General features: G+C 51.8%; 48 protein-coding genes, 3 tRNA genes and 2 pseudogenes. 17 read left to right on the top strand and 36 right to left on the bottom strand.

Annotation, left to right across the window (positions count from 1 at the left end; all coding sequences use genetic code 11):
* Positions 1–493: DUF4942 domain-containing protein (locus tag J1781_RS13770; protein ID WP_217233759.1), on the top strand; the 493-nt coding region annotated here is incomplete at its 5' end.
* A gap of 351 nt (positions 494–844) precedes the next feature.
* Here J1781_RS13770 and J1781_RS13775 read toward each other — a convergent pair.
* The 15 genes and pseudogenes from J1781_RS13775 to J1781_RS13840 form a co-directional block, all read right to left on the bottom strand.
* Positions 845–1,687: a phosphorothioated DNA-binding restriction endonuclease gene (locus J1781_RS13775; RefSeq protein WP_217233760.1), complete on the bottom strand. Its 843-nt coding sequence runs from the start codon at positions 1,685–1,687 to the stop codon at positions 845–847.
* Between the two features lie 146 nt (positions 1,688–1,833).
* The gene (locus tag J1781_RS13780) at positions 1,834–2,460 is read right to left on the bottom strand and encodes a PM0109 family protein (protein WP_217233761.1); all 627 of its coding nucleotides are present in this window, start codon (positions 2,458–2,460) and stop codon (positions 1,834–1,836) included.
* A 2-nt stretch (positions 2,461–2,462) separates the two neighbouring features.
* Positions 2,463–3,185, bottom strand: coding sequence for a hypothetical protein (locus J1781_RS13785; protein WP_217233762.1), 723 nt, complete (start codon positions 3,183–3,185; stop codon positions 2,463–2,465).
* Positions 3,186–3,199: 14 nt separating this feature from the next.
* Positions 3,200–3,359 (bottom strand): annotated as a pseudogene (locus J1781_RS13790) (type VI secretion system baseplate subunit TssG); the annotation flags it as partial.
* A 68-nt stretch (positions 3,360–3,427) separates the two neighbouring features.
* Positions 3,428–3,688 carry a type VI secretion system baseplate subunit TssF gene (locus J1781_RS13795; protein ID WP_238483541.1) on the bottom strand — a complete coding sequence of 87 codons (261 nt, stop codon included), beginning with the start codon at positions 3,686–3,688 and terminating at the stop codon, positions 3,428–3,430.
* Positions 3,688–4,221, bottom strand: coding sequence for a type VI secretion system lipoprotein TssJ (gene tssJ, locus J1781_RS13800; RefSeq protein WP_217233763.1), 534 nt, complete (start codon positions 4,219–4,221; stop codon positions 3,688–3,690). Before tssJ ends, J1781_RS13795 begins: the two co-directional genes overlap by 1 nt.
* A complete protein-coding gene (locus J1781_RS26195; protein WP_331252981.1) occupies positions 4,208–4,672 on the bottom strand; it encodes a type VI secretion IcmF C-terminal domain-containing protein in 465 nt (154 codons plus the stop codon). The genes tssJ and J1781_RS26195 overlap by 14 nt, the downstream gene beginning before the upstream one ends.
* Before the next feature lie 18 nt (positions 4,673–4,690).
* A pseudogene (locus tag J1781_RS13805) lies at positions 4,691–7,609 on the bottom strand (ImcF-related family protein); the annotation flags it as partial.
* Positions 7,569–8,984 carry a KPHS_23130 family T6SS system protein gene (locus tag J1781_RS13810; protein WP_238483543.1) on the bottom strand — a complete coding sequence of 472 codons (1,416 nt, stop codon included), beginning with the start codon at positions 8,982–8,984 and terminating at the stop codon, positions 7,569–7,571. The pseudogene J1781_RS13805 and the gene J1781_RS13810, both read right to left, overlap by 41 nt.
* A complete protein-coding gene (locus J1781_RS13815; protein ID WP_217233764.1) occupies positions 8,981–9,235 on the bottom strand; it encodes a PAAR domain-containing protein in 255 nt (84 codons plus the stop codon). Before J1781_RS13815 ends, J1781_RS13810 begins: the two co-directional genes overlap by 4 nt.
* Positions 9,236–9,252: 17 nt before the next feature.
* On the bottom strand, positions 9,253–10,230 hold the full coding sequence (locus J1781_RS13820) for a YceK/YidQ family lipoprotein (protein WP_217233765.1): 978 nt from the start codon (positions 10,228–10,230) through the stop codon (positions 9,253–9,255).
* Complete coding sequence (locus J1781_RS13825; protein ID WP_217233766.1) at positions 10,230–10,718, bottom strand: hypothetical protein; 489 nt, start codon at positions 10,716–10,718, stop codon at positions 10,230–10,232. Before J1781_RS13825 ends, J1781_RS13820 begins: the two co-directional genes overlap by 1 nt.
* Before the next feature lie 149 nt (positions 10,719–10,867).
* Positions 10,868–11,614, bottom strand: a complete 747-nt coding sequence (locus J1781_RS13830) for a T6SS immunity protein Tli3 family protein (RefSeq protein WP_217233767.1) — start codon at positions 11,612–11,614, stop codon at positions 10,868–10,870.
* A gap of 12 nt (positions 11,615–11,626) precedes the next feature.
* Entirely contained in the window at positions 11,627–13,744 is a 2,118-nt protein-coding gene (locus J1781_RS13835; protein ID WP_217233768.1) for a Tle3 family T6SS lipase effector, read from the bottom strand.
* Positions 13,744–16,254, bottom strand: a complete 2,511-nt coding sequence (locus tag J1781_RS13840; protein WP_217233769.1) for a DUF2345 domain-containing protein — start codon at positions 16,252–16,254, stop codon at positions 13,744–13,746. Before J1781_RS13840 ends, J1781_RS13835 begins: the two co-directional genes overlap by 1 nt.
* A gap of 615 nt (positions 16,255–16,869) precedes the next feature.
* Between J1781_RS13840 and J1781_RS13845 the strand changes: the two genes are divergently transcribed.
* Positions 16,870–17,790 carry an alpha/beta hydrolase gene (locus J1781_RS13845; RefSeq protein WP_217218722.1) on the top strand — a complete coding sequence of 307 codons (921 nt, stop codon included), beginning with the start codon at positions 16,870–16,872 and terminating at the stop codon, positions 17,788–17,790.
* Here J1781_RS13845 and J1781_RS13850 read toward each other — a convergent pair.
* Positions 17,768–18,103 (bottom strand): hypothetical protein, encoded by a 336-nt coding sequence (locus tag J1781_RS13850; protein ID WP_217218721.1) that lies wholly within the window; start codon positions 18,101–18,103, stop codon positions 17,768–17,770. The two genes, J1781_RS13845 and J1781_RS13850, sit on opposite strands and share 23 nt — an antisense overlap.
* A gap of 630 nt (positions 18,104–18,733) precedes the next feature.
* Between J1781_RS13850 and J1781_RS13855 the strand changes: the two genes are divergently transcribed.
* Entirely contained in the window at positions 18,734–19,870 is a 1,137-nt protein-coding gene (locus J1781_RS13855; protein ID WP_129953308.1) for a porin, read from the top strand.
* Between the two features lie 66 nt (positions 19,871–19,936).
* Here J1781_RS13855 and J1781_RS13860 read toward each other — a convergent pair whose 3' ends face one another.
* Complete coding sequence (locus J1781_RS13860) at positions 19,937–20,158, bottom strand: hypothetical protein (protein WP_129991277.1); 222 nt, start codon at positions 20,156–20,158, stop codon at positions 19,937–19,939.
* A gap of 446 nt (positions 20,159–20,604) precedes the next feature.
* Between J1781_RS13860 and J1781_RS13865 the strand changes: the two genes are divergently transcribed.
* Positions 20,605–21,357, top strand: coding sequence for an HNH endonuclease (locus J1781_RS13865; RefSeq protein WP_217233770.1), 753 nt, complete (start codon positions 20,605–20,607; stop codon positions 21,355–21,357).
* Between the two features lie 64 nt (positions 21,358–21,421).
* Here the strand turns inward: J1781_RS13865 and alsS are convergent, their stop codons facing one another.
* Positions 21,422–23,098, bottom strand: a complete 1,677-nt coding sequence (gene alsS / locus J1781_RS13870; RefSeq protein WP_129953304.1) for an acetolactate synthase AlsS — start codon at positions 23,096–23,098, stop codon at positions 21,422–21,424.
* Between the two features lie 27 nt (positions 23,099–23,125).
* A complete protein-coding gene (gene budA, locus J1781_RS13875; protein WP_217219230.1) occupies positions 23,126–23,908 on the bottom strand; it encodes an acetolactate decarboxylase in 783 nt (260 codons plus the stop codon).
* Between the two features lie 102 nt (positions 23,909–24,010).
* Here budA and J1781_RS13880 point away from each other — a divergent pair, with 102 nt between their 5' ends.
* Positions 24,011–24,883: a LysR family transcriptional regulator gene (locus J1781_RS13880; protein WP_129953302.1), complete on the top strand. Its 873-nt coding sequence runs from the start codon at positions 24,011–24,013 to the stop codon at positions 24,881–24,883.
* Between the two features lie 5 nt (positions 24,884–24,888).
* Here the strand turns inward: J1781_RS13880 and J1781_RS13885 are convergent, their stop codons facing one another.
* From J1781_RS13885 to J1781_RS13900, 4 genes are all read right to left on the bottom strand, one after another.
* Positions 24,889–28,500 (bottom strand): AAA domain-containing protein, encoded by a 3,612-nt coding sequence (locus tag J1781_RS13885; protein ID WP_217233771.1) that lies wholly within the window; start codon positions 28,498–28,500, stop codon positions 24,889–24,891.
* A gap of 133 nt (positions 28,501–28,633) precedes the next feature.
* Complete coding sequence (locus J1781_RS13890; RefSeq protein WP_129953300.1) at positions 28,634–29,131, bottom strand: outer membrane lipoprotein YfiB; 498 nt, start codon at positions 29,129–29,131, stop codon at positions 28,634–28,636.
* Positions 29,132–29,146: 15 nt separating this feature from the next.
* Entirely contained in the window at positions 29,147–30,427 is a 1,281-nt protein-coding gene (locus tag J1781_RS13895; protein ID WP_217139534.1) for a diguanylate cyclase DgcN/YfiN, read from the bottom strand.
* A gap of 2 nt (positions 30,428–30,429) precedes the next feature.
* Positions 30,430–31,017 (bottom strand): regulatory sequestration protein YfiR, encoded by a 588-nt coding sequence (locus J1781_RS13900; RefSeq protein ID WP_238483544.1) that lies wholly within the window; start codon positions 31,015–31,017, stop codon positions 30,430–30,432.
* Between the two features lie 581 nt (positions 31,018–31,598).
* Between J1781_RS13900 and J1781_RS13905 the strand changes: the two genes are divergently transcribed.
* The 3 genes from J1781_RS13905 to J1781_RS13915 all read left to right on the top strand — a co-directional run bounded on the left by J1781_RS13905 (position 31,599) and on the right by J1781_RS13915 (position 36,164).
* The gene (locus tag J1781_RS13905) at positions 31,599–32,882 is read left to right on the top strand and encodes an HAAAP family serine/threonine permease (RefSeq protein ID WP_129953297.1); all 1,284 of its coding nucleotides are present in this window, start codon (positions 31,599–31,601) and stop codon (positions 32,880–32,882) included.
* A 104-nt stretch (positions 32,883–32,986) separates the two neighbouring features.
* A complete protein-coding gene (locus J1781_RS13910) occupies positions 32,987–34,354 on the top strand; it encodes an L-serine ammonia-lyase (protein WP_217220959.1) in 1,368 nt (455 codons plus the stop codon).
* Between the two features lie 157 nt (positions 34,355–34,511).
* A complete protein-coding gene (locus J1781_RS13915; protein WP_217220960.1) occupies positions 34,512–36,164 on the top strand; it encodes a dihydroxyacetone kinase subunit DhaK in 1,653 nt (550 codons plus the stop codon).
* 73 nt (positions 36,165–36,237) lie between these two features.
* Here J1781_RS13915 and J1781_RS13920 read toward each other — a convergent pair whose 3' ends face one another.
* On the bottom strand, positions 36,238–37,713 hold the full coding sequence (locus tag J1781_RS13920) for a SulP family inorganic anion transporter (RefSeq protein WP_217220969.1): 1,476 nt from the start codon (positions 37,711–37,713) through the stop codon (positions 36,238–36,240).
* A gap of 428 nt (positions 37,714–38,141) precedes the next feature.
* Between J1781_RS13920 and J1781_RS13925 the strand changes: the two genes are divergently transcribed.
* Positions 38,142–40,316 (top strand): YgiQ family radical SAM protein, encoded by a 2,175-nt coding sequence (locus J1781_RS13925; RefSeq protein WP_217220961.1) that lies wholly within the window; start codon positions 38,142–38,144, stop codon positions 40,314–40,316.
* Here J1781_RS13925 and rhaM read toward each other — a convergent pair.
* The 5 genes from rhaM to rhaB all read right to left on the bottom strand — a co-directional run bounded on the left by rhaM (position 40,291) and on the right by rhaB (position 45,603).
* Positions 40,291–40,605 (bottom strand): L-rhamnose mutarotase, encoded by a 315-nt coding sequence (rhaM, locus tag J1781_RS13930; RefSeq protein WP_217233772.1) that lies wholly within the window; start codon positions 40,603–40,605, stop codon positions 40,291–40,293. The genes J1781_RS13925 and rhaM overlap by 26 nt on opposite strands.
* A gap of 98 nt (positions 40,606–40,703) precedes the next feature.
* Positions 40,704–41,852, bottom strand: coding sequence for a lactaldehyde reductase (fucO, locus tag J1781_RS13935; RefSeq protein ID WP_217220962.1), 1,149 nt, complete (start codon positions 41,850–41,852; stop codon positions 40,704–40,706).
* Between the two features lie 136 nt (positions 41,853–41,988).
* Positions 41,989–42,813 carry a rhamnulose-1-phosphate aldolase gene (gene rhaD, locus J1781_RS13940; RefSeq protein ID WP_129953292.1) on the bottom strand — a complete coding sequence of 275 codons (825 nt, stop codon included), beginning with the start codon at positions 42,811–42,813 and terminating at the stop codon, positions 41,989–41,991.
* Between the two features lie 52 nt (positions 42,814–42,865).
* Positions 42,866–44,122, bottom strand: a complete 1,257-nt coding sequence (locus J1781_RS13945; RefSeq protein WP_129953291.1) for an L-rhamnose isomerase — start codon at positions 44,120–44,122, stop codon at positions 42,866–42,868.
* Positions 44,119–45,603 (bottom strand): rhamnulokinase, encoded by a 1,485-nt coding sequence (gene rhaB / locus J1781_RS13950; RefSeq protein WP_217233773.1) that lies wholly within the window; start codon positions 45,601–45,603, stop codon positions 44,119–44,121. Before rhaB ends, J1781_RS13945 begins: the two co-directional genes overlap by 4 nt.
* Positions 45,604–45,942: 339 nt before the next feature.
* Here rhaB and rhaS point away from each other — a divergent pair, with 339 nt between their 5' ends.
* Together rhaS and rhaR are read left to right on the top strand one after the other, a co-directional pair.
* On the top strand, positions 45,943–46,770 hold the full coding sequence (gene rhaS / locus J1781_RS13955) for an HTH-type transcriptional activator RhaS (protein ID WP_129953289.1): 828 nt from the start codon (positions 45,943–45,945) through the stop codon (positions 46,768–46,770).
* Positions 46,771–46,853: 83 nt separating this feature from the next.
* Positions 46,854–47,726, top strand: a complete 873-nt coding sequence (gene rhaR, locus J1781_RS13960) for an HTH-type transcriptional activator RhaR (protein ID WP_129953288.1) — start codon at positions 46,854–46,856, stop codon at positions 47,724–47,726.
* A 28-nt stretch (positions 47,727–47,754) separates the two neighbouring features.
* On the opposite strand, the gene rhaT is transcribed toward rhaR, so the two are convergent.
* Positions 47,755–48,789 carry an L-rhamnose/proton symporter RhaT gene (gene rhaT, locus J1781_RS13965; protein ID WP_129953287.1) on the bottom strand — a complete coding sequence of 345 codons (1,035 nt, stop codon included), beginning with the start codon at positions 48,787–48,789 and terminating at the stop codon, positions 47,755–47,757.
* Positions 48,790–49,376: 587 nt separating this feature from the next.
* Complete coding sequence (locus J1781_RS13970) at positions 49,377–50,471, bottom strand: GGDEF domain-containing protein (protein WP_217233774.1); 1,095 nt, start codon at positions 50,469–50,471, stop codon at positions 49,377–49,379.
* Between the two features lie 301 nt (positions 50,472–50,772).
* On the opposite strand from J1781_RS13970, the gene J1781_RS13975 reads away from it, so the two are divergent.
* Positions 50,773–51,057: a DUF1435 domain-containing protein gene (locus J1781_RS13975; protein ID WP_217233775.1), complete on the top strand. Its 285-nt coding sequence runs from the start codon at positions 50,773–50,775 to the stop codon at positions 51,055–51,057.
* A gap of 112 nt (positions 51,058–51,169) precedes the next feature.
* Here J1781_RS13975 and J1781_RS13980 read toward each other — a convergent pair.
* The 4 genes from J1781_RS13980 to J1781_RS13995 form a co-directional block, all read right to left on the bottom strand.
* A tRNA-Leu gene (locus tag J1781_RS13980) sits at positions 51,170–51,256 on the bottom strand.
* Between the two features lie 41 nt (positions 51,257–51,297).
* Positions 51,298–51,383: transfer RNA gene (locus J1781_RS13985), tRNA-Leu, on the bottom strand.
* Between the two features lie 36 nt (positions 51,384–51,419).
* Positions 51,420–51,505 (bottom strand) — tRNA-Leu (locus J1781_RS13990).
* A 194-nt stretch (positions 51,506–51,699) separates the two neighbouring features.
* On the bottom strand, positions 51,700–52,638 hold the full coding sequence (locus J1781_RS13995) for a LysR family transcriptional regulator (protein ID WP_217233776.1): 939 nt from the start codon (positions 52,636–52,638) through the stop codon (positions 51,700–51,702).
* Between the two features lie 124 nt (positions 52,639–52,762).
* Between J1781_RS13995 and J1781_RS14000 the strand changes: the two genes are divergently transcribed.
* On the top strand, positions 52,763–53,755 hold the full coding sequence (locus J1781_RS14000) for an aldo/keto reductase (RefSeq protein WP_217139526.1): 993 nt from the start codon (positions 52,763–52,765) through the stop codon (positions 53,753–53,755).
* A gap of 4 nt (positions 53,756–53,759) precedes the next feature.
* Here J1781_RS14000 and rsmC read toward each other — a convergent pair whose 3' ends face one another.
* Positions 53,760–54,806 carry a 16S rRNA (guanine(1207)-N(2))-methyltransferase RsmC gene (gene rsmC, locus J1781_RS14005; protein WP_015698767.1) on the bottom strand — a complete coding sequence of 349 codons (1,047 nt, stop codon included), beginning with the start codon at positions 54,804–54,806 and terminating at the stop codon, positions 53,760–53,762.
* 113 nt (positions 54,807–54,919) lie between these two features.
* Between rsmC and J1781_RS14010 the strand changes: the two genes are divergently transcribed.
* The 4 genes from J1781_RS14010 to prfC all read left to right on the top strand — a co-directional run bounded on the left by J1781_RS14010 (position 54,920) and on the right by prfC (position 57,666).
* Positions 54,920–55,333, top strand: coding sequence for a DNA polymerase III subunit psi (locus tag J1781_RS14010; RefSeq protein WP_129953282.1), 414 nt, complete (start codon positions 54,920–54,922; stop codon positions 55,331–55,333).
* Positions 55,302–55,745 (top strand): ribosomal protein S18-alanine N-acetyltransferase, encoded by a 444-nt coding sequence (rimI, locus tag J1781_RS14015; RefSeq protein ID WP_217233777.1) that lies wholly within the window; start codon positions 55,302–55,304, stop codon positions 55,743–55,745. The genes J1781_RS14010 and rimI overlap by 32 nt, the downstream gene beginning before the upstream one ends.
* 4 nt (positions 55,746–55,749) lie before the next feature.
* Positions 55,750–55,911, top strand: a complete 162-nt coding sequence (locus tag J1781_RS14020; RefSeq protein ID WP_238483545.1) for a hypothetical protein — start codon at positions 55,750–55,752, stop codon at positions 55,909–55,911.
* A gap of 165 nt (positions 55,912–56,076) precedes the next feature.
* Positions 56,077–57,666, top strand: coding sequence for a peptide chain release factor 3 (gene prfC / locus J1781_RS14025; protein ID WP_129953280.1), 1,590 nt, complete (start codon positions 56,077–56,079; stop codon positions 57,664–57,666).
* The last annotated feature ends 5 nt before the right edge of the window (positions 57,667–57,671 follow it).

Below are 57,671 nucleotides of genomic sequence, written 5' to 3' on the forward strand. Positions count from 1 at the left end.
CTTCAGCCTCGCGGAGGATACTGATGATCTGTTCGTCGGAAAAACGCTTCTTCATGGGGATGTCCTCATGTGGCTTATGAAGACATTACTAACATCGTGGTGTATTAATCAACGGGGAGCAGGTCAGGATTACAAAACTAATAGTCCGTGCAGTTTTGGAAAGAAGATCATCATCAATAATTTGGTAACTCATAATCGCTGGGGTTACAGCCTGAACTGGGGCTGGCGTCGAGATCAGTTAGCTGATTTGGAAAGGATGCTATTTCTGCTGGACGGAAAACCGATCCCCGATAACCGGGGTGACATAACCACCAGACTCATGGAACATGTGCGTGATAACCCGAGCCAGCAGTCGTATGAAGATGGTTACTTCAGTATTCGATATTTCAAGAAGGGTACCGGGCACTTAACGTTTAAGCACCCAGAGCTAATCGACAAGATGAATGACATCATCGCAAAGCATTATCCCGGAATGTTGGCCGGAAGAAATTAATCCGGCAGACGACTAGTCTGTAAAAATAGTATAATCCCGACCCTTGGGCTCTTATCAAAAATGGGTTGAAATAGCTCGATTTTCGTACGGAATGGTGTTTGTGGGTACAAGTGTGGGTATAAGTATCTTGTGCCTAAAATAAATTACATTTATATCAGGTTGTTAGTTGTAATTGGCGAGTCCGGCCTTCGTACCATCTCTATGAAAATTCAGTCACCTTGCATATGGTTTTTTTATGAGCGAAATATTCTATTTATCTAAATATCAATAAGTAATAAACATCATCATTGATGCTTTCTATAATTCTCAACAGACCACAACTCAACTCTTAAACACCTGACTCTGATGCCATTAAATAAACCGATCCGCTGGCCAGTAAACTTTATCCTGCGGTAAATAAAGTTGTTTTCCGTCACGCTGCCAGAAAAGGTGATCCACAACCGGGCTGCGGTTTACGCCACCGGAAATACGGATAGTCATATGCTCATCTATTCCTATCGCTCCCATATCAAAGGCAGAATGATGAAGGGAACAAAGGGCCAGTCCGTTATTCACTTCGCACGGCCCGCCATATTGCTTCCAGCGGATATGCGCCGCCTCCAGTCCTACGAGTGCGCCATCCAGCCGCAAATCGTAGCCACAGATAGCACAGCGTGAGTGATAAGCCCGAAGAACAATCTCCCTGAAACGGGGATCACGCGCTTTCATCAGTGACGTAAAATCAAACCCCAGACGGTCTGCGAGAAGTATCTGGAGGCTTTCCGGGAAACGCTCTGTCATGATCTGTTGCGCCAGCTTGTTAATCATTTCCGGCGCTTCACGAAGGATCTGGTAGCTGCTTTCGTCAACCCCCCCCGAAACATGATTCTCAATCAGCTCACGTTTTGTCGGCTGGATATTGCCCTTGCGTGGCTTACAATCCTCAGTATTTTCCAGCGTCCAGAACCCGTCAGTCCTCAACCGCCAGAAAGGCATATTCGGATAGTAGTCGCGCCGTTTAGGGCCGAAGTCCGCCAGCAATTTTGTCAACGGCTCGTGGATCTCTTCCCCGTAGTCGAAGAGTCGGGAATGACCGTTCAGATATTGCGACAGAACATAGAGCAGCAGCAGAGGTTTATGCGGCGCACACTGGTCGCCGTTGCGCCAGACTGCCACATTGGAAATTGCTGTTTGCAGTGCTTTACATGGGGTCATAGCCGAAGGTTAACAGATTGAAGTTCTTGCGATCATGCTCGCAAAGAATAGGTAATTCAATGAAAGTCAGGTAAAAATAATCTGAGGTGTCACGAAAATATCGCGACCCCGGATCAACGGGATCGCGCGCGGGTTGTCACTGAATCTCAGCATCCCATAAGGCATTCCCTGTGCTCTGAAATTCTATCCACCAGCCAATTCACCCCACCATCATCAGCAATCTCCGCCAGCGGTACAGAAAACCCGATGCCTTTGATGCTCTTATCATCCGATAACTGGATCTTTGAATCAGTCTCAGGATATCCGTCATAGTTCCACCACAGGTCTTCGGCTGACGTGTAAGTAGCGTCATTGTTTACCGCAGAAAAGAGATACACAGTCAGATAGCTTTTAGCTTCTTCCACCGGGGTTTTCAATCCTGTGGCTGGCGGTTCGTCATCTTCACCGTATTGCAACACGCGCTGGTCACATTCCAGTTCGCTGTCTGTCACCAGTTTAAAGTCCAGCACATAATCGGTCGCTGCCATCGGCGTATTGGGTTGTTGCTGCTTACTGAACACAAATGAAACGTCCATCATCGGCAGGAAGTCCCATTTCCAGTTTTCCAGCGGATTTGCCCCGCGGCGCGGCGGCTTGTTGAAACTCCAGGTGTCCCACAGCAGAAATGATGCCTCCATTTTCTGCGCGACTTCGTTGATCATCGGGAGTATATGCTGGTAATACGCCCCGCAGATGCGGTGGGCTTGTCGGACCTGAGCAAAGGGATCGTGCATGATTATTGTTCCTTCAAAAATGAGAAATCAGTGGAGAGTGGCGTAGCTGCCAGAAATTGATGAAATTGCTGCCAGGGGAGCAAAGGTTCCCGGATGCCATAGAGCGCAAGTGCCTTCAGGCAATCAGCGACGATGCGTTTATCCTGTGGCGCTTCCCACTCTGCGTACTGGAAAACCTCCCGGACCCTGCGCCATTCCATGCCATGAAACTCGACCTGCGGGAACTGTGTTTTTAATTCCTGAAACCAGTTCTCTGTAGTGGCAGGCAAATTACCCAGCGCCAGAAAATGAACGCTTTCTTTGGCGTTGTCATCTGCCAGATAGGTGTAGAGCTCTTTCCGCCATTGCTGTAGATATTGCCTGCCGCCAGCCGGTGGTTTGACTTCAATGATCAGCGCCGTATGCTCAAAAGTGATCACGAGATCGGGTTCGGCAAATCGTTCGTCTCCTGAAAGAAAGGGTTGCATCTTCTCATCAGCCGGATCAGGGAAAACATATTTGGGCCAGAAGGTGATGGATTCAAATTTTCCCCAACTGTCCCGGTTAATTCCCAGCATCGCTGAAAAAAACTGATCCATTGCTGCCGGGGATAAATAGCTAACGCGGCTCCAGATTGCTGCTGTGAGTAAATCTTCATAAGACTGAAAAACGGTTCGCCAGCTTTGTGGTTCACTGCCATTGAGCATTATCCTGCCCGCTTTTCCTTCCAGAATGGCATTTAGCATTTGGCACTCCTTTGTTAATTAAATTTGTTATTTTTCTTATCCCGGATCCTGCCCAGTTTCATCGTCACCGTTTTTGACATTACATCCAGATTATCCTCCCGTAGTCCCGGCACCACGTTGTAGCCTGCCAGCGCGAACGGTTATCAGGCGTGGCAGCGGTGCGAGCTTTGTCGGCGAGAAGGTGCTGCCGATGGGTTCTTCCGTATTCTTCAGAATAAAATCCGTGTTAAGCGTCGTTCCGGCTATACCCATTGTGTCCCGGACTGACTGAGCGTCAGCGGTTCGGTCAGTTCGGGAATATCATCATCAATCTTCTGCCGCAGTTTGGCCATCATCAGCGAAAAGCCTTGAAACAACCGTTCGACGGAGTCATCGCGCGGAACCGGACTGCCGTCTAACCCCAGGGCGCGCCCCAGTTCCGGGAATTCTTTCGCAAACTCCAGCCCGGCTTCCTTCAGGTAGCGCATTTCGCCGTCAAAATATTTTAAGAAATCGTCTTCCATTACTGCGTTTTCCCAAGCTGGAGCCGGTTGTCATTGAGCTCAACAATCCGGTCCTTGCTGTCATCGAGGTCGCTGCTTTCCAGAACCAGCCGCCAGGTGTTGTTTGTGACATCCGGTGCCATAAAGAGGGCAACCACGGCGACAAACTGTGCGTCGGCATGCAGCGGCACGGCCACCGTCGCCTCTGCGTCCGGCATTACCTGGACAATCTGCCGGTCGAGCAGGTCAGCGGCCAGCACGGTGTTGTCCTGCCTGAGCAGGGAAGCGTAGCTGGCGGTATCAAAAGTTTTACGGTCTTTGAGCTGATAAACGCGCACCACCGTCGGCAGCGCCTCGCCGCCTTCGTTGTTGTTGAGCGCGGCGCGGGAGGTCAGCGTCAGGTGCAAAGTGTCTATTTTACGGTAGATTACGGCATCTGCGACCGCAGAGGCGCCGTTGCCCACGCGCTGCGTCAGGCCGCAGCTGTTTATCAGCAAGGGCAGTAATAACAGCGCGGTGCCGCGTCTTAGTCGCTGGAAATTATTGGGCGTCATGGCGTGTTGTGTCCTCCGCATTGTCCGTGGCCAGGCCCGGAGAGGTAAATATTTGGGCCGGCAGCTTAAAGCGTCGCAGGGTAAGCAGCTCCAGCGGGCCGCCGCCGCTTTGGGTACGTAAGACCACGTTCAGCGTCTCTTTGGTGGCGGTTTGCCAGCTCAGGCGATAGCGGCTGCTGTCGAGCTGTTCAACCTGCGCCTTATCGAGTAAACGCAGCCAGGCCCAGCCGCCGTCCGCCTGAAAATAGTTCTGGAAGGCGTCGGCGCTTTTCCCCGATGCCGCGACCGGTGAGTACGTCAGGGACACCTGCGGGTGATCGCTGGCGGCGTCTGGCCAGCGGAACGTCTGCCAGCCCGGCAGTTGGTTAAAGTACTTCAGGACAGCGTCATCAATCTGCAGGTCGGTTTCGACCACGTTGCGGGTCGGGCGGATCTGCAGCTCAAAGGTCACGCCGGGTTTACCCTGCGGGAAGACGCGGCGGCCAAGCTGGCTCAGCGGGTTAACCGCGCTGAGGAAGTCCGGATTGATGTGCATTCCCTGAGTGTTGAGCGGGTCAGGCACCCAGCTGTCACCCTGTTTTTCCAGCACGCCGGCCAGTTACCGGGTAATAAACTGGTCAATCAGGCCGGTATCCGGCGTCAGATAGTGAGCCAGCTGGGTGAAATCTGCGTCATTTTTGGTGTTATCGAACGGGTAGCGTCCGGTAAATTCCGCCTGCCACGGGTTCTGCACCTGAACCTGCCAGGCGCTGTTGATCCCCTGCTGTGCCGGAGTCATCACGCCGTTCCACGCCTGTTCCAGCGGCTGGACAAACGCGGCGTCGGCAAAGCTGCTCCATTCGCCACCCAGGCTGGCTGCCAGAAGCTGCGCGTAGCGACGGCCCTGCGACAGCGTGGTGTCACCGTTGCTGAAGGCGGATCTGACCAGGCTTTGTGCCATCGCCTGCGGGTCCGAGGCATTGGCCACCTGCAGCAGCTGCAGTCGCGTTTGTGACACCTGCAGCAAATAGTTGCTGACGGTAACGCCGGAGGTGTTTTGTGCGGCCTGCGTTTCACCTGCCGCCGGGCTCTCCGGCGGTAACACGGCCAGCAGCGGGGCGAAGGTCTCGCCCAGCACGCGGGTCGGGTCATTGTGGCCGCCGGCGAAACCGGCGTCCGGCGTAGTTTTCGACACCAGTTTTTGCGCCGATTTCAGCAGGGAGTCCCCCATCGCTTCGCGGTGCTGACCGGCCGCGCCCTGATAACGCAGGGTGCGGCTCAGGGCCAGCAGCGGCGACTGGCGGGCATCGGCCAGCTGGGTCAGCTGATCGAGGGAGGTGCTCAGCGAGTCGCTGGTGTTCCAGCGGATGCTGTTGAGGAAATTGAGCCAGGCGCTGGTGTAATCGGCAAAGTAGCGCTCGGTCAGGCGGTACTGCAGCTGGTCTTTGGTCAGCAGCTGTTGCTCACCTTTATCATCCAGCACCCGGTCGGTGGTGACGTGGCGTGCCGCAGCCGCTTTATCAATCGCGTCGCTGACCTCTCCCTCCCAGGCTTCACGGGTGAACATGCCGGGCAGGGTGTCATCGGTGGAGAACAGCTGACCGCCGGCGGACTCCCCAAGCAGGCTGTCGAGCGTGACGTCGGCATAGTGCGGCGACACGCTCAGCAACACCTGCTGATACAGCGCGTTTTCGCTGTTGCTGATGCCTTTCTGGCTGCGCAGGATGGTGCGCACGTTGGCCACCAGCAGATCATCGGCAGGCAGCTTCCACTGCGGATGGCGCGGCAGCTGCTGCAGGTAAAAGCCGAGCAGTTTGTCCGAACGGGCCAGCCATTCTCCCGGCGCCACGCCGCCCGGCGACGTCCACAGAGGAGACAGCACCGGCTGCATAAAGGCCGGATCGGCGTGTTCAGGATACAGCAGCATCAGGTAGGCTTTCAGTTGCTGATAGGCCATTTTTCCGGCCAGACGTCGTTCGGCAGAGCCCGGCGGCAGGGACACAAACGCCTGCAGCCGGTCTTTTAGCGCGTTTACCACCGGCGTTATCAGCAAAGCCTGACTTTGCCGGGTATAGGCGGGCCACAGTGCGTTGATCACCGCATCACGCTGATCGAGGCCGAAGCGGTGCAGCCACGGCGAGCCGTTTTGCTGCCACCACAGCAGGCGGTCAATGTGGTCCTGCAGGGCCACGCTGCGGGTCAGCGTGTCGGACATCGGGGCCGGCGTGCGGGCCGCCTGCAACAGCGCCTGGCTGTCGGCGATAAGCGTGCGGTTGGTACAGGCAGATATTCCCATGCCGAGTACCCACAGTCCCGCCAGCGTCAGCGTGCCGATGGCCAGTTTGTCACCGGTGGACAGGTGGTCGCGGCGACCCTGCTGTATCCGGCTTTGCGCGATAACGCCGTTCCAGGCGGGGGACAAATAGCAGGCGTGGGAGCGTTGCTGGACAGAAGCCGGTTCAGGGGCAGCAGGCATAAAGAAGATGCCGCTGGCCAGCACGCGCTGATGCTCACCGGGCCACGGCTGAAAACGCTGCCTGAGCAACGCGCCGGTGTGGTGTTTCAGATCCCCTGACAGCTGCAGCAGCCAGGCCCAGCGTTTGTTCTCGTTCAGCTGCGCAATGCCCTGCGGGATGAGCGTGGCGGCAAGCTGACTGAGCTGGTCATCAAGTGAGACCGGCGTGCCCGCCGGCCAGTGACAGCCGATACTCTGCACCGGACGGTCGTCCTGTTCCCACTGCGGCTCACTCAGACACACGCCAAACACCGGCGGACGCCAGCTGAGGGTGCGCCCGAGCGCGATAAACTGACGATAGACGGCGTCGCTGTTGCCCGTTGGCAGCGTCTGATTAGGCACCGGCTGCGGGGTCCACAGGTATTGTGGTTCAGCCGTCACATCGGTGACCCACAGCACGGCGTTAAAGGCGCGGCGCCCGCGCATGTCGCGCAGCTGCGTGACGGCGGCTACATCCAGCGCGTCAGCCTCGCCACACCAGATAAGGACGGCGTTCTGGCTTTCCAGCCAGCGCGCCTGCGTCAGGCCGGGGGCGACTTTTTCCACCACATCCGCCTCACCGGTGACCAAAAGCCACGGCTGCTTGTGCTTCCAGTGCCAGCCATCGCGGTGACGCAGGGTGAAACGCAGGGTATCAAACGCCGTGATGCGCGCGTCGTCCTGTGCCTCGGGCGGGCGGTTAAAATCGAGCAGTTCCAGGGCAAAAGCGTAGCGGGTCAGCAGAAGATAGCTCAGCAGGATAACGCCGGTTGCCCACCAGGCCACGCCGTGGGTGAGGGTTTCTCCGTCGGCGTTCAGCCACAGAAGGCTCAGGGCCAGGGCGAGCATCACCACCAGCATCAGGTGAAGGCTTTTAGTCATGACGTTGTTGTTCCAGCAGGTGCCATTCCACATCGAGCCGCTTACGCCATAAACGCAGTGCCAGAGGGACAGAGAAACTCAGTAAGGCGGCGACCACCACCAGTCCGCCGCCCAGCCAGGGCAGCATGCCCACCTGCGTATCACGATCGGCGGGGAGTAATATCAGGGCCAGCATCACGGCCACGATCCCCGCCAGATAGGCCAGCGGATAGCGTGAAATCGTATCGACAGGCATGTTCACGGGCGCAGCAGGCTGGGTGCTGAGCTGAACCAGGCTGATGGACTCCTCAGACTGTGCGGCGACCAGTTGGCCGCGCTGGCCTAAATCGCATCCCTGCGCCGCGAGGCACAGGGCAAGCCAGAAGGAGGCCGGACTCGCAGGGCCTAACAACAGGCACAGATCGTGACGCCCCTGTGCCGGCAGCATCACGTTGTGTTCATCCAGCAGAGCCAGCAGGGCGCCGCGCTCGCGGCTGTGCAGCCCGGCATCCCACAGATGGCTCAGACGTTTGGCCTCGGTTTGGCCGGCGGTCAGAAATCGCGGGAAGTCCGCATCGAGGTCGTGCGACTGTGTCACCAGCGGGCGGAACAGGTATACCGGTCGGAAAGGCGGGGCTTTTATCACCGGCCCGGAAGACCTCAGGAAGAGCAGGGCAGAGCTGCTGGCACTGGCCTGGCTTTTACCGTCAAGCAAATGCAGGGCAATCACCAGACGCGGAGCGGAAATGTCTTCATCACACCAACTGTCCAGCAAGGCCGCGTCCGGTGCATCTTTCTGCCAGTGGATGTTCTCCGTGGGCAGGCGTTTTTTTAATTTGGCAGACCAGTACTGTTCGACCGCGTTTGTGGCTTGTTCTTTCGGCGTATTTGCATACAACCATATTTCGATAGAGGACTGCGCGCGCAACGTCTCTGACAGTGGTTCGAGCGTCTGGGAGAGAATATCTTTCAATGGAGATTCGCCCAACTGCAAGGGTTGAACGGGGACGATCTCTCCCGGTTTCGCAGGAGCCTGCGGATGCAGTCCATCCAAACCCAGCGTACGGCTGGCGATATCCGGTTCCGGCGTCAGACAGTGGAATGCCACCAGCCGCAGAGACCTGCGTCCCCAGTGCTGCCAGTGGGCATACTTACGGTCAATAAACAGATGCCGCCAGTCAGTCTGACGACGTGCCTGCAATGCCGCACTGAGCACAAAGGCCATCACTGCGCTGGAAACCAACACCGGCAACAGTAACAGCCAGAACCAGAACCGCAGGTTGGTAAACCCCCGCTGAACCGGCCAGGTGAAAAACAGTGCGATGGCTGCCAGTGCAATACTGGCTGCCGGTACCGCTAACCACCACCACCAGCCAGGAAATTTGGGTAAGGCGTGGCGGGCCATCTGCGGAAGATGCCAGTTCATCATTGTGCTCCGGCGTTCGGCAGGGTTGTTTTGAGAGTGCAACCACACTGCGCAACACAACCGTCAACAATCACAGCTTTGCCGTTCATTTTCCAGGTCGGATGCCCCTGATTCACCGGCACGGTGCCATGTTGAGAACAGCTGACGGTATCACCGGCTAACATCACCGGTTTCCCCTCAAAGATGGCACCTGACGCTGAGCTGACGTTGCCACCGTGCGTATGGGGATCGCCTAAGCGAATGACACCTTTCATAAGACAGTCCTTTATCTTTAATAAAGATCAGATTCAATCTGGGAATCAGTAAATATGGAACCTAAGTAAGCCAGTCCATATTTAGCTGCTAATTTATTAGCCGTAAGTTTTGCTTCTATGAGATCGTCATGTGAAAGCTCTTTTCTGACTTTCTCTTTCTGAGGAACTCTTTGTTCATTCAAGTAATTCGCCAACGAATACCAGGCATAAGCAGTTTTACTGTCCTTTGCCACTCCGGTACCATTATAATAAATGTCACCTAAGGACATTCTGGCCTGCAATGCGCTATCACAGTAGGTAACACTATGGCCATCATGATGACGACACTTTGAGGCTTTCAGATACCAATCTATGGCCTTCAGGTCATCTTTCTTCACATACAAACCGTTGTAATACATATTTCCGAGATTAAGATTCGAGGGGGACGGGTCATCGTTGTCAATGGAGTTTGCTGATTTCAGATACCAGTTATAGGCAGCCTCATAATTGATTGGTGTGCCACGGCCAAGATAATTAGCATTCCCGAGATTAAATTGCGCAGCTGCGTCGTTAAACTTGGCCGCCTGCTCGTAAAGTTCGAATGCCTTTGCGTAATTGGGATAAGTGCTGGTGTAAAAATCATTACCTTGTTTTACAAGGGATGCACCATCCGATTTAAAATTTTGGCTCTCCATATTTGTTAAGTACATGTCGCCTGTTTTTGATTGTTTTTCTTTTAATACACTTTCCTGAGGCGCATTTGAACTGCGTTTAGCTGAATGGTAAATATCAACTGGAAGCATAAAAGTATCAGCGACAAAAGAAAGAGGCAGATCAATCAGCGCTAAAGGAAAAAGAGGGGAAGGTATGACAGCAATGTCGTAAGCAGCTCCAGGATAGACTGCAGGCGGCGTTGCTCCAAGGTTAGTATTGCGTGCGATAACAGATGCACAACCGTTTATTAGCAGTGAATTTATCATCACAAAAAATAGTAATGCCAACTTCGAACGATTCATTAATCTTTATCCCGGTTAGCGTACGTGGTAGTTACCGTCTGCGGGAGGTTATTGGATATTTTCTCTACACCAAAAACAGCTGACTGGAATCCTGCCATGTATAGAATGACCAATGGGGTATCAATTTTTTGTTCTGTCATATAATTCTGTGTGCCAGCACTGACACTGTACTTAGCATTTTTGTCTGAAGGCATAAGAAGTCCGAGGCCTTTTATCATGACTGTACACTCAGAATAATTCTCATCTTTAAGCGCTTGCTTGGACGGGATTACCACTGGCAAAAACTCGGGGGACTGCTGTTCTGACATCATTAACGCCAGATACTCGCCACTGGTCTGTTTCTGAATGTAGAAATCTGCCACATTTTCAAACTTATAACTCCCCTGAATATCTGGACAGGCTTGCACAGATTGCAAGGACGAGGCATTACAACCCGCCAAAAGTAATCCTATCAAGGGCAGCGCACGCTTCCATTTTTCGAAATTCATTTAGTTCCCTCTTATACGACTCTAAAAATGTTATTTTTTACCTAATGCATCGATGCCTTTAGCGGGAAGCGAGCTTCCTGTTTTACTCACACCCATCACGCCATCACGCCATCACGCCATCAGGCGAATCTTGATTTCATTTACAGCTTTCATTCCGTTGTAATTCCTAAATTCGGATTACATTGCATATGATCCCAGCCGGTATAATTTTTGACTTCGGGCACTTTATTGGGGATACCCTGAAAATTTCTTCTATAGGTGTCTGTAGTCCAATGATTAGGGCCAGCAAAAGAGTTCCATGACGAATACTCTGTTCCCCATTTACCTCCACCATAACCTGGACGCATATGGTTGGTTTGCAACACTCCGCGTCTTGTCGTGAAGGAATAGTCAATCCCACTTCCTCCAGGCTCAAGACGTGGGTCATCAAAGGGTTTGGAACTCATGTAAATATCACCAGCTTTTGTCAGCATAAATCCCTGATCGTGGACTACTGTGAACGATTCAATTTCCTCACGTTGCGGATGGTCGTCTTTGTATCTTACAGCCCCCCCTCCAGGTGAAAAACTTGCACCATCCCACGTACGTCCATAGTCTTTTGAAATGGCAAACCCGCCTCCTTCATATGAGGTAATTGCAATATAGCGTTCAGAAGGATGAACAAATTTCTTGGTGAAAATCCGGTACCCATCTGAAACATCATAAATCTGATGTTGGATACCTCGTTGAGTATCGATATACCGTAATCCCCCCTGACAGTTGAATCCTGTCAGTTCCAGATAACGATGATCATCAAATCGATAGACAACTTGCGTTGGAGGGGACTGAGGCGCTGCCCGGCATGCTCCGATGTTAATTACCAGAATAAGCATTCCCGCCATTTTAAACGTTTGCATATATCTTCCCTGTCAGACCTGAGGTTTGGGCATATCCCACTGCAAAAGCTGAACCGTTGTATTTTCCATATCACGATGATTGCCAGGCTTAACCATCTGGCGGGAACCATAGTCGTTAGTCACTCCGAATTCTTCCCCAAGCGGCATACCTTTTTCTCGCTCTGGTTTATTCATGAATTGCTTAATATGTTCATAAGGAAGAAGGCCTTTTTGGTAATAATTTTTTTCATCAGAAATAGGATTTTCTGCTCTTCGCCAATCAGCACGTAAAAGCAACCTCTCCCAAAACTCCTGGTTTTCAAATGCCTCACATTGTCCGATCGCTAAGTCGTAGACCATTGCATGGGACGGGGCTTTATCACTGGCGACAATCGATGAATGCTGGCTGTAGGAAACATCCATTTGCACCGCAGCAGTTAACTCATCATTTGTCATTTCCCGCTGGAGAATAAGCTGCTGAAATGAGTCTCTGTGTCCAGACACTAGTCCTGAAACAAACTTTTTAGGGGCATACGTGGCATTCAGCTCCTCCAGCTGTTCCGGACTTAGAACGCTCCCGTTTGACCTCATCCCATAAAAGAGCGGGCTATTGGGTACATCAACCGTTTCCGGGATAAACTTCTCCGCTTTCATTGCTGCTTTGGCTATCTCAGGGTCGTTACCGGCCATTTTGGCTTTATAGTTATCTTTACCCTGCGCCATTAGTGCAAACTGAAACGGCTCAGGTAGTACCGGCGCGTTGATAGTGACGTCGGTAAAGGAATAGCCAGTATCTTTAGAATCATCAGCCTGACGTGATGGCATTGTGTAATGGAACCCCGTTTTGTCACCGACCCAAACATCTTTGCAGAAGACACGTTGATAGAGATTATCGCCCAGCTGTGCCTTAATTTTGTCCGGAATACCTCTCCAGCCAAACCCCTGAATCGGTGACATGGATACCACCTGGTCATTAGGGCAAAAATAGTTATAAACACGACCGAAGTTATTGCGGTTATAAAGGGCACTTTCCCAGATAGTTTCTTTTGCCTTTTTAGCCAGGCAGCCTGTATCCATTATTTTTTGAATATAGGCACTGTCATGTGAAAGGGTGCTCTGCGGTGCGTTTGGATTCTTCGCCATCAATTTGCAGAAATGAGCAAAGGTCTTTTGTCGCGCATCACTGGTTTGCTGGTTACCTGGCATAAAGTTTTCCAGCCAGCGATTTTCCAGTGCATAAGGGGAGTGATTAAGGATTACACAGTCAGCGGTAGGATATCCTTCAGCTTCAACCCACATATTGGCCAACATGGTGATAATCGTCCCCTGACTGTGAGCGACGATATTGATGGTGTCGGATTGTGTATCCTGATTTCGGCGAATATCCAATATCAAATCCGCCAGCCGTCGTGCTGCATAGGCCTGATAAATGCGGTGCGGGTTCTGATAGATTGGATGGCTCCAGTCCTTATTGTTCAAATTGAACGTTTCAGTACGCGACATCAGTTTCCCAATCATGGCCAGTATCGGCCCTGCGGCTCCCGGACCAAACATATCCGGGATATTGGTGGTGGCGTTCGCAAACGTACCGCCACCTTTAGCGGATAAAGGATCCAGCCAGTTATTCAGATTGTCGATTTTGGCATTGTTATGCGCATTCAACTTTTTCGTGTCGTTTTCACGGTAGGTATCGTAGGGTAAGTCTGCGTCATTACCCTTTTTTAGCAGCTCGGATTTATAGCGTTTCTGGTCTTGCACAAATGCATCATGATCGACCGGCTTATATCCCCAGTAAAAAGGGATCACCGGTGAACGGTTAACGACACCAACACATGTCTGATCCTGCACTGCACAGGTTTCTGTTGTGATGTTTCCGTCTGCGTCGGAAATCATAAAATCATGCTGTTTCCACTCATGATGATGCATATCAGTGCGGCCAAGGCGCGTGTTAAGTCCGGCACAAACACCGACGTCCTGATTTTCGTAGGCTTCGCCTACGTCATTGACCCCGTGAACCAAAATAACAATGCAGGGCAGCGGAGGCTGTACACCGCACTCCTGTATCAGTGCCTTCCCGGATGTGACAGGACGACAAATATCACCTTCTGAAAGAAGCTTTGGATTACGAATGTTAGAGCATGAATCAGCCATTATCTCACTCCCTTGATCAACTCAATGGCGACATTTTCCAGTTCGCTCATTTGCAACAGAGAGGACTCACCGTTTGCATCGGTTATACCCTCAGAGACAGAGCCATCCTGGCGATGAACCCGGAACTTTTGGTTCTTGAGAACATGCGATGGGTCACCATTGATATGTAGTTTGTACTTCACACCAAAGTCCCCCTGATTAAAGGTTGGCATCGCCTGCTTCACGCTGTCCCCACCCTGATACTCCAGTACCGGCGATTTTTGGGTTATGCGGGTCGGTGCCAGTTCTTCGATCACCCCGTCTTTAATGCGGATCCCCGCCCCGCCACACATCAGCAACAGCTCTTTTTTTGCGTTCAGCACAATGCGGCCGTTAGTACTGGTGATCTGCATGTCTTCAAAAGAGGTCAGTTCCATCTGGTCTTTTTGCGCCTGAAGCTGCACCTTTCCTGCCGCGGCAATGAGCTTGATGCCTAACTTGTTCGCAAATACGGAGAACAGTTCACCGGCGGCGACCGAGAAACGACGGAATACGCTGAAACTGGCATCCTGGCCAGCAGTGGCTACCAGATTCTTACCGGCAGTTTGTTGGATCGTTTTCGGCGTGGTGTGCGCAATTCCGGCATCGCCGTAAACGACGACACCGGGCTGAGCGAGTTTGGTGAGGTCTGTCTTGAGCAACTCCTGATCGGTGGTTTCTGCCGGAGACGCCTGAGCGATATCGGCGCTACTCTTCAGGGTTTTGGCCAGAGCCAGGGCTTTTTCAAGCTGGGCAATGGCGGTATCCATATCCAGCTGCTGCCCCTGAGCACTGTTCTTCGGCTCGGTAGAAAGCAGAATGCCCTTGCCGCCACGAACGGCAACATAGGCATCGGTACGCAATTCTGCGCCTTCACCGCGTTGTTTTCTGGCACTGTCCACCAGGTGTCCCAGACTGAGCTGGCTCTTACCAGAGTGTACTGTACTGATTTTTATATGTTCTTTGCCTCGTGAATCATCAAGTCTTAACTTATTTCCAGAAGGCGTGCGGATAACGTTCCGCTTGTAGTTCGGTAACGCCACAGGGTCCGGATGCCGTGAATCGTGCAGCGCATAAGCAATGTACGGCCGGTCAACGTCGCCGTTCTCGAAGGCAATCGCCACGCCGGTGGAGTCCAGCAGCGGCATATGGAAGCCGCAGGTATCCCCGGAATAGGGTTTTGCCAGACGCAGCCAGCAGCTCTCAAAGCCTTTCTGCCATTCGGTGCGGTCGAAACCAAACCGGGCGCGGTACAAACCGTCGGCGTTGATATGGGCATAAGGTTCATCCGGATGTGCGCTGGAGATACGGGCAGGCAGCGTGCCGGTGACGGTCGGCCACGGCAGCAGAGCGGGGCGATACGGATGCCGGGTATTGCGTGGCACGGCGGTGAAGGTGACAAAATACGCCGTGTCGCGGGCGACGTTGGTAGAGTTCGTGGAAACTATCAGCAGGCCGTCCGGCGCTTCCGGCCAGTCTTTACCGGGCGTGGTGATGACCATCCCCGGACGCAGCGTCATGCAGTTGGACTTGCCCCCGAAGGTGATTTGTTCGCTCAGATAACGCTCCTGACGGCGTCTGGCGTACCACATCCCCTGACCGGGCTCGTTGCTGTATTCCTTGCCCGGCTCAGGATAGGACTCACCCCAGCGGTAATCTTCGGCAACCAGCGCCGTGTAATCCGGATTGGTGGTCGTCGTGGCGGTCATATCGCTTTGCGCGGCCGGATAGTAATCGTCGTTAACCGTCACCGATTTCGGGATGGCCTTGCGGCTGACCGACATCTCCCAGACCGACTCCTGGCCGCCGTCGAACAGGCCCGCCGGATTACGGAACGGGATGGCGACCGGTTCCGGCCAGGCGTAAGAATGGTCGGCCAGCACCATGACGTCGCAGTTGTTCTCTTCATCGTATTCAAAGAAGTACGAGATGCCGCTGTCGGCCAGGCGGCGCGCGATGTGCGCGTATTCGCTTTCGCCGAACTGCATCATGAATTTTTTCAGCGGGTACTGTTCATTAAGCGCAAACCGGAAATCCAGCCGGTCCATGTAGTAACGCAGGAAGGTGTTTTCGGTCATGCTGATGACGCTGTCGTTCTGGTAAATCGCGTTATTGCTGCCCTGATTTAACCGGGTGACGCGGTGTTCCAGCGTGGCGACGTAGCGGGTCTCATCGGCGGAGGTGCCGCACTGGCGGAACTGGGTAATGACGCCGGGGATAATGCGTGGTTTAACCGGCTCCCACGGCTTACCGTCGGGGTACATCAGGAGCAGGGCGGAATAGTTGATGATGTGCTGAGCGGGAATGTCTTTCACCGCACTGGTGAACGCAATTTCATAGCGCAGGATATCGCTGATGGCCTCGCTGCCGCTGAACCTGAGCACCGAAATATCAACGCCGGGCTGCCGGGATTCCAGCCGTTTAAGTCTTAACTGGTAATGGTTGTGGACCGGTAATTTACTGCCAGCAAGAATGTAATCTTGGATACTCATCGTTTAAGTCCTTTTAACGCTCATGGGCGTGAATACCCCAAAACCGATATGTGCTGACTGGGCTAATTAATAATATATTGATGGTGTGAATATATTAATATACTGACTTTCGCTGGAAAAATAGCAGTCCAACAGTATGTCGGCGAGTTCCGCTCCGGAAATGAAAGCTAGCATAAATCAGTAGATCACTAAAACAAACTATGTCACGGAAAAATACATCTCAGTTATTAAATAAAGAAAGTTGCCAATTAATCAGGATGTTTTCCGAAAACTTACGGACGTTTTTTGCGAAAGCGCCAGGTGATGAGATGCTGAATAATGATTAATGAGAAGGCATTAATGTCACTAAATCCAATTCCCCCGCTATCTTAATATCACTAAAGTCATTAACTGTTTCAAATAAACAGTACAACGCAATATGAGATGTAAATGTGCTTTTCAATCCTGCCTTATAGAAAGGCAAGGATAACCAGAGTGTAAGGAGGAAAGATAATCGATTGCATAGATCAGTAACTAAGAACAAATCGTTAATACCGATCGACTTGATGTAGTTAATTATCGTAGCCTGTCATCATCCTGGCGACACCTAAATACGCAAATAAGGAAAAAATCCTCATGGCACTGGAACCCACAATTGCTGAACTTGTTAACGACTTCATTACTGCAGGCCGTCCCTCTTCCCGCAGTCAGACGTTCGCTGAGCGCCGTGCCGGCTATATTGCCAGCACGGTGTTAGCGGGCGATCTTGAGCAACGCGTAAATGTTGATGATGTGGTCATCGACGGTATGTTGTTACGCGTCTACTCTCCGCTGGAAGCGCATGGCGCATTACCTGCCGTTATCTATTATCACGGCGGCTGTTTTGTCAGTGGCGGTTTTGCGACTCATGATAATCAGCTACGTCAGCTTGCTTTTTACAGCGGTTGCCGGGTGATTGCGGTGCAATATCGTTTAGCACCTGAACACACCTATCCCGCCGCACATGACGATGCAGAACAGGCGTCAAACCTCATCTGGCAGCATGCTGAAAGGCTTGGCATAGAGCGCGGCCGGATAACACTGATGGGGGACAGCGCAGGCGGACATCTTGCCCTTATCACGGCTCTGCGCCTGCGAAATACCGGACACTGGCTGCCGCACCTGCTGGTGCTGATTTACCCAATGCTGGATGCAACAGCGTCCTCTGAAAGCCATAAGCGCAATGGCGATGATTTTGTGCTGACCAGCGATACGTTGCTCAGTGGATTCGAAGCTTATTTCCCGCAAATTGATTTCATGCACCCTGAAGTCAGTCCGTTATGGCGTGATGATTTTTCAGGGCTGCCGCCGGTTCATATCATTACGGCGGAATACGATCCGTTATGCGATGAAGGCGAGGCGCTGTTCTCCCGCATGACAGAGCAGGGCGTGAACTGCACGGCCCAGCGCTATCTGGGAGTCATACACGGTTTCTTCCAGCTTGGCGGAATCAGCCAGAGTGCGCGCAATGTGATGCGGGATATTGCTGTACGTGTCAGTTCATCGGATACACCGTAAACTTTTTGTTTTTTGCGAGCTCGCTGTTGGCCTGTTCGCATAATTCAAAAAGAACAGGGATCAGGTGAGCGGAAGCTTTCAGATAATCGCTGACCTGTGCAATCCCCTCCGGGAGCAATATCTCGCTGTTCTCAAGTCCTTCGCTTAAGCACAACAGCCCCTGACATAACCCGCTGGCAGATTCTGACGCCAGCGCATTAAGATCATATAACTGTGCATCATCAAAGTGACTGAAATCCAGCCCGGCGATAAGCGAGCGAAAAACGGAGATAGAGTTAGTCGTAAACGCGGTGTGGTTATCAGAATCAGTCATACAAGTCATTCCATTGTCAGTGAGTCGAGGCCTCCGGTACTGGCGAGGTGATTGCCGCTGCCAGAGAACTGTATGCCTGTTGGTGCACCAAAGAAATAGACTGGTTATAATTACAGTAGTTTGTTGTCAAATCTGGAAGATGCCTCGCAAAATCCTCTCAGTGAATCAGGAATATTAACCACCAGTGTGATTTTTATGAGATAAAAATTGAAATTGGTTAATTAATAACAGCCTCTTCCGAATATTATCCTGATGGAACTGAAAATAACGCAAATTAAAGATAATGAAAACGGGTGGTTGTCACGGGATGTTATTATCACACTGGCGTAATTTACTGATTAATGCTAATTTGCCGGTATAATTGTTATTAAATATTTCCATTCAAAAGTTTTGATAATTTACAGGTGATGCATTTTCAATCATATTGATAATTATTTAACCCATAATACAGATATTGTTTCTTTTATTTACATTTAAACATTTTATTGCTTAGTATCTGTGCTAAACATATTTTTATCTTATAGGGAACTTTCTGAATTTTCACTTTGACCCCCGTCATACCTATGTTAATTATTTATACGCGGCGCAAGACCGCACACACATCACATAAATAATAAAGACAGGGTAATAATGAGCAAATTAAAAACGTCAATGCTAATTGGCGGCGTCGTGCTGTCGGCATTATCTGCCAGCGCGCAAGCCGAGATTACTGTTTTAGATAAAAATCCTCAAAGTAATGCTTTGCTGGCACCGCTGAGTTTGCAGGTTGGCGGGAGTATTCGTCCTGAGTGGATTTTCAATAACGGCCCGGAGCCGGGTTATTATAAAAATGGTCACGATGGCGGTACCCGCTTCCGCTTCCGCGGCGATTATAAACTGACGCAGGATACCTCTGTCATTGCTTACTATGAGCTGGGCGTGGACATGGCGCACCTGCTGGGTATGGATGATCACTATGCCGAAGGCTCACGCCGTGACACTCAGCGTCAGTTATATGCGGGTTTTAAAGATGACCGTTACGGGACATTAACCTACGGCCACCAGTACGGCATTTATTATTCCGTCGTCGGGATTAAAAGTGATGTCTGGGATAACGATGGTCATGCAGGCGGCACGGGTATTGGGATTAACGGTAGCTACGATGGTGCGAATAAGCCAAAAAGCAGCCTGAAATATACCAACGACTTTGGTCCTGTGACGTTATATGCCAACTACTTATTGCCGGAAGATGAAATTCAGGCGGGCGAGAATCAGCATTATCGCCGTAATAATGGTGGCGGTTTAGGTTTCGATTATAAACTCACCAAAGATTTAGTCTGGAGTGCGGCTTACAGCCTGACTGATGCGACGGTCAAAGATAATCAATATAACGAAAAAGATTATCATCAGCAGCTGTCTGGTACGGCATTAACCTGGCAGCCTAATAACTGGTATATCGTCGGGACCGGCAGCTATTACAAAGATTTCGTGCCAAGCACCCGTGAAAATCCTGTCGATCATTACTTTGCAGGCAGCGGTTACGGCGTGGAAGGCTTTGTCGGTTATACCTTTAATATCGACAAACCGTTCCTGAAATCTATCCAGCCATACGTTGCAGCGGATTCTCTGCAACTGAAAGGCGGCGAAGAATATCACGCGAACCACGTTTATCTGGGCGCGGGTACCACTATCGGTTACGGCTTGTCTGTCTATGTGGAACGCACACTGGCGCACTCTACCGACAACGAACCGGATCAGACCTGGGTGACCGTTTTCTACGATTTCTAATCCGCACGCCTCGTGGATCATCAGGCCAGCGCATATGCGCTGGCTTTTTTACGTCTGCAGATCGGCTTAGTGCGGCAGTGCTTCCGCGACGTCTGTCACCACTATATCATCCTCGCTAAATGGCATTTCCAGCGTCTGATACAGCACTTCCAGCCGTTCACAAAGAATATAGCTCAGCAGATCTTTCGCCTGCGGATTATCCAGCGACACAATGGCATAAGACAACGCACGGCAATGATCGACGATCTCTTCCAGTTCCAGCGGGGTATTGTCGTAAAGGTTAGGCATTTTGAGTGCTCCAGAAAATAGTGAATTTACTACCACTGGAGACGCTAACCTCGTGGTGGTAGCTCAAACAGCGTTAGCGTTACCGGTTTTCTGGATCCGGTGCTTCGTGAGAAGCCACTGTCTGAGCCACCATAATTTAGGTGAGGACAGACCGTACCACATTCCCCATTTTTTCATAGGGTTGTCGGTACCAGAAAATGACAGAACGCTAATTCTGACTACGGATTTTGCCGCAGCGAAGAGAGTCTAATACGTGGGAATTTGTACAGTAAGTGGAATTTTTAAGCAGTTTTCGTTTTTGCGAGAAGTCTTGGAAAAGGGATGAAATGCGATGAAACCATATAATTCATCTTTCTAATATTCATGTGGGTGATCAATCGATAAAATAATTCCTAGAACCTATGGGAAATATTTTATTACTAGCGAGCCGACGCTAAGGATTGAACATGCCGAGTTACGATTTCGTAGTAGGAGAGAAATACACAAGGGCTGATGTGTACCGGATTTGTGAAGTGCCTTTAGAAAAGCAAAAAGGTGAATGGCTCACCGGATATCGCGTATATGAAGGACGGTATTTTATTTTTTGTACTGTCGGTGGCGCGGGGCGAACGGGTGATGATCATGGCAATCATTTTATCGATGAAGATTTATTGTGGCATGGAAAATCAAAATCTCATGTTGGTCAAAAATCCATTATTAATTTACTGGCGACCAGCAGTGAGGTTTTTGTGTTCTACCGCTCACATGACAGAGAACCTTTTACTTTTGCAGGGTTAGGAACACCGAAGATCATTAAAGAGACGCAACCGGTTGAAGTCTTGTGGTCATTTTCAAATGTACAAGTTCCTGCATCTCTCCCAGAAGAGGTCTCTGAGCCAGAGAAGTTTATAGAAGGTTCGGTCAAAACTATCATGGTCAACGCCTATGAGCGTGACCCTAAAGCACGTCAGAAATGTATCGATCATTACGGATATACATGTGTAGTTTGCGGATTTGAGTTTGAGAAAGTTTACGGCGCTTTAGGTAAAAGTTTCATCCATGTGCATCATCTCAAACCATTGGGTGAAATTGGTAAAGCTTATGAGGTCGACCCCATGGAAGATTTACGGCCAGTGTGCCCCAACTGCCACGCCATGCTGCATAGACGAGAACCTGCCTTGTCGATTGAAGAACTCAAAACACATCTTAAAAATCAATAGTGCAAATATAAAGAGGCGCATCCTTGCGCCTCAGTAACATTATTGCCCAAGCAATCCACCCCCCTCAAAAAATCCTTCCCATCTCCAGTTGTCCCATCAATAACGCGTTATCACTGTAATCCACCGGGACGGCGACGACGGCGGGGCCTTGTACGTCCATGGCGGCGCGCAGGGTGCTTTCCAGGGTTTCGGCGGAGGTGACGGCAAAACCTTTGGCGCCGAAGGCGTCGGCGTAGGCTTTGAAATCAATCGGGCCGAATTGGATACCGGAGGTGCGCTGGTATTTTTTCTGTTCCTGGATTGCCACCATGTTATAGGCCTCATCAACCCAGATGATGTGCAGCAGATTGACGCCGAGGCGGACGGCGGTTTCCAGTTCCATGCTTGACTGCATAAAGCCGCCGTCGCCGGAAACAGACACCACTTTGCGACCAGGGTCGACCAGCGCGGCGCCAATCGCCCACGGCAGCGCGACGCCCATGGTTTGCTGGCCGTTGGAAATCAGCACCTGACGCGCGCGGAAGCTGTAAAGATAACGGGCGATCCAGATATGGAAACTCCCCATGTCGACGCACAGCGTGACGTCGCTGTTGACGATATCCTGCATCGCGCGTACCAGACGCAGCGGATGGATCGCAAACTGATTCAGGCTGCGGCCTTTTTGATCCAGCAGTGCACGTTGCTGGCGGCGATCTTCGAGAATGGCGACGGAAGAGGCGCTCAGGTTGATGCGTTGCTGAATCTGTTCTGTCAGCAGATCCAGCGTGTCGGCAATATCGCCCACCAGTTCGACGTCCGGCAGATAGTCGCTGTCGGTTTCGGCGGGTATCACGTCGATATGCACCAGTTCAGCGTTGCCGTTGCTCCATTGCGCCGGTTCATACTCGACCGGACTGTAACCGATGGTGATGACCAGATCCGCGTTGCGCAGCAGGCGGTCACCGGCCTGATTGTTGAACAAGCCGACGCGACCGGCGAAGCGGTGGAACGAAGCCTGATCGATAACGCCTGCCGCCTGATAGGTGCTGGTCACCGGCAGATCGCTTTTATGCAGCAGACGGCGGATCGCCTCAGCGTTGCGTGGCTGGCTGGCCATCAGGCCGAGCAGCAGCACCGGATTTTTGGCCTGTTTCAGTAATTGCGCGACCTGTAATATTGCGTCGTGCGGTGCGCTGCCGAGCACCGGCGGTTGCGAGGTCAGGAGTTTCCCGCTGGCCGGTTCGTTGACGATATCCATTGGCAGACTGATAAATGCTGCGCCCGGACGCCCGAACTCGGCGGCGCGAAAACCGTTTGCCAGCACTTCGGCCAGGGCGGAAGACGAGGTGACTTCGGCGGAATACTTGGTGACCGGACGGAACATCGCGACGGTGTCCATGGTCTGGTGCACCTGCTTGACATGATCGGCGCGTTTCACCGCACCGCCAAGCGCCACCAGCGGATCGCCTTCGGAGGTTGCGGTGGCCACACCGGTGATCAGATTCGAGCAGCCGGGGCCGGAAGTGACCAGTGCAACGCCTGCTTTACCGGTCAGACGGCCCACGGCACCGGCCATAAAGGCGGCATTGGCCTCGTGGCGTACCGGAATCGTTTTGATAGGGGAATCGACCAGCGAATCGAATACCCGGTCGATTTTTGCGCCGGGAATACCGAATATGTGTTTTACGCCCTGTGCTTCAAGCTGTGCGACGACCAGATCTGCACCGCATTTCCATTCGCTTTGGCTGTCTGAATTTTTCATGGTTTTGTTCCTTCTGTCTGCGGGCTGTTAGCTTTCAACGGACTGAATCGCATCATTTAAATCGTCAGGACATAAGTTGGCATGCAGGAAATCGCTGTCCTGCGGGAAGTCGATTAATAGCTTTTCGACCGTGCCGAAGGTCAGCACGCCGCACTCCACCTGATAATCCAGTACATGGCCGCCACTGCTGCGTGTCTGATTGATGAAATGTTCGTGATAGCCCGCGACGTTAATGCCTTGCATATACGCAGGTGTCAGAAAGCCAATCAGCACGCCCTGGCTGTTTTCGATATGAAACGTTGGCTGCGCTTCGATGGCTTCCAGCATCGGTTTATAAGGGCGGTGTTGTTCCGGCACGGTGCGGGTCTCGACGCGGCTGAACTCGCCATCAATGCGCAATGCGCAAAAGGTGTTCTGACTGGCAACGGCGTTGTCGATAACCGCGTGAATTTGTTCGCGGCTGTGCGGGCGATCAATGACGTATTCATTCGTAGGATTAAAGAATGTCATGACGGCGAAGGGTGTTTTTTGTTCCGGTTTTGCCCGCCGGGCGCTGCCGTCGCCACGTAACTGGAAGATATTGCTGTTGAATGCAATCAGTTCACCGTCGAGACGATTAAAGGTACCGAGGCCAAAATCGCCGTGTTTCAACAGCTCTGCCATTGTGGTATCGCCTTCATAGACGCCGCTCAGCAAGGCGCTCATCAGTGATGACTGATAGAGCACGCGGTCAGGATGCTGCTGTTTAAACGCCGTCGCCGTGCGGGCAATATCGGCGACGCAGGAACAGGACTCAGAATGGCTTTTCATGCAGGAACTCCGTTCGAATAGTTAACTTTGCTAACTAAAGGTTGACGCCATTCCGTTCTGAGTTCCAATATGAGGAGGTGTTTACTTTGAGACGTTTTTGATATGGAACTTCGTCATCTGCGCTATTTTGTCGCGGTAGCAGAGACGGGCCACTTCACCCGTGCTGCCGAACTCCTGGGAATATCCCAGCCTCCTCTGAGCCAGCAAATTCAGCGGCTCGAACATGAAATCGGAACCCCTTTACTCAAACGTCTTACCCGTGGCGTCGAACTGACCGAAGCCGGAAAAGTGCTGTACGACGATGCACAAACCATTATCAAGCTGACCGATGCTGCCTTTGAACGTACCCGTGCAGTGGCGCGTGGCTTGAATGGTACGCTGCGCATCGGCTTTGCCACTTCAACGGCTTTCAACCCGCAGGTATTTGAACTACTGCACCGTTTTCGCGACAAATATCCGGGCATGGTGCTGGAGCCTCAGGAAAAAGATATGGCCGGGCTGATGACCGCGATGGGCGAGGGCGCACTGGATGCAGCGTTTATTCGTCTGCCTTGTGAACGCAGCAAGGAGTTTAGTTTTAAGGTGCTGGATATCGAGGAAATGGTGGTGGCGCTACCGAAGAAGCATCCGCTCAGTCAGGGGAAAGAAGTCCGGCTGGCGGCGCTGCGCCACGATATGCTGATCACCTTTCCCCGCGATTTATCGCCTGGGCTTTATGATGCCGTGACTCAGGCGTGCAAAGAGGCGGGATTTTCGCCGCGCTACGGGCAGCAATGTCCGCAAATTACCTCAGCGCTGAGTATGGTGGCGACAGGTTTTGGTTACGCGCTGGTGCCGGCGTCACTGAGTAAAATTGATGAAACCAATGTGCGCTGTCTGCCCCTGGCAGGGCAGACATTAACGACGCAAATCGCGCTCGCCTGGCGCAGAACGGATAACTGCAAGGCGGCGCTGCATATGGTGGGGTTATTGTAAAAAGGTCAAAGCAGAGAATCTTTCTGAGCCAGAACAAAAGCCGGATCGCGTAATTTAACGCTGACCTCTCTGCGAATGTTTTGGCTGAGATTTCCCTGAAGGCGACAAATCTGGTGATAGCCGTGTGATAACCAGTTCCAGCTTCCCACCAGCGCATAGTGGTTATCCACCAGCAGCAGTTTTTCGTGAGTGCCTTCGTTTATCCGGATCACGTTTTCTCTGCCAAGGGACTGAATATATTGCTCAATCAGCAGAGGATCACCGTCCCGCTCAAAACCATATTTTGCATGATCGTAACCATAATAGACTTTGACATCGATTCCCCGCTGACGCGCCGCAGTTAACAAACTGAGCTGAGGATTTTCACCTTCGCGGTTAAAACGAAGCCAGGGCGACACAACAATCAACTCCTGCTGACATTGTTGAGTGGCGGCATGGAAAGCATCAATATGCTCACAATCCCGGTAATAGGTTTCCACCGCCGGGCTCTGGCTCAGTTCGCTAAACTTAGGGTGCTGGCTTCCCAGTTCAAGAATGAAATCATTAGCACATACTTCAGCCAGCGTTTTCAGATACCGGCCCGCCGCAATCAGACGATCATAATTACCCACCACAATAAATTGTTGTTTGGCCCGGGAAACCGCGACGTTGAGCAGGTTGGGCTTATTGTTCTGGAACTTGTCATTGTCTCGCGGCGAGTGGATCACCGGACTATAAATGATGACTTCAAACCCGGTTCCCTGGAATTGATGAACCGACCCAATTCGCAGGGAATCATAGTGCCCCAGGCGGTTGCCCATTTTTTGGATCAGCAGGTTCTTCTGATTGGCGTAAGGGGTGATAATGCCGACATCTTTCGTCAGGTCATAACCGGCGCTTTCCAGCTTCGTCAGCAGGTCATCAATCGCTTCAACCTCGTCCAGATTGGTATTTGCACCGGGACCCTTTTTGCCCTCCACGCTGTAAAACATCAAATGGTGACTGTCCATCGCCGCAAAGGCACTGGCAACCGCTTCAGAAGGCGGTGCGGTTTCCACAGAAATGCCCTCATAACCGGCAAGCTGAGTAAACAAGGCGGCAATCGGTGGCTGGCAGCGCCGATGCTCATCAAGCACGATGCCGTTACCTATGTCATTGACCGAGCCTGAGGAGGTTCCCGCTGCACGGTGATAGGCGGTGACTAACATCGGTGACATGCGATCATAAAGCAGGTCGTCATCGCCGAAGTGTTGTTCCCGTAGCTGATTTTGCACCCCTTCCGACAGGGTTCTGATTGGCTCGATTTGTGCGGGGTCACCCACAATAATGGCCTGCTCACTGCGGCTCAGCAGAGGAACCAGTGTTTCGACTGACACCATGCCCGCCTCATCACATAACGTCAGATGGTAAGGTTTTACTTTCTCGAAATCCCCGAGGTTTTCATAACCGGCCGGTTTATACGCTGAGGCTAATGTCGTGGCGATGACCGGATAAGCCAGTGAAAGCAGGCGATAAAACTCTTCCTGACGGGCATTTCTGTAAGTGAAGTAATGGGGCGAACGGGGGCGGGTTAATAAGTCTCTCCACACGGTCAGGATTTCTGTGAGCTCGGTTTTGCGGGTTAACTGCTCCTGCCACAGGAATGCGACGGCATCTTCAAACATGGCGCGATGTTGCCGGATAAAACGCAACCTCAGGATATCCGGCCAGTCTCCTTCCGGATAATCTTGTGCGAAGGCGCGCGCCCTCTCTTTGGTCTCTAAAATATGACGTTCCAGAGCCTGTAAACGGCCCAGTTGCTCATGCAGACTTTTCAGTTTCGGGATCCTGTCAGCCTCCGGTTCGGGGCCTTGCAATATCTGCAAGTGGGCTAAATCCTCTTTTTTATTCCTCAGTTCGCGACTGTAATGCAGTAAATCGGCCATTTGCTGATGAGATAAATCATTGAGACCTAACGCCGTGAACTCCGTGAGATTCATGGCCTGGGCTTTTTCGCGTCGGGCATTTCGTTTTCCGGAGAAAAAGCGCGTCAGGAAAGCGGCGATGCCTGAACGGGGATAATCACCGTAAATATCTTCGAGCAAATCCGGAAGGGTTCCCTGCATAAACCGGGTGAGTGCCGTCAGATCAAAACTGACTGGCCAGACTGAAAGCCAGTACCGGGCGCGGATATTGGCCTGTTCCCAGGCTTCCAGTTTCTGCGCATGATTCTTTTGTTCATCATGAAGAAAACGGGCAACCGCGGTGAGATGGACAGCGTTAAATGAAGTGACCGGGATCCCGACAGACTCCGCCTGCAGGACAAAAGCGTCCTGCTCACTTTTCAGGATCGCGTCGAGATCATGCAACCGGGTCGTCGGGTCGCCGCACGCAGAGATGGCCTGCTGAAGCGCATTTTTCCTGGTGTGATAGTGCGTATAACAATGGTTAATCATTTCCCGGTTCTGGCACAGACGCTGTTCAGCGGATCCGCGCGCACGGGCATCGGCAGATTGCTGCTCATAAGTTTTTAACAACTTATCGATGCGCATGACTTCAGACTGGACTTTTTCTTTTGAACCGGCCTGGAAATACAACCAGTCGAGACCTTTTACAACATCATCATCGCGTAAATCATCAATGACATTTTCTACCGCTTTAATGGCCGTCGAGGTGATGAGCATGCCCAGATTACGATCATTGCCGTCAATAATAGCCAGGGCGCGCTCAACCACTTTTTGCGCAATTAATGATTTGAATAACGTGGTTTTACCGGTTCCCGGCGCGCCCTGAACCGCCACGAGGGGCAGGTTTTTTTGAACCGATTGTAATGCCTGCATTTGCCCGCGCCCCAAAGGGTATTTTTTTTCAAATAATCCCAACGTGACTACTTTATTTATTTCTTCATTATTGAGTGGCTCATCCTGCTGACATAAATATTTTTGCAGCAAAGGAAAGGCGGACAGGTCATTACGGGACGTTAAACAGGTGAAATCTTTACCGTCGCGCTGTGTATTAAAGTCTTCATTATGCAATTCGCAGATCAGGGCATTGAATCCCGTTTCCAGTCTGGCATTTCGCCATTTAGTCCCAACCAGTTTCTCTTCAATCCACATCTTCAGACCCGCAAATGCCTCCAGGAATGAATTATATTTTTGTTCATTCAGGGCACTGATCAGGCTCATCATATGGCGATTTTCGCCCAGTTCGCTGATATCAAATCCCAGTAATTCTTTGAATGCGGACAACAGCGGAGAAACACGGGTGCCATCCTTAACCGGGATTAAAACAGTTTGCTGGCCTTCCTGTATGAATAATTCAGGATTCAGCTGAAAGGAAAATAAAGGGAGGTATTTCGTGGTTTGTTTGTTATTGCTGAATTCACTGTAGCGGATGATCGGGAAGAGGAAATGTACCGGTGTTGTACTCTCTACTTTCCCTTTATTATCATACTTAATGTATTTTTGTTTCAGAAGCTCAAGGGTATTAGACGAAAGTGTAATGCGTATTCCGTCATCATCATCACGAACGTTCCGGTCAGTAAGGTATACTTGCTGGTATTCGTGAAGGTTGTCAGCCGGGATTTTACTTTTTTCCATGCCGCTGTATTTGATATATTCCTGCCAGGCCTTCAATACTTTTAATGATGTATCTTCCATTGCTGAAAACTGTCCTGAAAATGAGCTAATGATGGGCTATTGCACCAGAATCAATAGGATAGTGAGAGGGGGATGAAGGAATAATACGCCTCAGCGTTGAGGCGTACCAGTCTGTTACTCAATTCAGTGTTATTTACACCACAATAATCACAGACACGCGACGGTTCTGGGCGCGTCCGGCCTGGGTTTTATTGCTGGCAACGGGCTGGCTCTGACCTAATCCGCGGGTATGGATATTGGTACGCGGCATTCCCGCATCGGCAAAGGCGGCGGCTACCGTGTTGGCGCGATGCAGTGACAGATCGTTATTGTAACCGGCGTCACCGTAGTTGTCGGTATGGCCGTCGAGATTGACTTTATTCAGGCCGACATGCAGCAGTTCACCGGCCAGTTTTTCTACCGACTGCTTACTTTCTGGCGAAAGCGTCGCCTGATTATTGCCAAACAGCACTTTGGCATCCAGCCCCAGTTCCCAGCCATCTGCCGTCTGTGAGAAACCATTTTTTTGCAGTACGGCGATTTGTTCTGGCGTTAATCCCGCCGGTTTGCTCTGACAGGCGACCAGCAGCAAAATGCACAGCCCCGTAGCGGCGAAATGACACCAGGTCTTGAAAGTGTTGCAGATCTTCATATTCAGTAATTCCTTTTAGTCTTTCATCACGGCAGGAAGCGGCATACCTGAAGAGACATGCCAGCAATTGCCGGAAATTTTTTTCGAGCGGTACATGGCCTCATCGGCCTTATCCAGTAACTCTTTCGCGCTGGTGGCCTGAGAAGGCGACAGCGCAATACCGATACTGAGAGAAACATCCAGCGTCTTGTTATTGAGCAGGATGACGGGGGTTTTCATGATTTCAACAATCCGTTCGGCAAAAGCCACGGCCTCTGCGGTGGAAACCATCGGTTCAAGCAAAATGGCAAATTCATCGCCGCCCAGACGCGCCAGCACATCGCCTTTACGCAGTGTTTTCGCCATCCGTTCGCCTATCACCATCAGCACGCGGTCTCCGGCGGCATGACCGAGTGAGTCATTGATCTCTTTAAAGTTATCGACATCAATAAACAACAAGGCCAGTGAAAGCGCCGGGCGCATCGGGTTAAAGCATTGGTTGAGCGTATCAATGAAAAACGCGCGATTATGCAGACCGGTCAGTCCGTCATGCAACGCTTTTTGGGTCAGTGAGACGTTCTCGTTGCGCATATGGTTTTCCCAGGCTTCCAGCTCTGTCAGCAGGCTGTTGAAGTCCTGGCTCAGGGTGTGTAGCTCGACAATCGGCGCGGAAGGTACGCGCAAATTGAACGACCGGTTGGCCGTGACGTCATGAGTGACGCGCGTAATGTGACCGAGGGCATCGACAATGCCTTTTTGCATCCTGCGGGAAAAATACAGCGCGACCAGTGCCGTCAGTACCAGACAGCCGATCAGGCTAAGCACCGTCTCCAGCAGGAAGCCCGTCAGGCTGCCGCCGTTACCGGCGAGCCAGACGGTACCGATGAGCGAACCTGAATGATTCACTGGCATCGTGATGGGTTCCGGGAAAGCCAGGTGGCCGACGAGCTGGCCGAGCTTGTCCCAGTTGCTGTTTACCGGTCTTTGCCATTCGGTGAACGTCGCACCGGCAGGCGTCAGAATTTTAGCCTGGGTGAAATCGCCTCTTTTGGCGATGAACTCCAGCGAATCATGCGCGGCAGCAGGGTCGTTAAACACCAGCGCAGCTTCGGTGGTGTAGCTGATGGCACGCGCGGTCAGTTGCAGATTATTTTCGGCATGCGAACGCAGGGCGATCAGGGCCAGCAAAATCAGTAAAAAACCGGCAAGGCCAATCGCGGTCAGAATCACAATCATATGGATTCTGTTCAGTGCGGCGCTTAGCGTCGGGCGCTGGCGCGGCTGTTCTTTGTCAGGAACAGGAATTTGATTTTCCATAGTTACTCCTTTTCCCTGGCAAGTTGTAATACGGCGGGATTAACCCGCACACCGCTGCGGGACAGCGTGTCCAGATTCAGTTTGAATCCGGTATGAAGGGGCGTGATCACCAGACAAAATGCGTTCAGTAATGCGCAGGCATCGTCCTGCTCACTGAGGGTCAAAATGGCCTGGCCTTCCAGACGCAGATGCAAATCGTTTTGCTGCTCTGCCGTTGTGCTGCCGGAATAAATCGCATCGCATTGCGTCGTCAGCAGCGGACTCTCAAAAGGCAACGTCATCACTTTGAGCGGCCTGCCGGTAAAAGCGCTGCCATCGGGCGTGAGTAATGCGGCGTATTTGACTGGCGGAATGATGCACAGCGTTAAAGAAGAAGAGGCCGTTTTGTCAGGCCAGCGCGAATAACTGAGGATTCCGTTAACGGTCTGGGCGACGGCGGCATCAGGTGACGTCTCGCTGGTTTCGGCGATAACCGGTTTTAACGGCGCGATCAGAAGCACCGTTAGTAGCGCAAAGCCATACGCGGCCTTAAACAAATGGCCGGCAGGTATCCTCCCTGACAGGTAAAAAGGTGATCGGGCTTTTTCCATTGCGTCGCTCTGCGTTTCTTCCGGTTGAAAGTGTTTCACCGGAATAAGAATAACTTTATCGGCATAACTTCGGAAAGCGTCAATAAAAAATTTTCGCCCTAAAAATGCATGCCTTTTGTGTCGATTTTTTTACAGAAAACAGAAAAGTTGCGAATACTAAAGGAAAACTAATGAATTGTGTAATTTCTGCGAGATTTTTTTGAGCAGAGGCAGGCGAGGAGCGCCGATAAATAACCCACATTGTCGGTATTTCAACCGTTATATAAATAATAGTCACGGTGATAACAAAATATGACAAAAAATAAATGTTATCGTAATCACTATTTGATGAATTTAAATTACAGGAAATGTTAATAGATTGGAATTTAAAGGAATAATAGACGCCATTTTATCAATATTCGTGACCATGATCTCAAAGCCACACCGTTAGGCAGATTTTTATGCTGCTGATAGGTATCATGCCCGCATTAATGGTATGTTTTAACCGTCAGGATGGTTTTTTCGATGACGGGTGCAGTAAAAAAACATCAACCATTCCTGGGGAAAACGGAATTATTTTTATAATTAGGTACTGAGGAATCATGGATAATACAACAATCGGGACACTGTCTAAAAAATCAGTAAGTTCCTGGCGTAAAACTGACACCATGTGGATGTTAGGTTTATATGGAACGGCAATTGGTGCAGGCGTTCTTTTTCTTCCTATTAATGCGGGGATTGGCGGGTTAATACCGTTAATTATTATGGCCATCCTCGCTTTCCCAATGACTTTCTTCGCTCACCGCGGCTTAACCCGTTTTGTTTTATCGGGTAAAAATGCCGGTGAAGATATTACGGAAGTGGTGGAAGAACATTTTGGTATTACAGCCGGTAAATTAATTACACTGTTATATTTCTTCGCCATTTATCCTATTTTACTGGTTTACAGCGTGGCGATCACGAATACGGTTGAGAGTTTTATTACTCATCAGATGCATATGAATGCGCCGCCGCGTGCGTTGCTGTCTCTGATCCTGATCCTCGGATTAATGACGCTGGTGCATTTTGGCCAGGATATCATTGTGAAGGCGATGAGCATTCTGGTGTTCCCGTTTGTGGCGGTGTTGATGGCACTGGCGCTTTACCTTATTCCTAACTGGAATACGTCAGTGTTTGAAAACGTCTCGCTGTCCGGGAACGGCGTGGGTCACGGTATGCTGATGACGCTGTGGCTGGTGATCCCGGTCATGGTGTTCTCGTTCAACCACTCGCCAATTATCTCCTCTTTTGCTGTAGCAAAACGCAAAGAATACGGTGATGACGCGGAGAAGAAATGCTCGCGCATTCTGGCCTTTAGCCACATCATGATGGTACTCACGGTGATGTTCTTTGTCTTCAGCTGTGTCCTGAGCCTGTCTCCGGCCAACCTGATGGAAGCCAAAGCGCAAAACGTGTCTATTCTGTCTTATTTAGCTAATCACTTCTCTAATCCGGTGATTGAATATATCGCGCCGTTTATTGCCTTTATCGCCATTACCAAATCTTTCCTCGGCCATTATCTGGGGGCGCGTGAAGGTTTTAATGGCATGGTGATTAAATCTCTGCGCAGCAAAGGCAAAACAATTTCCCTGCCAACGCTGAACCGTTATACCGGTATCTTTATGTTATTAACCACCTGGTTAGTCGCAACCCTGAATCCAAGTATTCTGGGTATGATCGAAACGCTGGGTGGTCCGATTATTGCGATGCTGTTATTCCTGATGCCAATGTATGCCATCCGTAAAGTCCCTGCGATGAAAAAATACAGCGGCCATATCAGCAACGTCTTCATTGTTATTATGGGTTTGATTGCGATGTCAGCCATTGTATTCAGCCTGATGGGCTAATTATTAACGTTATCTGAAATAAAGTGAGCGGGAATATCCCGCTCCTTTCTCTCCCGTTTCCCTTTTTATTCTGCCCGTAAATAATTTCACATGGAGTGCCCACCGTGATCAGCGTCTTCGATATTTTCAAAATTGGTATTGGTCCATCCAGTTCGCATACTGTTGGTCCGATGAAAGCCGGGAAAATATTCACTGATGAGCTTATCTCTTCAGGTTATATAACCCAAACGACCCGCGTGGCGGTTGATGTTTACGGGTCATTATCATTGACCGGTAAAGGACACCATACTGATCTGGCTATCATTATGGGGCTGGCGGGTAATATGCCGGATGACGTAGACATCGATGCGATCCCGGCGTTTATCCGTCAGGTAGAAAATACCGGACGTCTGATGCTGGGCAAGGGCGTAAAAGAAGTGGATTTTCCGGCCGGTTCAGGCATGAATTTCCATTCCGGCAATCTGCCGTTGCATGAAAATGGTATGACAATCAGCGCATTCAGCGGTGATGAACTGCTGTATACGCAAACTTATTATTCTGTCGGCGGTGGCTTTATTGTCGAAGCCAGCAAGTTTGGTGTGCAGGATGAAAATCCGGTGCTGCGTCCGTATCCGTTCCGCTCGGCCAGCGATTTGCAGAAACATTGCACGGACACCGGTCTGTCATTGTCGGCTCTGATGCTGCAAAACGAACTGGCGGGGCATACACGCACAGAAATCAGCGATCACTTTGCGGCCATCTGGAATGTGATGAGCGAAGGCATTACGCGCGGTATCCATACCGAAGGTTTGCTGCCGGGGCCGATGAAAATCAACCGCCGTGCTGCCGCGCTGCGCCGCATCCTGGTAACGCAGGATAAAAACAATGTCGATCCGATGGGCGTCGTGGACTGGATCAATATGTACGCGATGGCGGTTAACGAAGAAAATGCGGCGGGCGGCCGTGTGGTTACTGCTCCCACCAACGGCGCGTGCGGCATCATCCCTGCCGTGCTGACATATTATGATCAGTTTATCCGCCCGGTCAGTCCTGACTCTTACAGCCGTTTCTTCCTGGCTTCCGGCGCGGTCGGCATTCTGTTCAAAATGAATGCGTCGATTTCCGGTGCGGAAGTGGGCTGTCAGGGTGAGGTCGGCGTGGCCTGTTCGATGGCGGCGGCAGGCCTGACAGAACTGCTGGGCGGCAGCACCGCGCAGGTATTTATGGCGGCAGAAATCGCGATGGAACATCACCTCGGGCTGACCTGCGATCCGCTGGCCGGGCAGGTTCAGGTGCCATGCATCGAGCGCAACGCCATTTCGGCCGTGAAAGCGGTCAATGCATCACGTATGGCATTACGCCGCACCAGCGAACCGCGTGTGTGTCTCGATAAAGTCATCGAAACCATGTACGAAACCGGCAAGGACATGAACTCGAAATACCGTGAAACCTCGACAGGAGGTCTGGCGATTAAAGTTCTCGCCTGCAATTGATTTCTTTTCTCATCCTTTCCTAAAAGGCGGGAAACCGCCTTTCTCGTCTCCTTCCTGATTTTTGTCCTGTGCTATGTTTTCAGATACCTGCATTACGCAGAGGTATGTTTTTTCTGCCTCACAACACCTGGAAAACAGTTAAAAGGAAAGGCTCGGTATGTCTAAATTCTTCATGAATGACCGCAAGACTCTGATTAACGATGTTATCGAAGGGGTGATCCTGACCTCTCCCTATAAAAACCTGGCAAAACTGGATATCGATCCGGCCATCCGTGTGGTCGTACGGCGTGACTGGGATAAGAAAAAGGTTGCACTGATTTCAGGGGGTGGCTCGGGTCATGAACCGGCGCATATGGGGTTTGTTGGCAAAGGCATGCTCACGGCGGCAGTGTGCGGCGAAGTGTTTGCTTCCCCGAGCGTGGACGCCGTGCTGAATGCGATTGTGACGGTCACCGGTAAAGCCGGCTGTTTGCTGATCGTCAAAAATTATACCGGCGACCGTCTGAACTTTGGTCTGGCTGCTGAGAAAGCGAAAGGCATGGGCTATGACGTCGAGCTGGTGATGGTCTCCGACGACATTTCCCTGCCGGACAACAAGCAGCCGCGCGGCATCGCCGGGACGGCGCTGGTGCATAAAATTGCCGGTTACGCGGCTGAGCAGGGCAAATCTCTGAAAGAGGTCGCCAAAATTGCTCAGCAGGCGATTGACGCCACTGCCAGTATCGGTGTTGCGGCGGCCGGGTGCAGCCTGCCGGCTGGCGGTGAAGATGAGGAAGAACAACGTATCGAATCCGGCCACGTTGAGCTGGGCTTAGGCATTCACGGCGAACCGGGTGTGTCGACCCTGAAAACCCAGAACAGTAAAAAAGTGGTGGATACGCTGGTTGGTAAGCTTGCGGAACACGTGAAAAAAAGCGACAAGCTGGCGATACTGATCAATAACCTCGGTGGCGTTTCTCCGCTCGAGATGAATCAGATCACCAAAGAACTGGTGCATTCGGCGCTGGGCAGTTCGATCCGTTATCTGATTGGCCCGGCATCGCTGGTCAGTGCGCTGGATATGAAAGGTTTCTCGCTGTCGGTAATTGCCCTTAAAGGCGGTATTGAAGAAGCCTTGCTGGCAGAAGTGGAAGCGTCCGGCTGGCAGCCTCTGGTGAAGCTGGAAAAACTGGCGACCAAAAAAGGCAAGAAAATCAGCGATAAGAAAGCGGTGAAAGCGTCTTCGAACGCGCAGGTCGGCAAAATCGTTGAAACCATTACTCAGACACTGTCTGATCTGGAAGATGAGCTGAATAAACTTGATGCCAAAGTCGGTGACGGTGATACCGGTTCGACCTTTGCCACCGGCGCGCGTGATATTCAGAAAGAAAACAAAGGCAATAAATTACCACTGAACAATGTGGCCGATCTTCTGAGCGTAGTCGGTGATCGTCTGGCGACCGTGATGGGAGGATCCAGCGGTGTGCTGATGTCGATCTTCTTTACCGCCGCCGGTAAGAAAGTCGGCGAGGGTGAAAAATTACCGAAAGCGCTGTTGTTCGGCCTCGAACGCATGAAGCATTACGGCGGGGCTGATCTCGGCGATCGCACGATGATCGACGCACTGCAACCGGCGCTGGAAGCCCTTGGCAAAAAAGATGCGCTGAAAGGGGCGGCTAAAGCGGCAGCCAAAGGGGCCAAAGACACGGCCAGCATGAAGAAAGCCAATGCCGGGCGTTCTTCTTATCTCAGCAGCAACAGCCTGAAAGGGGTGAAAGATCCCGGCGCGGTGGCCGTTGAAAAAGTGTTTGAGGCGCTGGCGAAGAAATAAGATTTACGCCAGCAAAAGAAGAAAGGCCTGCGGGAAACCGGCAGGCCTTTTTATTATTCTCAGCCCTTTGAAATCAATGTCCGACCGGCCAGCGATCCAGCGTGATATTGCGCTCCGGTGCTTTCGCCACGAAATCTGACAGCACCGCTTTCACATCAGGGTCGATATAACCGACATTCTCACGTTCGACACGGACCACGCTGTTATCGGGGATTTCCGCCAGCAGGCTCTGTAAACGCGGGTTATGCAGGAACGTCAGGTTTTGGTGAAAACGCATCACATAATGATTTTCGTCGCGTGTAAGCTGCATCGCATTGTGATGGCTTTTGTAGGTGCTCGACAGCAACTGCGCGAGCAACCCGATGCCGATCCCGGCCAGCATACCGAAGAGCAGAATACCCGCCAGCGTGGCGATAAACGGCAAAAACTGCGGCAGGCCAAGCCGCCACTGGGTCATGAAAAGTGCCGGTGAGGCCAGTTTGTAGCCGGTATACAGCAGCACCGCAGCCAGGCAGGCCAGCGGAATGGTGTTAAGCATTTCGCTGAAAAACATGCCGCACAAAAGCAATAACACACCGTGAAGCAGGATCGATACCTTACTGCGCGCGCCGGTATTCACATTCACCGAACTGCGTACGATCACAGCGGTGATCGGCATGCCGCCGAGAAATCCGCTGATCAGATTCCCGATCCCTTGCGCGCGCATTTCTTTATCGGGCGAAGGCGCGGGTGTTTGCTCTTTCAGCTTCTTCAGCGCTTCCTGGCTAAGCAGCGTTTCCAGGCTGGCGACCAGCGCCAATGTCGCGGCAATCACATAAATCTGCGGATTGTTCCACGCGCTCCAGTTCGGTTTTTCCAGCTGCGAGGTCACTTCATCTACGCTGTCGAATTTCGGCAGCGCAATACGCGGCATGGCCTGTATCGAATCCGGTACGATGCGGTCACCGAAAATCACCGCCAGGCTTCCCCACAATACCGCCACCAGCGGGCCGGGCACATAAGTCATCAGCTTGATGCGCTTAAACGGCGGCGTCGTCCATAGCCACAAAATCAGCAATGCCACAGCCGGGACGATCAACGCTGTGGGCGACAAACTGAAGGCCGGATCGCTGAAAATGCCGCGTAATCCCTCTTCTCCCTGATAGCCCAGTGCGACCGGGATCTGCTGCATGATCAGTAAAATACCGATCGCTGCCAGCATGCCCTGGATCACCGAACCAGGGATCAGCGAGACAAAGCGTCCGGCTTTAATGATCCCGAAGACGATTTGCAGAACGCCCGCCAGCATCAGCGCCAGCAACAGAGAGGAAAAGGATCCGAGTGTTTCCATCGCGCCAACCACAATCGTCACCAGCCCGGCAGCCGGTCCGCTGACTGCAAAACGCGACGGACTGAGCAGGGTGACGATCACGCCACCGATAACGCCGGTCAGCAGGCCGACAAAAGGTGGCAATCCGCTGGCCTGAGCAATGCCAAGACTCAGCGGCAGCGCAACCAGAAACACGACAATCCCGGCCGGGATATCGTAACGCAGAAAATTCATGTTCAGATTTTCAGGGGATTTCATCGTCATGAAGCGGTCTCCACTGCGTATGAGGGGGTGAGGACGGGGCGTGGGAATAATGCGGTCACAATAGGCTTCTCTCTGTCAGGGGGCGGCGAAAATGCGCGATGGCCCGGTGGCGGTCAACGTCTAAAGTTAGAAATTCTTTAGTTACGATTTGAAGCTTTCTGATGCACTTTCTAACATGGTAGTCGGCAATTCCGCATAAGGAAAATCTTAGAGTGTTGCGGTGGTGATCACGGAAAATGGGATTTACGGCCTGAAAAGCTTGATCTGACGCATGACAAACCCACTTGTCGCAGCAGCCGTTTTTTCGCCCAAGTATAATCTCCGGCCTTGATTTTCTGGCTGCGAAATCACGATGCATTAGCCGTGCTTAAGCAAAATTCCTCTTTTTTCAGCGAAAACTCTTTATGCCAATCAGCCTGATCCAACCCGAACGCACCCTGTTTTCTTATCCGCGCTACTGGGCCGAATGCTACGGCACGGCACCGTTTTTCCCGATGAGCCGGGCGGAAATGGATGAACTTGGCTGGGACAGCTGTGACGTGATCGTGGTGACCGGCGATGCGTATGTCGATCATCCGAGTTTTGGCATGGCGATCATTGGCCGCATGCTGGAAGCGCAAGGTTTTCGTGTCGGGATCATTGCGCAGCCGGACTGGAGCAACAAAGAGGATTTCATGCGGCTCGGGAAGCCGAATCTGTTTTACGGCGTGACCGCCGGCAATATGGATTCGATGATCAACCGCTATACCGCCGACCGGAAATTGCGTCATGACGATGCCTATACGCCAGGTAACGTGGGCGGTAAACGTCCCGATCGCGCAACGCTGGTCTACACCCAGCGCTGTAAAGAAGCCTACAGCGATGTCCCGGTTTTGCTCGGCGGTATCGAAGCCAGCCTGCGTCGTATCGCACATTACGATTACTGGTCCGATACCGTGCGCCGCTCGGTGCTGGTGGATTCCAAAGCGGACATGCTGATTTACGGCAATGGTGAAAGGCCGCTGGTGGAAGTGGCGCACCGCCTGGCCGCGGGGGAATCCATCAGTGACATTCATGATGTGCGTAACACCGCCGTGATGCGCAAAACGGCGCTGACCGGCTGGAGCGGTGTCGATTCCACACGCCTTGATAAACCGGGGCGCATTGAGCCGATCATGAACCCGTACGGTGAGGATCTGCCGTGTTCAGAAGGGGAATTACCTGCGCCGGATGCCCCGCAGCCGGTAACGGTGCGCGCGCCAAAGCCGAAACCGTGGGAGAAAACCTACGTTCTGCTGCCGTCATTTGAAAAAGTGAAGGGCGATAAAGTGCTGTACGCGCATACTTCGCGCATTCTGCATCACGAAACCAACCCCGGCTGTGCGCGTGCGCTGATGCAAAAACACGGCGACCGCTATGTGTGGATCAATCCACCGGCTATCCCGCTGTCTACCGAAGAAATGGACGATGTATTTGGCCTGCCGTTCCAGCGCGTACCCCATCCGTCTTACGGCAAGGCGAAAATTCCGGCATATGACATGATCCGTTTCTCGATCAATATTATGCGTGGCTGTTACGGCGGTTGTGCGTTTTGTTCGATCACCGAACATGAAGGGCGGATCATTCAGAGCCGCTCTGAAGCGTCGATCGTCCGGGAAATAGAAGAGATCCGCGACAATGTTCCGGGATTCACCGGTGTGATTTCCGATCTGGGTGGCCCGACCGCCAACATGTATATGCTGCGCTGTCAGTCGCCGAAAGCGGAGCAAAGTTGTCGCCGCGCGTCCTGTGTGTATCCGGAAATTTGTACACACATGGACACTAACCATGAGCCGACGATCAACCTTTACCGCCGTACGCGCAGTCTGAAGGGGATCAAGAAAATCCTGATCGCGTCAGGCGTACGTTATGATCTGGCGGTGGAAGATCCGCGCTATATCAAAGAACTGGCCGAGCATCACGTGGGCGGGTATCTGAAGATCGCGCCGGAACATACCGAAACCGGGCCGTTGTCCAAAATGATGAAACCGGGGATGGGCAGTTATTACCGGTTCAAAGAGCTGTTCGACAGTTATTCGAAACAGGCCGGGAAAGAGCAGTATCTGATCCCGTATTTCATTTCTGCGCATCCGGGCACACGCACTGAAGACATGATCAATCTGGCGCTGTGGCTGAAGAAAAATCGTTTCCGGCTGGATCAGGTGCAGAATTTTTATCCGTCGCCGCTCGCCAGTGCCACCACTATGTATTACAGCGGTAAGAATCCGCTCGGCAAAGTGGATTATAAAAGTGAAGATGTGGTCGTGCCGAAAGGCGATCGTCAGCGGCGGTTGCATAAAGCCTTACTGCGCTATCACGATCCGGTGAACTGGCCGGTGATCCGTGAGGCACTGACTGCGATGGGTATGCGCCGCCTGATAGGGATTCGCCCTGATTGTCTGGTGCCCCCGGACGGTTTTGATCCGCAATGTGCGGCCTCACGTTCAGGCAAAGCGAAACCGGCTGCTACGCGTTTTACCCCCGCAAAAACGCAAAATCCGGCGGCCGCAAAAGCAAAACCCGCCGGACAGAGGGTTAATCGAGGTAAAAGACCGGTTTAAGGTCGTTGCTGACCGGACTGTTATCGGCATTGGCAGGCATTACGTCTGCCATATGCTTCCACCATTTCTGGCATATTTCCGTTTTTGCCACCGCGTTCCATCTTTCTTCTGATTCAATTTCCACATAGCCAAACAGCAGATTACGTTTTTCATCGAGGAAAATGCTGTAGTGATGCGCGCCGTGGGCTTTCAGGGTTTCCGCCAGTTCCGGCCAGATTGGCGAGTGTCGGCGCTGATATTCATCGTGTGCATTCGCATTAACCTGCATCACGAAACATTTACGGATCATATTTTTCTCCGGTTAGATTTACTCCCTCCCCTGCGAAGGGGAGGGAGTAAAGAAATGACACCTGCTTTCTTCCCCTTCACAGAGGCAGAAGCTAAAAACTACATGGCTTTCAGATACAACTCGCGCACTTCTTCACGGGTTGCGGTGCGCGGATTGCACGGCGCACATGGGTCAGCGAGAGCCTTGTCGAGCCAGCCTTCTATATCCGCTTCACAAATGCCCAGTTCTTTGAAACCGGAAGGGATCCCCACGCGGGTGGACAATTGGCGGATAGCGTCAATGGCCGCAATACTGGCCTGCGTTTCGCTGATACCTTGCGTCTGTACGCCCATCGCGCGGGCAATGTCGGCAAAGCGGTGAGGCGCACTGGCGCGGTTAAACGCTTCGACGACCGGCAGCAGGATCGCATTACAGACGCCGTGCGGCAGATTATGTGTCGCGCCAGGCTGATGCGCCAGTGCGTGAACCAGCCCCAAACCTGCGCTGTTAAATGCCATACCGGCCAGATATTGCCCCTGCGCCATTTTCTCGCGGGCTTCGATATCATCGCCGTGATCGACGGCTTTTGGCAGCCATTGCGTGATCGTTGAAATCGCGGCAAGTGCTGTCGGGTCAGTCAGCGGATGTGCGCCGACGGAAACATAGGCTTCGATGGCGTGGGTCAGCGCATCCATGCCGGTCGCGGCGGTGACACTGGCCGGAATTTTGAGCATCACTGCCGGATCGTCCACGGCGATATCCGGGATCAGACTGGCGTCGATGATCACTTCTTTCACCTGACGCTGGCTGTCGATGATCACCGCATTACTGGTGAGTTCTGCCGCTGTGCCTGCCGTAGTATTAATCGCCACCAGAAAGACACCCGGTTTACTGACTTTGCCGATACCGGAATACAGGGTGGCAGGGCCCGGATTGGCGGTCAGAATTTTGATGCCTTTTGCGGTATCAATCGGGCTGCCGCCACCGAAAGCAATCAGATAATCGCAGTGGTTTTCCTGATACAGACGGAAGCCTTCATCAACATGGGCGGAGGTTGGATTCGGCACTACGCCGCCGTAAATGGCATAAGGCAGTCCGGCCTGTTTGAGTGCGGAGAATAAATTGTCGAGCAGACCCAGTTCGATTAACTGACCATCGGTCACGATAAGGGCTTTACCCTGTGGTTTAGTCGCCAGCATTGCAACCATATCTTCGATTGCGCCCTGACCGTGGAGGCTGATTTTAGGTAAGGCCAACATGAAACTCATAAAAATTCCCTCTATAGAGTAAGTAAAATAGGTGTTCTGCTGCCTGCTGCTCCGGGGTCTTTGCCATTTCCTGCTACGGGGAACATCCGCTGTCCCCCGTGCATGATTTATGATGTCAGGAGCATAAAGTGCCTGATCAGGCTTTTAATGCGGCCTCGAAAGGTGTGACTTCAAAACGTTTGCCGAGGGCAATCAGTTCTTCAGTCTGGATAGTTTGTTTCATCCCCCCCATGGAAATCACTTTCACCAGGATCTCCGCTGATTTTTCGGCGGTGTCGATCAGGCCAAAAGCGTCGTCCAGCGTCGGGCCGCAACCGAAGATACCGTGGAACGCCCACAGCACCAGGCTGTGATGTTGCATCCGGTCGGAAGTCGCTGCTCCGATACCATCGGTGCCCGGCACCATCCACGGTACAATCCCCACGCCGTCGGGGAAGACCACCAGACATTCCGTGCTGCATTCCCACAATTTGCGGGTGATCTTGGCGCTGTCGAGTTCAAGCACGTACGTCAGTGCGATCAGGTTGGTCGCATGGCAGTGCATGATGACGCGATCCTGACCGTTGGTGACACGTTTACGTACGGCATGAGATTGCAGATGGGAGGCCAGCTCCGAAGTTGGCAAGCCGCCTGCGGTCAGACCCCACAGGATTTTGTAACTGGCACCTTTATCATCGAGCTGAATAACGGTCAGCGCTTCTGACGGGGCCAGTTGCACATTACGGAAAAACTTACCGGAGCCGGTCACGATGAAATATTCGTTGGCCAGATCGGGCGCGTGCTGAGTCAGCTCAACCTGACGTGGCTGCGCGTAAAAATCATTTATATAAGGTGCGACGTCTTCCGGTAACAGACGCATGCTGACGTTGCCGCCGTTACGTTCATCCCAGCCTTTCAGCCACATATCGGTGGTCGCCTTGACCATACCTTGTACAAACCACGAGCTAAATAATGTTTTCATCGGTGCTTTCCTGCGAATAAGGTGAATGCGTTTCTGGTGTGTTCAGCGGCACTTAACGTTTTGCCAGCACGCTGGTTTCGTAATGACGAATGGTATCCAGCCACTGACCGCCAACCGGTACGTCGTGACGCTGGCAATACATGTCCCATACGGCCTGCCACGGCAGGGATTTTTGTTCTTCCAGCAGGGCCAGACGCGCGGTGTAATCGCCTTCTGCTTCCAGCTGTTTCAGTAAACTGGTTGGTTCGAGCAGGGCTTTCAGCAGGGCTTTTTTCATATTGCGGGTGCCGATAACCCAGGCTGCGATGCGGTTGATCGAAGCATCGAAGAAATCCAGGCCGATATGCACGCGGTTGAACAGATTATGGCGCACGATTTCGCTGGCGATGGCTTGTGTCTCGTCGTCCAGCAGCACCACGTGATCGCTGTCCCAGCGTACCGGACGGCTGACGTGCAGCAGCAGGCGGGGCACATATAGCATCGCCGCAGAGATTTTGTCGGAAATCACTTCGGTTGGATGGAAGTGACCGGCATCGAGGCACAGCGCAGTGCCGCGACTGGCAGCGTAACCGAGATAGAATTCGTTTGAGCCGACGGTGTAGCTTTCAGAACCGATGCCAAACAGTTTGCTTTCGACGGCATCAATATGTTCGGTGATATCAAACTTCTCAGAAATCACTTCATCAAGTGCGCTCATCAGGCGCTGGCGCGGTGCCAGACGGTCTACGGTGATGTCTTTCATGCCATCCGGCACCCAGATATTCATCACTGACGGCGTGCCCAGTGCACGGCCAAACGAGGCGGAAATGCGGCGGCTGGCCTGGCAATGTTCAATCCAGAACTGACGAATTTCCGGGTTCGCGTGTGACAACGTGAAGCCGTCTGCGCTCATCGGGTGTGAGAAACAAGACGGGTTGAAGTCCAGACCCAGTTTGTTTTTCTTCGCCCAGTCAACCCAGCCGGTGAAGTGCTTCGGCTCGATTTCATTACGGGCTACGGGTTGATCGGACTCCAGATAAATCGCATGCAGATTCAGACGGTTAGGGCCGGGTATCATGGAAACTGCCAGTTCCAGATCAGCGCGGAGTTGCTGAGCGTTACGCGCTTTGCCGGGATAATTACCGGTCGCCTGAATGCCGCCGGTCAGGCTGCCTTCAGGATTTTCGAAGCCAGCGACATCATCCCCCTGCCAGCAATGGATAGAAACGGGCAGGGTATCAAGTTGTCTGATTGCAGCTTCGGCATCAATACCCAGCTGTGCAAAGCGTTCTTTGGCAAGTGTCCATGCTTGATCGATAGATGAAGTCATACTGCGAGTTCCTCATTGGCGTGACAGAGCGCCTGAAAGCGGCGCCAGTGAATAGCGAAATCCGCGTGAATACGGGGAAGGTAATGGTGTTGCTCAAAATTCGTGGCAACAATGCGACGAAATTCAGCGGTATCGTTGACGGCGTTCAGCGCCATCAGCTGGCAACCGATATTGCCCAGCGTGGAGGCCTCGACCGGGCCTGCGCTGACGCGTACCTGACAGACATCAGCACAAAGCTGGTTCAGGAACTGGTTCTGGCTGCCGCCGCCAACGATATGGATATCTTCCAGCGGTGCCCCTTGTAACTGAGCAAGTTGCAATGCAATTTTGCGGTACAGCATGGCAAGGCTGTCGAAAATACAGCGAGCCAGTTCAGCCGGGGACTCCGGTACCGGATCACCCGTTTGACGGCAGGCATCACGAATGGCAGCGACCATGGAGGGAGGATTGATAAAGCGATCTTCGTTCGGGTTAATCAGATAAGTGAACGGCGTGACGTTTTTAGCCAGCGTGATGAGTGACGGTAAATCCTGGATGTTCAGTTCGCGGCAAACCCGCTGAAACAACCATAACCCCATGATATTTCTTAATACACGATAGCTGCCATCAATGCCGCCTTCGTTAGTGATATTGTCGTGAAGAGCCTCAGCATGGTTAAAGGCTTGCGGGCTTTCAATGCCCATCAGCGACCAGGTGCCGGAACTGAGGTAGGCGCTGTGTGATCGGGTCAGCGGGGCGGCAACCACCGCGCTGGCAGTATCGTGCGTCGCGACGCTGAATACCGGCACGCTGCGGCCGCGGGGGCTTTTCCACATTCCCCGGGAATGACCCGGCTGGGTGGGTTTTTGTAACCAGCGGCGTGGTACACCCGCCAGTTTCAGCAAGTCTTCGTCCCAGTCACCGGTGGCGAGATTGAGCATTTGCGTGGTGCTGGCGTTGGTGTATTCCCAGTTCAGTTTGCCGGTGAGGCGGTAAAAGAAATAATCCGGGATCATCAGCATGTGAGCCGCTTTATTGACGATGTCAGGCTGCTGTTCGCTCAATGCACGCAGTTGGTAAAGTGTATTAAACGGCATGAACTGGATGCCGGTTTTCTGGTACAAATTTTCACGGCCAAATTGCTGTTCCACCCGCGCCATCACGCCTTCCGTGCGGTTGTCACGATAAGCAACCGGCAAACCGACCCGCTGCCCCTGAGCATCAAGCAGGACGTAATCCACCCCCCAGGTATCAATCCCGATACCGTCAAGCTGAACGCCGGATGCATCAAGGCGATTCAGCCCTTCAAGAATGTGTTTTTCCAGCGCATCAAGGTCCCAGGTATCGTGACCATCAACGCGGATCAGGTTATTAGGAAACCGGTGGATTTCTTTCAATGTCAGCGTTGCTGCCGGATCGGGATCCTGACGGGTAAATGTCGCCAGCATCACCCGGCCGCTGGAAGCGCCGAGGTCAATAGCGGCAAGATGGTGAGTTGTCATAGCGGCCATTCCTTATTGAAGATATGGCCAGTGTAGGGGGAGCGCCTGAAAGGCACCTTCCGGTGATTGCCACCGGTTTTGGCAGGATGGCAGCATTAAAAAGGTAGATGCGAGGCAGATCACATAATGCTCCAAAGCTGGCTGAAACAGGGCTATCCGCAGCTGAGTAATGCGGCATAAGCGATTGTGATCTTTGCCGCAGATCTGCATCAGGGAAGAGGGAATCTTTGAAATATGACCGTTTATGATGCTTTTACTGCCGTGGTTTGAAGGCAGGAAAGCAGGCCGCAGGGTAGGGTTGTTCCCCGAAGCACAGTGATTTTGAACCGGAGGTGATACATGACGTTACTGAGAGGTGATGATTATTTTGCGGCGCCTGAGCTGACCGTGACGGTTGAGCGCCGGCTCCCACAAGATGTATTCCCGGAGCACTACCATGATTTCCATGAAATTATGCTGGTGGAAAGCGGATCAGGTGTGCATATCTTTAACGACAACCCTTATACACTGACGGCCGGTGCGGTCTGTTTCGTGCGAGCCAGTGATCATCATCTGTTTGAAAATGTTGATAACTTACGTCTGACCAATGTGTTGTTCCGCTCACCGAAGGCGTTCCGTTTCATTCAGGACGTCAGCCACTTCCTTCCTCAGGAACATCACTATCAGTCGCAGATCCACTGGCAGCTCAGCCCGTGTGTACTTTCACAGGTGCTGAACTGCATTACACAACTTGAAGCACTGCCGGACAGCGTTGAAATGGAACATATCGCGACCCGTGAAAGTCTGTTTTTACAATTGCTGATCCTGCTTTATCAGGATTGTTTCCAGCCACAATTGCGAGATACCTCGGAAAACAGGGTCAATCAACTTTTGCAATGGCTCCAGTCGCATTACAGTGAGGAAGTCAACTGGACCGAAGCTGCAGAACGCTTCTCACTGGCGCTGCGAACATTACATCGTCAGATGAAGCATTACACCGGCATGACGCCGCAGCGGTATCTTAACCGGCTGAGGTTGCTGGAAGCACGCCGTCGTTTACATCATAGCGATCAAAGCATTACCGATATCGCTTATGCCTGCGGGTTCAGTGACAGTAACCACTTCTCGACACAGTTTCGTCGGGAATTTTCGGTGTCGCCAAAACTCATGCGTGATCAGTTGCGTTAAACGGCACCTCTCGCAGTTTCCGGTATGTTTACCTGAGTACTGCCTCGTTTATTTTGTCGTCAAACGGGTGAGAGATTGCAAATATGTCGTTGAAATTGAATAAAAATGATTTCTTTCTGACCGACATGAATTCGGTGGTGGTGGCTGAACGCCATCCCCAGGCCGACTTTCCGAGTCATGACCATGATTTTGATGAACTGGTTATTGTCTGGCGCGGTAATGGTCTGCATGTCTGGAACGATATCCCTTATCCCATCACCTGCGGTGACCTGTTTTATATTAATTCACGGGACCGGCATAGCTATGAGTCAGTCAACGAACTGGCACTGGATAATGTGCTGTTTTGCCGTGAGCGTTTCGGGCTGGCGGCCGACTGGTCGCAATTATTGCCGGGCGAGAATGTCAGCCAGGAACAACGTTACTGGCGGCTGAGTACGCTTGGCATGTCAGTTTTGCGTGATAAAGTGGATGAGCTTGCTAAAGAGTGTATGAAATCGGAGCCGCTTTCGGTGCAACTGAGCGAAGCCCTGCTGATGCAGCTGGCACTCTTGTTATTACGCTTTCGCCAGCGGCCGGACAGTGGCGCGTTACCGGATGCGCATCAGCTGGATTTATTGCTGATGGCCCTGCGGGCAAATATCGCCGCTCCCTTCCACCTTGAAACGTTTTGCCTGCAACATCAGCTTAATCCGCGTGCTTTACGTTCGCTGTTCAAGCAGCACACCGGCATGAGTGTGACCCATTATTTACGTCAGCTGAGGCTTTGCCGGGCGATGAGTTTGCTGCGTTATGGCAACATGACAATCAGTGATGTGGCCGCTGAATGCGGCTTTGATGACAGTAACTATTTTTCTGTGGTGTTCAGTCGGGCAAGTGGTGTTTCGCCGCGTGACTACCGGCAACGTTTTACACAGCAGGCCGGTAAAATCCTTTTATCCTCAATGACCGCAGAATAAATTCTGCGGTCATTAAGCGATGCAGCGCTTACAGTGCCATACCCAGACCGACAATATTTGCCGCCAGAATAATCACCAGCGCACCGATGCAAAGCACACGCACCGGTTTTTTGCCTACACCGAGCCATTCTTTCAGCACCAGACCGACGATGCCCCCGCACAAGACGTAGAAACTCATGTGCAGCATCCAGCTCATGTAATCATATTCTGCCGGAATGCTGGCATGACCCCAGGCGTAGAAGAAGAACTGCAGATACCACATTACGCCGCCAATAATGGAGAAGATCGCATTCGTAAGCAGCAGGGATTTCGCCACCGACATATCGGCGCGCAAAGAGAGGGTTTTACGTGTTGCCAGACGGATAAAGCAGAAGCCGAGGTTAACTACCGCACCGCCGCCCATGATCACCACATAACTCGGCAGGGCGACATACAGCGGATCAATCCCGAGCGCGCGCGCCGCTTCGTGCATGGGCACTGCAGCGCTCATGGCGAAAGACATCCCCGCAGAGAAAATTCCGCACATTACAGCCAGAATCAGCCCCTTACGCAGATTGAACTCTTCAGCTTTAATACCTAATGCTTTTTCTTTCAGGAAGCCCGCATAGCTGACAATGGCTACACCAATGACCGCAACAAATACGCCGAGCAGGGTGAGCTGGCCACCTAATGTGCCAAACAGAATGCCAATTTTGCCCTGCAAAACAGGCGTCATTAGCGTCCCGATAATCAGGGTAATGCCAATGGCGATGCCTATCCCCATCGACATGCCGAGATAGCGCATGGTCAGACCGTAATTGATGTTACCGATGCCCCACATGGCGCCAAACAGAAAAACGGGCAACAGAGTGGCAAAACTGAATGAACCGTAATAGGCCCGGAAATCAGGCAATAACACGTAGCTGACCGCCCAGGGCAGAATGATCCAGGAAAAAAAGCCGCCAAGCGACCACATGGTTTCCCATGACCAATGTTTCACTTGTTTGAATGGCGCATAGAAGCAAGCTGCGCTGGCTGCCCCTATCAGATGCCAGATGATCCCTAACACTATCGAACTGTTCATACACCGGACCTTTTATTATGTAGAGTAATGGGTAAGCAAAAGCGCTGCTGTTAGCTGATCCTGCAGAAATCCGGGCAGCGGGTGGCGGTAGTGTAAGAAGTGTCCGGCAGGGGGGCCTTCCGGTCAGTGCCACCGGAAAATCAGCGCTGGCACTCGCCGGAAGATGCCCATGAGTCAGTTCACAAATCCGGTGGTCGAATTAATAATCACATTAAATCAACAAATTAAAGAATTTTATGAGATAGAGAGAGACCGTTTACAGAACAGGCTGAGAACATGCGGGAAGGCGACATAAAGATGTGCTTTAGGATTATTTTTATCTGTCAATATTTCGGGGTAATCGGGGGGCGTGAAGGGCTTATTTAAATAGAATTAAAAAGTTATAAAGTAACAGGGAAGAGTAACATTCATTATTTAAGTCAATTTGTTTACTTTCAGCCAGAACCCTTAATCTGGCCGAAAGTTGAATGCTTATGCAGCGAAACTGAATGGCAGGTTATTTTTATGATGAACCGGCAAAACGCTGAACATCATTCGCAAAAATTATGAACGCTAAATAAGTTGTTAATCGGACATACAAACAATCGTCAGGCTATTTTTTCTTCGACGGTTTGCTGAATCTTTCCGGGTTGATCCCAGGCATAAAATATTTTATTACGACCACTGTTTTTTGCGTTATAGAGTGAGGTATCAGCTTTACCCAGAGCCTGAATAAAGTCACCTTCCTCCAGCGCAGCCAGCCCGGCACTGACCGTGACATGTGTGGAAACTTCAGCATTAAACAAATGCGGGATATTCAGCCCGAGGACTTTATTCTGGATACGCTCAGCCATGCGAACCGCATGCTCCTGCTGAACGTTGGACATCAGCACCAGAAACTCTTCTCCGCCATAACGGACAACCACATCCCGCGAGCGCACTGCATCGCGGATAGCGGCAGAAACACGCACCAGTGCCTGATCGCCCATCGTATGGCCATAGTTATCGTTATAGGCTTTGAAATGGTCGATATCGAGCAACATGACGTAGTGCCCGGAGGCCTGATTAAACAGTGTTTCCAGCTTATTCTGCAACCCCCGGCGGTTGTACAGGCCGGTCAGGGGATCAAGCATACTCAGGTCGCTGAATTTTTCCCGTTCACTGTAGAGATTGGCCACCATCCTGCGCGTGAATTCGTCACTGCGCCTCAGCATCAGATGATGCAGCCACAGGCCAATCAGTGGTAATGAAACTGAGAAAAGGATACGGCTGACATGTTGAAACTCGTCCAAAAAAATCACACAAAGAGTGGAAGGTACTGCATGCAGACAAAAAGCCAGAAAATTATCTGATAAAGCGATGGCGCTGATAAATAATATACTGAGCAAGCTGATCAAAAGATAATTTTTATCTAAATGGCTGGTTGCTTCAAAGCGGAAGGCTATTTGCCAGGCCCATAACAGGCCGACGGCAATGGAACAGATATTCAGATGGGCAGAGTAATTTTTCTTACTGAAAAAAGAAAATATCAGCCCTGAAAAACAAAGCACAAAAATCAGCACCAACGGTAATGGCGCAGGGGCTGCATTCTCTGGCGGGTAAGCCATAGAAAATAATGCTGTTGCGCTATTTAAAAAAAAGAATAGCAACATCGCCAGACGATGTTTGCTTTTAAGCAGCTCATCATAGGAATGAGATATCATCAAATTTACTCTATTTAGCTTGTGTTGTTCTGAATAGATAAAGTGCTTTAGCGCCTTGCACCGCATAATTATCCTAAACGGGCAGGCTAATAGTACTAATATGTAATTATTAGAATGCAATAAATATCGTTTTTAAGTGACTGTCTTAATGGAGACTTTACGGGTTTGGTTTAACCGCCCCAAAACTAGCACTTTTGCTGTCAGGTGTCACCCAAACGAAGAGCGTGACCGCAAATAGGTGGTAAATGAGAAAAAATCCTATATGATATTGGTTCTCATTATCATTATTTGGAGCAAGGTTATGATTCCGGCAATTGTCATAGCATGTGGGATCTGGGCGGTTGTAGGGATGTTTGGTAAACGTCTCACCAGCGGCTGGGGGATATTATTGCCTTGCGCACTGATGCCGCTGCTTGCCCTGACACATATGTCACTCGATCAGTTGCGTATGCTGATCGTGGTTGCGATGCTGGTCACACTGGGCATGCTTTTTCACCACACATTACGCCATTATATGTTGCTGCCATCATTCATGGCGCTGGCAGGCAGTCTGGCTGCGGTAACGTTGAATTTTACTATTTTGTAATATAAGGATTTTGAGATGAAAAACAGGAGACACAGTAAAGCTGCCGGTCTTTTTTATTTTTTGAAACTGAAAGAAGTATCGCAGGAAGGAAAAGCTGAGGAGCATAATCACGTGGTGCGAAGAGAGGGACTTGAACCCTCACGTCCGTAAGGACACTAACACCTGAAGCTAGCGCGTCTACCAATTCCGCCACCTTCGCACAGATGATTTCTGCTTACTGCTGATTTATAGTTGCCGGAGTGGTGCGAAGGGAGGGACTCGAACCCTCACATCCGAAGGACACTAACACCTGAAGCTAGCGCGTCTACCAATTCCGCCACCATCGCGTACCGTGCCGGGCAATATAAATCTTGTGATTGTATTGGTGCGAAGGGAGGGACTCGAACCCTCACATCCAAAGGACACTAACACCTGAAGCTAGCGCGTCTACCAATTCCGCCACCATCGCGTTCCAATTGATTACTGTGTTGACGCATTCATCGGAATGTCATCAGCAAGTAACACAACCACGGGGGCGAATTCTAGAGATTTTCCCACAGGCGTCAATAGTTATTTCCCCCATTACGGACGTTTGATGTAAAAAACAGCATATTCAGGATGAATGGTTCAATGTCACAGAGAGTCATCAGGTTAATCGATGGTTTAATCAACGGTTTTTCCAATAATGCGGTTCTGGCTCAGCGGATCAGCAGGGACGGAAAACAGCGCGATCAGCCAGTCCAGCAGCACGCGGATCCTCGGTGCCAGAAAACGGCCGGGCGGATACATGATGTATAACGGCATCGGTGGCGGAAGATACTGATGCAGTACTTCCACCAGTTCTCCCTGTGCCAGTTCCTGCGTCATCGCCAGTTCCGATGCCTGAATCAGCCCAAAGCCCGCTTTTGCGGCGGCGACATACGCGTCAGCGCCGCTAACGGTCAGTTTGCTGGCGAGCTGACACTTTTCAATCTTTCCGTCAGTCACAAACTCCAGATGCGAATCTGTCCGCTGGTGGGCAAAGAAATAGCCCACGGCCTGATGCCCGGTGAGATCATCCGGCGTCTGCGGCGTACCGAATTTCGCTAAATAGCCGGGAGAGGCGCAGGTAATTTGTTTCAAATCCGCCAGATGGCGTGACTGCAAATTATCATCTTCTGCAGGCCACGCGCGCACCACACAATCTACCCCCTGATCCAGCAGATTGATGGCGTTATCATTGGCACTGACGCTCAGGGTTATCTGCGGATAGCGCTGGTAAAACGCTGGCAGCGCGGGGATCACCTTCGCACGTGCCAGTGAATGGGGCATGTCGATGCGGACAATGCCTGCGGGCTGGGTTTGGTGATGCGCAAACAGAGCGTCCGATTCTTCCAGCGCCGAAATCAATTGCAGACAGCGTTGATAATAGATTTTGCCTTCGTCAGTGATTTTGACCTGGCGTGTCGTGCGCAGAAACAGGCGGACACCCAGTCGCTGTTCCAGACGCTTCAGGGTGGTACTGACCGTGGCGCGTGGCACATTAAGATCTTCTGCCGCCCGGCTGAAACTTTCCAGTTCGGCAATGCGGATGAAGGTTTTCATCGCCTGAATGTGATCCATAACGTTCTCAGTGATTGTTTGCAATTTATGAACAGTGTTGCACGTTTTTGCTGATTTATCTTTCCTGAAAGAACAACCACACTTAATCCGATTACTTCTCACTCTGTGTCATAAGGAAAATCCGATGAAACAACGTCAGTTGGGTAAAAATGGTCCGATGGTGTCAGCGCTGGGGCTGGGTTGCATGGGCATGAGCGACTTCTACACCACCGGCCTCGACGATAAAGAATCGATGGCAACGCTTGCGCGCGCGCTGGAACTGGGCGTCACAATGCTCGATACCGCCGACATGTATGGCCCGCATACCAATGAAGAACTGTTGGGACGCTTCCTGAAAGGGCGTCGAAATCAGGTTTTTTTAGCCACCAAATTCGGCATTGTGCGTGACCCGTCCAACCCGCAGGTTCGTGGGACAAACGGCCATCCGGACTATGTCCGCCAATCCGTAGAAGGCAGCCTGAAGCGTCTGGGGACGGAGGTTATCGATCTCTATTATCAGCACCGCCCTGATCCGACGGTGCCGGTTGAAGAAACGATCGGCGCGCTGTCGGATCTGGTGCATGAAGGCAAGATCCGTTATATCGGGCTGAGTGAAGTGCCGGTGAGCATTCTGGAGCGTGCACACAAAGTGCATCCGGTCACCGCGTTGCAAACCGAATATTCGCTCTGGTCGCGTGATGTGGAAGCTGACATTTTACCGGCGTGTGAGCGCCTGGGGATTGGTTTTGTGCCTTACAGTCCGCTGGGACGGGGTTTTCTGACCGGACAAATCCGTTCAGTGGACGATCTGGATTTGGATGATTACCGTCGCGAGAGTCCGCGTTTTCAGGGAGAAAACTTTGCGAAAAATCTGCAACTGGCGGAAAAAATCAGTGAACTGGCGCAGGACAAAGGAGTGAAACCCTCGCAGCTGGCGCTGGCGTGGGTATTAGCGCAGGGCGATAACATAGTGCCGATCCCTGGCACTAAACATCGTCATTATCTTGAGGAAAACATCGCCGCGCTTGATGTCTCCCTGAGTGAAGCCGAAATCGCGGCGATCGAAGCAGTATTTCCTTTCCGCGTGGCAGCGGGTGATCGCTACAACGCAGAACTGATGCGTTTCCTCAGTGCCTGACTGATTAACGTTTTTTCTTTTTCAGATCGCGCGGCGGACGTCCACGTACGGCCCGGTACACCTTGAAGCGACCGTTTTGTGCCAGTACTTCGTGGCTGCCAAAGGTGTCATCAAGCAGGGCGGCGTAAGGCAGGAAGGCGTTCGCCACAATGCGCAGTTCGCCGCCGATATTCAGATGACTTACCGCACCACGGATCAACTGCTCCGCCGCCGTCAGGCTGGTTTGCAGACCTTCGTGGAATGGCGGGTTGGAGATGATCATATCGAAACGACCGGCAATGTCGGAATAGACGTTGCTGGCGATGACTTCGCCCGGCAAATCGTTCGCCGCCAGTGTAGCGCGGCTGGCTTCAATAGCGGCCGCGCTCACATCACTGAGCGTGATTTTCATCTTCGGCGAGTACATGGCCAGCACAGAAGCCAGCACGCCGGAACCACAGGCGACATCCAGCACTTTACCTTTAACCGGTTCTTCGAAGCTGTTGATCAGCAACAGGCTTCCGCTGTCCAGACCTTCCCGGCTGAAGACGCCCGGCAGGGTTTTAATGGTCACTTCTTCGACCATGTACTGATCCCACCAGCCATCAGCATCAAACTCAGGCTGCTTTTCCAGACGGCCATGGTACAAACCGCAACGACGCGCACTGTCGATTTTGCTCAGTTCGCACAGACCTTCGAGCGTGGTTTCCGCGCTGCGCACACCACTGCGGTTTTCACCGATGACAAACACATCAATGCCAACTGGCAAGTGTGACAGTAAGTTGAACAGCTGGAATTTTGCTTCCAGTTTGCTCTTTGGCCAGTAATAGACGAGCACATCGCACGGCGCGATGAATTCAGCGTCAGCAACTAAGCCAAACTGAACGTTTTCTCCCAGCGCTTTGCTGAGCATCTGCCAGTGGTGATACATATTGGTGTGGACGCGAACTTCTTCGGCGTCAATTTCAGCAGGCAGGCTGTCTTGTAAGTCACCGGCGAACAGGACGCGGCGGCCTTCAAATTCTTCGCTGTGGCGCAGTATGACTTCACTGGCCGGAGTTAATGCAGACATCAGGGTGTGGCTCCTCAAGGATTAGCGGGCGATTATAGAGGTTTATTGGCGCATGTTCGATGTGTTTGCTAGCATAGCCGGGCTTTTCGTACTTCAACCGGCAGGGAACAGGCATGGCATCCAGACGAGATACGCTGTTACAACAACTGGGCATTACCCAGTGGACGCTGCGCCGGCCTGCTGTATTACAAGGCGAAGTGGCGGTCAGTCTGCCTGCGGAAACCCAGTTGCTGATTGTTGCCGCCGTTCCGCCAGCGGAGGATGATCCGCTGGTCAGGGATGTTTTGCGCAGCCTGGCGCTGACAGAATCACAAGTTTACCGCCTGACACCTGAACAGGTCACTATGTTACCTGAAGATACCCGCTGCAATATCTGGCGACTGGGGTTAAGCGAACCGCTGACTCTTGCTGGCCCGCAGCTCTCCAGTCCGGCCCTGGCCGAACTCTATCAAGACGCCGGCGCCAAACGTGCGCTCTGGCAGCAGATCTGTGAAAATGAACAACATTTCTATCCTGACGCCCGCTGATCTTCCCCGTGCATTTGCCATCGAACAAGCCAGTCATGCCTTTCCGTGGACTGAAAATACGCTTGCCAGCAATCAGGGCGAACGCTACCTGAACCTTAAAATCATGCAGGGCGAGGTGATGGCGGGATTTGCGATTACCCAAATTGTTCTCGACGAAGCCACCCTGTTTAATATCGCTATCGATCCGGCTTTTCAGCGACAGGGCTTAGGTCGCAGGTTGCTGGAAGAAGTGATACAACTGATTGAGCAGAAAGATGTTTTTACGTTATGGCTTGAAGTCCGTGCTTCCAACGCCAAAGCTATCGCGCTGTATGAAAGCCTCGGTTTTAATGAACTCTCCGTTCGCCGTAATTACTATCCCGCCGCACAAGGCCGCGAAGATGCCATCATGATGGCGTTGCCGCTGGGCTGAAAGAATGGGGGTACCCTGGTCTGCCGTTAAAGTGCATCCTGATGAAGCCATTGAAATTGCGCGTGAAAGCTGGCCAGATTTGCTTACGGAGTTACCGATGCTTGAAGAACATAAAATAGTTCTGCGAGAACACTGGGTCGCACTTTCAACCGACTTCCGTTTCTAACGCGCTCTCTTAGTCACACCATACAAAAAAACCATTGATTGCCCATACCGTCTAAATCAGTGAAAATAGCCGGCTATAACTTTTATTACCGCTTTGCCTGACGTCACCTTCTGACGTGATGTGAAATCCTATGCAGGGCGGACCAACAGCAGAAACGTGAAAAACATGTCTCCAAGTGAATACGCCCTTGAAGTGGCTAAGCGCCGCACATTTGCCATCATCTCTCACCCCGATGCCGGTAAAACCACCATTACTGAAAAAGTTCTGTTATTCGGACAGGCCATTCAAACCGCCGGTACAGTAAAAGGCCGTGGCTCCAGCCATCACGCCAAATCCGACTGGATGGAAATGGAAAAACAACGTGGTATTTCCATCACCACGTCCGTGATGCAGTTCCCGTACAAGCAGTGTCTGGTTAACCTGCTCGACACCCCAGGGCACGAAGACTTCTCCGAAGATACCTACCGTACGCTGACCGCCGTTGACTGCTGTCTGATGGTGATCGATGCCGCAAAAGGTGTCGAAGATCGTACCCGTAAACTGATGGAAGTCACCCGTCTGCGCGATACGCCGATCCTGACTTTTATGAACAAACTCGACCGTGACATCCGTGACCCGATGGAAGTGATGGACGAAGTGGAGCGTGAGCTGAAAATCGCCTGCTCTCCGATTACCTGGCCAATCGGCTGCGGTAAATTGTTCAAAGGGGTTTATCACCTTTATAAAGACGAAGTGTATCTGTACCAGACCGGTAAAGGTCACACCATTCAGGAAGTTCGCGTGGTCAAAGGCCTGAACAATCCTGAGCTGGATGCTGCCGTTGGCGAAGATCTGGCCGCACAATTGCGTGATGAGCTGGAACTGGTGCAGGGCGCGTCGCATGAATTCGACCATGAGGCTTTCCTGCAGGGCGAACTGACACCGGTCTTCTTCGGTACGGCACTCGGTAACTTTGGTGTTGACCATATGCTCGACGGTCTGGTGGACTGGGCGCCTGCGCCGATGCCACGTAAAACTGACCTGCGCGAAGTGAAAGCCGATGATGAGAAATTCACCGGTTTTGTTTTCAAAATTCAGGCCAACATGGACCCGAAACACCGTGACCGCGTGGCGTTCATGCGAGTGGTGTCCGGTAAATATGAAAAAGGCATGAAACTGCGTCAGGTGCGTACCGGCAAAGATGTAGTGATTTCCGATGCGCTGACCTTTATGGCCGGAGACCGTTCGCACGTTGAAGAAGCCTATCCGGGCGACATCATTGGTCTGCATAACCACGGCACAATTCAGATTGGCGACACCTTTACTCAGGGTGAGAACATGAAATTCACCGGCATTCCTAACTTTGCCCCTGAACTGTTCCGTCGTATTCGTCTGCGTGACCCGCTGAAACAGAAACAGTTGCTGAAAGGGCTGGTACAGCTTTCAGAGGAAGGCGCGGTACAGGTCTTCCGTCCGATTGCCAACAACGATTTAATCGTCGGTGCGGTCGGGGTGTTGCAGTTTGAAGTGGTGGTGGCGCGTCTGAAAAGCGAATACAACGTGGAAGCGATTTATGAATCTGTGAACGTCTCGACTGCCCGTTGGGTTGAATGCAGTGACGTGAAGAAATTCGAAGAATTTAAACGCAAAAATGAAACCAATCTGGCGCTCGATGGTGGTGATAATTTAGCGTACATCGCACCAACAATGGTGAACCTGAATCTGGCGTCTGAGCGTTATCCGGAAGTTAAATTCCGCAAAACCCGCGAACATTAATTCTT

It is taken from the genome of Rahnella perminowiae, assembly GCF_019049695.1.
In the GTDB taxonomy this organism is placed as follows: Bacteria; Pseudomonadota; Gammaproteobacteria; order Enterobacterales; family Enterobacteriaceae; genus Rahnella; species Rahnella perminowiae.

Bases quoted from the DNA above. Each gene is read 5' to 3' on its own strand.
- tssJ (WP_217233763.1), bottom strand. From the start codon at position 4,221: ATGACGCCCAATAATTTCCAGCGACTAAGACGCGGCACCGCGCTGTTA.
- J1781_RS13865 (WP_217233770.1), top strand. From the start codon at position 20,605: ATGCCGAGTTACGATTTCGTAGTAGGAGAGAAATACACAAGGGCTGAT.
- fucO (WP_217220962.1), bottom strand. From the start codon at position 41,852: ATGAGTTTCATGTTGGCCTTACCTAAAATCAGCCTCCACGGTCAGGGC.
- J1781_RS13945 (WP_129953291.1), bottom strand. From the start codon at position 44,122: ATGACTTCATCTATCGATCAAGCATGGACACTTGCCAAAGAACGCTTT.
- J1781_RS13855 (WP_129953308.1), top strand. From the start codon at position 18,734: ATGAGCAAATTAAAAACGTCAATGCTAATTGGCGGCGTCGTGCTGTCG.
- J1781_RS14020 (WP_238483545.1), top strand. From the start codon at position 55,750: ATGGGGGTACCCTGGTCTGCCGTTAAAGTGCATCCTGATGAAGCCATT.
- budA (WP_217219230.1), bottom strand. From the start codon at position 23,908: ATGAAAAGCCATTCTGAGTCCTGTTCCTGCGTCGCCGATATTGCCCGC.
- J1781_RS13795 (WP_238483541.1), bottom strand. From the start codon at position 3,688: ATGGAAGACGATTTCTTAAAATATTTTGACGGCGAAATGCGCTACCTG.
- J1781_RS13775 (WP_217233760.1), bottom strand. From the start codon at position 1,687: ATGACCCCATGTAAAGCACTGCAAACAGCAATTTCCAATGTGGCAGTC.
- rhaB (WP_217233773.1), bottom strand. From the start codon at position 45,603: ATGACAACTCACCATCTTGCCGCTATTGACCTCGGCGCTTCCAGCGGC.
- J1781_RS13975 (WP_217233775.1), top strand. From the start codon at position 50,773: ATGATTCCGGCAATTGTCATAGCATGTGGGATCTGGGCGGTTGTAGGG.
- J1781_RS13860 (WP_129991277.1), bottom strand. From the start codon at position 20,158: ATGCCTAACCTTTACGACAATACCCCGCTGGAACTGGAAGAGATCGTC.
- J1781_RS13970 (WP_217233774.1), bottom strand. From the start codon at position 50,471: ATGATATCTCATTCCTATGATGAGCTGCTTAAAAGCAAACATCGTCTG.
- J1781_RS13995 (WP_217233776.1), bottom strand. From the start codon at position 52,638: ATGGATCACATTCAGGCGATGAAAACCTTCATCCGCATTGCCGAACTG.
- J1781_RS13830 (WP_217233767.1), bottom strand. From the start codon at position 11,614: ATGCAAACGTTTAAAATGGCGGGAATGCTTATTCTGGTAATTAACATC.
- J1781_RS13885 (WP_217233771.1), bottom strand. From the start codon at position 28,500: ATGGAAGATACATCATTAAAAGTATTGAAGGCCTGGCAGGAATATATC.
- J1781_RS13895 (WP_217139534.1), bottom strand. From the start codon at position 30,427: ATGGAAAATCAAATTCCTGTTCCTGACAAAGAACAGCCGCGCCAGCGC.
- rhaD (WP_129953292.1), bottom strand. From the start codon at position 42,813: ATGAAAACATTATTTAGCTCGTGGTTTGTACAAGGTATGGTCAAGGCG.
- J1781_RS13820 (WP_217233765.1), bottom strand. From the start codon at position 10,230: ATGAATCGTTCGAAGTTGGCATTACTATTTTTTGTGATGATAAATTCA.
- J1781_RS13780 (WP_217233761.1), bottom strand. From the start codon at position 2,460: ATGCACGATCCCTTTGCTCAGGTCCGACAAGCCCACCGCATCTGCGGG.
- rhaM (WP_217233772.1), bottom strand. From the start codon at position 40,605: ATGATCCGTAAATGTTTCGTGATGCAGGTTAATGCGAATGCACACGAT.
- J1781_RS13840 (WP_217233769.1), bottom strand. From the start codon at position 16,254: ATGAGTATCCAAGATTACATTCTTGCTGGCAGTAAATTACCGGTCCAC.
- J1781_RS13845 (WP_217218722.1), top strand. From the start codon at position 16,870: ATGGCACTGGAACCCACAATTGCTGAACTTGTTAACGACTTCATTACT.
- J1781_RS13835 (WP_217233768.1), bottom strand. From the start codon at position 13,744: ATGGCTGATTCATGCTCTAACATTCGTAATCCAAAGCTTCTTTCAGAA.
- J1781_RS13905 (WP_129953297.1), top strand. From the start codon at position 31,599: ATGGATAATACAACAATCGGGACACTGTCTAAAAAATCAGTAAGTTCC.
- J1781_RS13850 (WP_217218721.1), bottom strand. From the start codon at position 18,103: ATGACTGATTCTGATAACCACACCGCGTTTACGACTAACTCTATCTCC.
- J1781_RS14000 (WP_217139526.1), top strand. From the start codon at position 52,763: ATGAAACAACGTCAGTTGGGTAAAAATGGTCCGATGGTGTCAGCGCTG.
- J1781_RS13810 (WP_238483543.1), bottom strand. From the start codon at position 8,984: ATGATGAACTGGCATCTTCCGCAGATGGCCCGCCACGCCTTACCCAAA.
- rhaS (WP_129953289.1), top strand. From the start codon at position 45,943: ATGACGTTACTGAGAGGTGATGATTATTTTGCGGCGCCTGAGCTGACC.
- J1781_RS13825 (WP_217233766.1), bottom strand. From the start codon at position 10,718: ATGAATTTCGAAAAATGGAAGCGTGCGCTGCCCTTGATAGGATTACTT.
- J1781_RS13815 (WP_217233764.1), bottom strand. From the start codon at position 9,235: ATGAAAGGTGTCATTCGCTTAGGCGATCCCCATACGCACGGTGGCAAC.
- rhaT (WP_129953287.1), bottom strand. From the start codon at position 48,789: ATGAACAGTTCGATAGTGTTAGGGATCATCTGGCATCTGATAGGGGCA.
- alsS (WP_129953304.1), bottom strand. From the start codon at position 23,098: ATGAAAAATTCAGACAGCCAAAGCGAATGGAAATGCGGTGCAGATCTG.
- J1781_RS14010 (WP_129953282.1), top strand. From the start codon at position 54,920: ATGGCATCCAGACGAGATACGCTGTTACAACAACTGGGCATTACCCAG.
- J1781_RS13900 (WP_238483544.1), bottom strand. From the start codon at position 31,017: ATGGAAAAAGCCCGATCACCTTTTTACCTGTCAGGGAGGATACCTGCC.
- J1781_RS13925 (WP_217220961.1), top strand. From the start codon at position 38,142: ATGCCAATCAGCCTGATCCAACCCGAACGCACCCTGTTTTCTTATCCG.
- J1781_RS13890 (WP_129953300.1), bottom strand. From the start codon at position 29,131: ATGAAGATCTGCAACACTTTCAAGACCTGGTGTCATTTCGCCGCTACG.
- J1781_RS13880 (WP_129953302.1), top strand. From the start codon at position 24,011: ATGGAACTTCGTCATCTGCGCTATTTTGTCGCGGTAGCAGAGACGGGC.
- rhaR (WP_129953288.1), top strand. From the start codon at position 46,854: ATGTCGTTGAAATTGAATAAAAATGATTTCTTTCTGACCGACATGAAT.
- rsmC (WP_015698767.1), bottom strand. From the start codon at position 54,806: ATGTCTGCATTAACTCCGGCCAGTGAAGTCATACTGCGCCACAGCGAA.
- rimI (WP_217233777.1), top strand. From the start codon at position 55,302: ATGAACAACATTTCTATCCTGACGCCCGCTGATCTTCCCCGTGCATTT.
- J1781_RS13785 (WP_217233762.1), bottom strand. From the start codon at position 3,185: ATGCTAAATGCCATTCTGGAAGGAAAAGCGGGCAGGATAATGCTCAAT.
- prfC (WP_129953280.1), top strand. From the start codon at position 56,077: ATGTCTCCAAGTGAATACGCCCTTGAAGTGGCTAAGCGCCGCACATTT.
- J1781_RS13915 (WP_217220960.1), top strand. From the start codon at position 34,512: ATGTCTAAATTCTTCATGAATGACCGCAAGACTCTGATTAACGATGTT.